At 72.0% G+C, this 55895-nt stretch carries 54 protein-coding genes (1 of these 54 running past the window's edge); 42 read left to right on the top strand and 12 right to left on the bottom strand.

What is annotated here, in order from left to right; genetic code table 11:
* The 3 genes from ACFC0Z_RS19565 to ACFC0Z_RS19555 all read left to right on the top strand — a co-directional run.
* Positions 1-574: the 3' portion of a peptidoglycan DD-metalloendopeptidase family protein gene (locus ACFC0Z_RS19565; protein ID WP_376439319.1), read on the top strand. It extends 509 nt beyond the left edge of the window; the window shows 574 of its 1083 coding nt (coding positions 510-1083); its start codon lies off the left edge, out of view; it ends in the stop codon at positions 572-574.
* Positions 575-696: 122 nt separating this feature from the next.
* The gene (locus ACFC0Z_RS19560; protein WP_376439316.1) at positions 697-1947 is read left to right on the top strand and encodes a sensor histidine kinase; all 1251 of its coding nucleotides are present in this window, start codon (positions 697-699) and stop codon (positions 1945-1947) included.
* A complete protein-coding gene (locus ACFC0Z_RS19555) occupies positions 1944-2726 on the top strand; it encodes a LuxR C-terminal-related transcriptional regulator (protein WP_376439313.1) in 783 nt (260 codons plus the stop codon). Before ACFC0Z_RS19560 ends, ACFC0Z_RS19555 begins: the two co-directional genes overlap by 4 nt.
* Before the next feature lie 15 nt (positions 2727-2741).
* On the opposite strand, the gene ACFC0Z_RS19550 is transcribed toward ACFC0Z_RS19555, so the two are convergent.
* Positions 2742-3599 carry a Yip1 family protein gene (locus tag ACFC0Z_RS19550; protein WP_376439310.1) on the bottom strand — a complete coding sequence of 286 codons (858 nt, stop codon included), beginning with the start codon at positions 3597-3599 and terminating at the stop codon, positions 2742-2744.
* Between the two features lie 172 nt (positions 3600-3771).
* Here ACFC0Z_RS19550 and ACFC0Z_RS19545 point away from each other — a divergent pair, with 172 nt between their 5' ends.
* Complete coding sequence (locus tag ACFC0Z_RS19545) at positions 3772-4317, top strand: hypothetical protein (RefSeq protein WP_376439307.1); 546 nt, start codon at positions 3772-3774, stop codon at positions 4315-4317.
* 62 nt (positions 4318-4379) lie between these two features.
* On the opposite strand, the gene ACFC0Z_RS19540 is transcribed toward ACFC0Z_RS19545, so the two are convergent.
* Together ACFC0Z_RS19540 and ACFC0Z_RS19535 are read right to left on the bottom strand one after the other, a co-directional pair.
* Complete coding sequence (locus tag ACFC0Z_RS19540) at positions 4380-6641, bottom strand: (Fe-S)-binding protein (RefSeq protein ID WP_376439305.1); 2262 nt, start codon at positions 6639-6641, stop codon at positions 4380-4382.
* 170 nt (positions 6642-6811) lie between these two features.
* Entirely contained in the window at positions 6812-7309 is a 498-nt protein-coding gene (locus ACFC0Z_RS19535; RefSeq protein WP_376439302.1) for a sugar transferase, read from the bottom strand.
* Between the two features lie 231 nt (positions 7310-7540).
* Here ACFC0Z_RS19535 and dnaK point away from each other — a divergent pair, with 231 nt between their 5' ends.
* Genes dnaK through ACFC0Z_RS19515 form a run of 4 tightly spaced genes read left to right on the top strand, consistent with a single transcriptional unit; the run spans position 7541 to position 11669 of the window.
* Positions 7541-9376, top strand: coding sequence for a molecular chaperone DnaK (gene dnaK, locus ACFC0Z_RS19530; RefSeq protein WP_376439299.1), 1836 nt, complete (start codon positions 7541-7543; stop codon positions 9374-9376).
* On the top strand, positions 9376-10014 hold the full coding sequence (grpE, locus tag ACFC0Z_RS19525; protein WP_376439296.1) for a nucleotide exchange factor GrpE: 639 nt from the start codon (positions 9376-9378) through the stop codon (positions 10012-10014). Before dnaK ends, grpE begins: the two co-directional genes overlap by 1 nt.
* A 28-nt stretch (positions 10015-10042) precedes the next feature.
* Positions 10043-11218: a molecular chaperone DnaJ gene (gene dnaJ / locus ACFC0Z_RS19520; protein ID WP_376439293.1), complete on the top strand. Its 1176-nt coding sequence runs from the start codon at positions 10043-10045 to the stop codon at positions 11216-11218.
* Positions 11219-11222: 4 nt separating this feature from the next.
* Positions 11223-11669 carry a heat shock protein transcriptional repressor HspR gene (locus tag ACFC0Z_RS19515; RefSeq protein WP_376439290.1) on the top strand — a complete coding sequence of 149 codons (447 nt, stop codon included), beginning with the start codon at positions 11223-11225 and terminating at the stop codon, positions 11667-11669.
* 94 nt (positions 11670-11763) lie between these two features.
* Here ACFC0Z_RS19515 and ACFC0Z_RS19510 read toward each other — a convergent pair whose 3' ends face one another.
* Entirely contained in the window at positions 11764-12234 is a 471-nt protein-coding gene (locus tag ACFC0Z_RS19510) for a hypothetical protein (RefSeq protein ID WP_376439287.1), read from the bottom strand.
* Positions 12235-12238: 4 nt separating this feature from the next.
* Entirely contained in the window at positions 12239-13243 is a 1005-nt protein-coding gene (locus ACFC0Z_RS19505) for a helix-turn-helix transcriptional regulator (protein ID WP_376439284.1), read from the bottom strand.
* Between the two features lie 344 nt (positions 13244-13587).
* Here ACFC0Z_RS19505 and ACFC0Z_RS19500 point away from each other — a divergent pair, with 344 nt between their 5' ends.
* Positions 13588-13911, top strand: coding sequence for a (2Fe-2S)-binding protein (locus tag ACFC0Z_RS19500; RefSeq protein WP_376439282.1), 324 nt, complete (start codon positions 13588-13590; stop codon positions 13909-13911).
* A gap of 113 nt (positions 13912-14024) precedes the next feature.
* Here ACFC0Z_RS19500 and ACFC0Z_RS19495 read toward each other — a convergent pair whose 3' ends face one another.
* Complete coding sequence (locus ACFC0Z_RS19495) at positions 14025-14429, bottom strand: pyridoxamine 5'-phosphate oxidase family protein (protein WP_376439279.1); 405 nt, start codon at positions 14427-14429, stop codon at positions 14025-14027.
* 124 nt (positions 14430-14553) lie between these two features.
* On the opposite strand from ACFC0Z_RS19495, the gene clpB reads away from it, so the two are divergent.
* Both clpB and ACFC0Z_RS19485 read left to right on the top strand, forming a co-directional pair.
* Entirely contained in the window at positions 14554-17139 is a 2586-nt protein-coding gene (clpB, locus tag ACFC0Z_RS19490; protein WP_376439276.1) for an ATP-dependent chaperone ClpB, read from the top strand.
* A 118-nt stretch (positions 17140-17257) separates the two neighbouring features.
* Positions 17258-17791 carry a YbjN domain-containing protein gene (locus ACFC0Z_RS19485; RefSeq protein ID WP_376439273.1) on the top strand — a complete coding sequence of 178 codons (534 nt, stop codon included), beginning with the start codon at positions 17258-17260 and terminating at the stop codon, positions 17789-17791.
* 83 nt (positions 17792-17874) lie between these two features.
* Here ACFC0Z_RS19485 and ACFC0Z_RS19480 read toward each other — a convergent pair whose 3' ends face one another.
* Positions 17875-19047, bottom strand: coding sequence for a pyridoxal phosphate-dependent aminotransferase (locus tag ACFC0Z_RS19480; protein ID WP_376439270.1), 1173 nt, complete (start codon positions 19045-19047; stop codon positions 17875-17877).
* A gap of 77 nt (positions 19048-19124) precedes the next feature.
* On the opposite strand from ACFC0Z_RS19480, the gene ACFC0Z_RS19475 reads away from it, so the two are divergent.
* The 15 genes from ACFC0Z_RS19475 (at position 19125) to ACFC0Z_RS19405 (ending at position 34115) form a co-directional block, all read left to right on the top strand.
* A complete protein-coding gene (locus tag ACFC0Z_RS19475; protein ID WP_376439268.1) occupies positions 19125-19373 on the top strand; it encodes a hypothetical protein in 249 nt (82 codons plus the stop codon).
* A gap of 281 nt (positions 19374-19654) precedes the next feature.
* The gene (locus ACFC0Z_RS19470) at positions 19655-20173 is read left to right on the top strand and encodes a DUF2617 family protein (protein ID WP_376439265.1); all 519 of its coding nucleotides are present in this window, start codon (positions 19655-19657) and stop codon (positions 20171-20173) included.
* A gap of 75 nt (positions 20174-20248) precedes the next feature.
* A complete protein-coding gene (locus tag ACFC0Z_RS19465) occupies positions 20249-21949 on the top strand; it encodes a polyamine aminopropyltransferase (RefSeq protein WP_376439263.1) in 1701 nt (566 codons plus the stop codon).
* Between the two features lie 80 nt (positions 21950-22029).
* Positions 22030-22893: an SRPBCC domain-containing protein gene (locus tag ACFC0Z_RS19460; RefSeq protein ID WP_376439260.1), complete on the top strand. Its 864-nt coding sequence runs from the start codon at positions 22030-22032 to the stop codon at positions 22891-22893.
* 45 nt (positions 22894-22938) lie between these two features.
* Complete coding sequence (locus ACFC0Z_RS19455; protein ID WP_376439257.1) at positions 22939-23730, top strand: aldose 1-epimerase; 792 nt, start codon at positions 22939-22941, stop codon at positions 23728-23730.
* A 25-nt stretch (positions 23731-23755) separates the two neighbouring features.
* The gene (gene pyrE / locus ACFC0Z_RS19450; RefSeq protein WP_376439255.1) at positions 23756-24295 is read left to right on the top strand and encodes an orotate phosphoribosyltransferase; all 540 of its coding nucleotides are present in this window, start codon (positions 23756-23758) and stop codon (positions 24293-24295) included.
* Positions 24296-24516: 221 nt separating this feature from the next.
* Positions 24517-25539, top strand: a complete 1023-nt coding sequence (gene fbaA, locus ACFC0Z_RS19445; RefSeq protein ID WP_376439252.1) for a class II fructose-bisphosphate aldolase — start codon at positions 24517-24519, stop codon at positions 25537-25539.
* A gap of 150 nt (positions 25540-25689) precedes the next feature.
* Positions 25690-27144, top strand: a complete 1455-nt coding sequence (locus ACFC0Z_RS19440) for an MFS transporter (RefSeq protein ID WP_376440285.1) — start codon at positions 25690-25692, stop codon at positions 27142-27144.
* 14 nt (positions 27145-27158) lie between these two features.
* The gene (locus tag ACFC0Z_RS19435) at positions 27159-27572 is read left to right on the top strand and encodes a DUF3151 domain-containing protein (protein ID WP_360798852.1); all 414 of its coding nucleotides are present in this window, start codon (positions 27159-27161) and stop codon (positions 27570-27572) included.
* 223 nt (positions 27573-27795) lie between these two features.
* Positions 27796-28656: a tryptophan 2,3-dioxygenase gene (locus ACFC0Z_RS19430; protein WP_376439249.1), complete on the top strand. Its 861-nt coding sequence runs from the start codon at positions 27796-27798 to the stop codon at positions 28654-28656.
* Positions 28649-29842, top strand: coding sequence for a kynureninase (gene kynU / locus ACFC0Z_RS19425; RefSeq protein WP_376439247.1), 1194 nt, complete (start codon positions 28649-28651; stop codon positions 29840-29842). The genes ACFC0Z_RS19430 and kynU overlap by 8 nt, the downstream gene beginning before the upstream one ends.
* 102 nt (positions 29843-29944) lie before the next feature.
* A complete protein-coding gene (locus ACFC0Z_RS19420; RefSeq protein ID WP_376439244.1) occupies positions 29945-30811 on the top strand; it encodes an alpha/beta hydrolase in 867 nt (288 codons plus the stop codon).
* A 93-nt stretch (positions 30812-30904) separates the two neighbouring features.
* A complete protein-coding gene (locus ACFC0Z_RS19415) occupies positions 30905-32221 on the top strand; it encodes a sensor histidine kinase (RefSeq protein WP_376439241.1) in 1317 nt (438 codons plus the stop codon).
* Positions 32218-32880 carry a response regulator gene (locus ACFC0Z_RS19410; protein WP_376439238.1) on the top strand — a complete coding sequence of 221 codons (663 nt, stop codon included), beginning with the start codon at positions 32218-32220 and terminating at the stop codon, positions 32878-32880. The genes ACFC0Z_RS19415 and ACFC0Z_RS19410 overlap by 4 nt, the downstream gene beginning before the upstream one ends.
* A gap of 29 nt (positions 32881-32909) precedes the next feature.
* Positions 32910-34115: a cytochrome P450 gene (locus tag ACFC0Z_RS19405; RefSeq protein WP_376439235.1), complete on the top strand. Its 1206-nt coding sequence runs from the start codon at positions 32910-32912 to the stop codon at positions 34113-34115.
* Between the two features lie 34 nt (positions 34116-34149).
* Here the strand turns inward: ACFC0Z_RS19405 and ACFC0Z_RS19400 are convergent, their stop codons facing one another.
* Entirely contained in the window at positions 34150-35001 is an 852-nt protein-coding gene (locus tag ACFC0Z_RS19400; RefSeq protein WP_376439234.1) for a diacylglycerol kinase family protein, read from the bottom strand.
* Between the two features lie 144 nt (positions 35002-35145).
* Here ACFC0Z_RS19400 and ACFC0Z_RS19395 point away from each other — a divergent pair, with 144 nt between their 5' ends.
* Positions 35146-36429 carry an adenylosuccinate synthase gene (locus tag ACFC0Z_RS19395; protein WP_376439231.1) on the top strand — a complete coding sequence of 428 codons (1284 nt, stop codon included), beginning with the start codon at positions 35146-35148 and terminating at the stop codon, positions 36427-36429.
* A 102-nt stretch (positions 36430-36531) separates the two neighbouring features.
* Here the strand turns inward: ACFC0Z_RS19395 and ACFC0Z_RS19390 are convergent, their stop codons facing one another.
* Positions 36532-37362, bottom strand: coding sequence for an oxidoreductase (locus ACFC0Z_RS19390; protein WP_376439228.1), 831 nt, complete (start codon positions 37360-37362; stop codon positions 36532-36534).
* A gap of 191 nt (positions 37363-37553) precedes the next feature.
* Between ACFC0Z_RS19390 and ACFC0Z_RS19385 the strand changes: the two genes are divergently transcribed.
* Positions 37554-38162 carry a DUF6232 family protein gene (locus tag ACFC0Z_RS19385; RefSeq protein WP_376439226.1) on the top strand — a complete coding sequence of 203 codons (609 nt, stop codon included), beginning with the start codon at positions 37554-37556 and terminating at the stop codon, positions 38160-38162.
* Positions 38162-38485, top strand: a complete 324-nt coding sequence (locus tag ACFC0Z_RS19380) for a hypothetical protein (RefSeq protein ID WP_376439224.1) — start codon at positions 38162-38164, stop codon at positions 38483-38485. Before ACFC0Z_RS19385 ends, ACFC0Z_RS19380 begins: the two co-directional genes overlap by 1 nt.
* Here the strand turns inward: ACFC0Z_RS19380 and ACFC0Z_RS19375 are convergent.
* Together ACFC0Z_RS19375 and ACFC0Z_RS19370 are read right to left on the bottom strand one after the other, a co-directional pair.
* Positions 38472-40376: a serine/threonine-protein kinase gene (locus ACFC0Z_RS19375; RefSeq protein WP_376439221.1), complete on the bottom strand. Its 1905-nt coding sequence runs from the start codon at positions 40374-40376 to the stop codon at positions 38472-38474. The two genes, ACFC0Z_RS19380 and ACFC0Z_RS19375, sit on opposite strands and share 14 nt — an antisense overlap.
* A 65-nt stretch (positions 40377-40441) precedes the next feature.
* The gene (locus tag ACFC0Z_RS19370) at positions 40442-42031 is read right to left on the bottom strand and encodes a substrate-binding domain-containing protein (protein ID WP_376439218.1); all 1590 of its coding nucleotides are present in this window, start codon (positions 42029-42031) and stop codon (positions 40442-40444) included.
* A gap of 240 nt (positions 42032-42271) precedes the next feature.
* On the opposite strand from ACFC0Z_RS19370, the gene ACFC0Z_RS19365 reads away from it, so the two are divergent.
* The 7 genes from ACFC0Z_RS19365 to ACFC0Z_RS19335 all read left to right on the top strand — a co-directional run bounded on the left by ACFC0Z_RS19365 (position 42272) and on the right by ACFC0Z_RS19335 (position 48591).
* Positions 42272-43189: an NADP-dependent oxidoreductase gene (locus ACFC0Z_RS19365; protein WP_376439215.1), complete on the top strand. Its 918-nt coding sequence runs from the start codon at positions 42272-42274 to the stop codon at positions 43187-43189.
* A gap of 47 nt (positions 43190-43236) precedes the next feature.
* A complete protein-coding gene (locus tag ACFC0Z_RS19360) occupies positions 43237-43449 on the top strand; it encodes a hypothetical protein (RefSeq protein WP_376439212.1) in 213 nt (70 codons plus the stop codon).
* 237 nt (positions 43450-43686) lie between these two features.
* The gene (locus ACFC0Z_RS19355) at positions 43687-44526 is read left to right on the top strand and encodes an FG-GAP repeat domain-containing protein (protein WP_376439209.1); all 840 of its coding nucleotides are present in this window, start codon (positions 43687-43689) and stop codon (positions 44524-44526) included.
* Positions 44527-44644: 118 nt separating this feature from the next.
* Entirely contained in the window at positions 44645-45535 is an 891-nt protein-coding gene (locus ACFC0Z_RS19350) for a glycoside hydrolase family 19 protein (protein ID WP_376439206.1), read from the top strand.
* A 103-nt stretch (positions 45536-45638) separates the two neighbouring features.
* The gene (locus ACFC0Z_RS19345; protein ID WP_376439203.1) at positions 45639-47006 is read left to right on the top strand and encodes an aspartate aminotransferase family protein; all 1368 of its coding nucleotides are present in this window, start codon (positions 45639-45641) and stop codon (positions 47004-47006) included.
* A 136-nt stretch (positions 47007-47142) separates the two neighbouring features.
* Entirely contained in the window at positions 47143-47844 is a 702-nt protein-coding gene (locus ACFC0Z_RS19340; protein WP_376439200.1) for a GntR family transcriptional regulator, read from the top strand.
* A gap of 96 nt (positions 47845-47940) precedes the next feature.
* Positions 47941-48591 carry a hypothetical protein gene (locus ACFC0Z_RS19335; RefSeq protein WP_376439198.1) on the top strand — a complete coding sequence of 217 codons (651 nt, stop codon included), beginning with the start codon at positions 47941-47943 and terminating at the stop codon, positions 48589-48591.
* Between the two features lie 82 nt (positions 48592-48673).
* On the opposite strand, the gene ACFC0Z_RS19330 is transcribed toward ACFC0Z_RS19335, so the two are convergent.
* Positions 48674-49378, bottom strand: coding sequence for an SLATT domain-containing protein (locus ACFC0Z_RS19330; protein ID WP_376440282.1), 705 nt, complete (start codon positions 49376-49378; stop codon positions 48674-48676).
* Positions 49379-49648: 270 nt separating this feature from the next.
* On the opposite strand from ACFC0Z_RS19330, the gene ACFC0Z_RS19325 reads away from it, so the two are divergent.
* The 6 genes from ACFC0Z_RS19325 to ACFC0Z_RS19300 all read left to right on the top strand — a co-directional run bounded on the left by ACFC0Z_RS19325 (position 49649) and on the right by ACFC0Z_RS19300 (position 55689).
* Positions 49649-49984 carry a YbaB/EbfC family nucleoid-associated protein gene (locus tag ACFC0Z_RS19325; protein WP_376439196.1) on the top strand — a complete coding sequence of 112 codons (336 nt, stop codon included), beginning with the start codon at positions 49649-49651 and terminating at the stop codon, positions 49982-49984.
* A 71-nt stretch (positions 49985-50055) separates the two neighbouring features.
* Positions 50056-50655 carry a recombination mediator RecR gene (recR, locus tag ACFC0Z_RS19320; RefSeq protein ID WP_376439193.1) on the top strand — a complete coding sequence of 200 codons (600 nt, stop codon included), beginning with the start codon at positions 50056-50058 and terminating at the stop codon, positions 50653-50655.
* A 65-nt stretch (positions 50656-50720) separates the two neighbouring features.
* Complete coding sequence (locus ACFC0Z_RS19315; RefSeq protein WP_376439191.1) at positions 50721-51380, top strand: DUF5063 domain-containing protein; 660 nt, start codon at positions 50721-50723, stop codon at positions 51378-51380.
* Positions 51381-53402, top strand: a complete 2022-nt coding sequence (locus tag ACFC0Z_RS19310; RefSeq protein ID WP_376439188.1) for an NB-ARC domain-containing protein — start codon at positions 51381-51383, stop codon at positions 53400-53402. It begins immediately after the preceding gene.
* Positions 53399-53812, top strand: coding sequence for a hypothetical protein (locus ACFC0Z_RS19305; protein ID WP_376439185.1), 414 nt, complete (start codon positions 53399-53401; stop codon positions 53810-53812). The genes ACFC0Z_RS19310 and ACFC0Z_RS19305 overlap by 4 nt, the downstream gene beginning before the upstream one ends.
* Positions 53809-55689: a tetratricopeptide repeat protein gene (locus ACFC0Z_RS19300; RefSeq protein ID WP_376439182.1), complete on the top strand. Its 1881-nt coding sequence runs from the start codon at positions 53809-53811 to the stop codon at positions 55687-55689. Before ACFC0Z_RS19305 ends, ACFC0Z_RS19300 begins: the two co-directional genes overlap by 4 nt.
* Positions 55690-55895: the final 206 nt, after the last annotated feature.

The raw sequence follows: 55895 nt of genomic DNA, 5'->3' as shown, positions 1-55895 counted from the left end.
GCCCTCCTCCAGCTCCAGCGGCCTGACGCTCCAGAAGATCGCCGGCGCCGGCGGCTACACGGGCGCCCTGGACGGCGCGCCCGGCGTGAACACCTGGATCGGCGTGCAGTGGGTCGTCAAGGGCTACGCCTACACCGGCCCCATCGACGGCGTCCCCGGCACGAACACGTACAAGGGGCTCCAGCGCCTGGCCCAGCGGGGCGGTTACGGCGGCACCGTCGACGGCGTGATGGGCGTCAACTCGTGGAAGGGCGTGCAGAACATCTGCAAGCGCTTCGGCTACAGCGGTCCGGTCGACGGCGCCCCGGGCACGAACACGTACGCGGCGATGCAGCGGATGGCCAAGCTCGGCGGCTACACCGGACCGGCCGACGGCGCGCTCGGCGTGAACTCGTGGATGGGTCTGCAGCGGCTGTTCACCGGCCACGGGTACACCGGCCCGATCGACGGGGTGCCCGGCAAGAACACGTACATGGGCCTCCAGAACATGGCCAGGCTCGGCGGTTACGGCGGCCCGATCGACGGGCTTCCGGGCGACAACACCTGGGCGGCGCTGGCCAAGCTCGTCGTCTGACGGTTCCCCCGCCTGGATTCCTCACAGGGCAGGGCCTTTCACCGAGGCCCTGCCCTTCGGCATGCCGCTCAACTATCTTCATCGTTGCGTGTCGGAGGCATGATCCGGAGCCGAGGGGGACGATGAGAAGTCTGGGCGGGCTGTGGCGGGTCGCGGAGCTTCCCACGACCAAGGCGGGTGTCGAGCGGGCCTTCTCGTACTTCACGGCCGGGGTCAGGTTGGGGACCGTCGCGCAGATGGTGCCCGCCGTGCAGCTCGGCGCGGCGCGGGCGCCGCACGACGCCGCCTACCTCGCGTGCTGGGGCGCCGCCGCCCTCGCGGCGGTCGCGGTCAGCGTCGTGACGCTCGTACGCCGCAGGCCGCTCGGCACGACGGTGGCGGTACTCGACTTCGCGCTCGCCTGCGCCCTGCTCGTCCTCGGCCCGCTGGTCCTCGCGCCCTGGGACCGCTTCGGCACGTGGACCGCGTTCCAGCCGGGGTACGCGCTGTCCGTCATCATCACCGCCGGCGGGGTCCGCGGGACCGCCGTCTGGGTGCTCGGCCTGTGCGCGGTCTCCCTCGGGTACGGGGTCTACCTCGGCGGCGACGTCGGGAGCGAGATGACCTCGACCGTCGTCGGCAACGTCCTCACGTACGTCGTGTACGCGCTGGTCACCCGCATGTTCTTCGGCTACACGCGGCGGATCGCCCGCGACGCCGACGCCTCGCGCGCGCGGGCCGCCGAGCTGGCGCGGCGCGAGGAGGAGCGGCGGGCCCAGGTGATGATGCACAACGGCGTCGCCGTGATGCGGCTCCTCACCGAGCAGGGGGACGACGTCTCGCGGGCCCGTCTCGTCGGACAGGCCGAGGTGGAGCTGCGGCGGATGCGGTCCTATCTGCGCGGCACCGAGACGGGTACGGGCGAGGGGGACGGACCGTCGGCCGCCCTCGCCCCCGTCGTCAGGCGGGTGTGCGAGCGGTTCGCCGACCTGAACGTCGTCGCCTCGCTCGATCTCGGCGCCGGGCTGCGGATTCCGGCCGCGCAGGCGGAGGCGCTGGAGCGCGCGCTCGGGAGCCTGCTGCTCAACGTCCGGGTGCACGCGCGCGCGTGCGAGGTCGTCGTCCACCTCGACGCGGGGGCCGAACCGGCGGGGGGCTGGACGCTGACCGTCCACGACGACGGCGTCGGGTTCGACCCGGCGGCCGTGACGGCGGGGATCGGGCTGCGCGAAGTGGTCGTCGGCGAGCTGCGGCGCCGGGGGCTCGCCGTCGCGATCGCCTCCGCCGCGGGGGAGGGGACGACCGTGACCGTACGGTCGCGCCCCGGGCCCGAGGCGCGACGGCCGGAGCGGGGACGCCCGACCGTACGAGCCGCCTTCGCGGACGCGCCGTGAGGGCGGAGGCGGGGCCGGAGGCGCGGCCGGCGGTGGGCCCGCAGGCGCGGCCGGTGGTCGCGGTCGTGGACGACGCCTCGCTGATCCGCGACTCGATCGGCCCGCTCATGCCGGGCCTCGACGTGGTCGTGGCGGTGCCGACCGTGGAGGAGCTGGTGCGGCACGCCCCGGCGGTGGACCTGGTCCTGCTCGATCTGCACCTGGCCAACCTGGAGCAGCAGCCCGACGCCCGCCAGGGCGTCGCCGCGATCCGGACCCTGACCCGGCGGGGGTACCGCGTCTGCGTCTACAGCCAGGAGGAACGCCGGTTCGTGCTCGCCGCGTGCGTCGCCGCCGGGGCGAGCGGCATCGTCTCGAAGGCGCTGCCGCGCGCCCGCGCGGAGGAGCTGTTCCTCGACGTGGCCGCCGGCGGCACGGTCGTCCCCCAGCAGGTCGTCGGCATCCTCGAGGTGCTCGTGCGGCGGGACCGCATCACCGTGCTGAGCGAGCGCCAGCGGCAGATCCTGCACGGGCGCGCCCGGGGCCTCAGCTACGCGCAGGTCGCGCGGGAGCTGTTCGTGAGCGAGTCGACGCTGCGCGGCTACTGGTTCGACCTGACCCGCTCGCTGGCGGACGGCCTGCGCGGGCTCACCCCGGGCGAGATCGAGCACGCGCTCGGGCTGGCGCCGGGGGACCTCCTGGAGTTCTGGGCGGATCCGGAGACGCCGACGGCCCCGGCGGAGGAACCGCCGGGGCCGTCGGCCCGCAAGGAGTGGTGGCGCATCGGCCGCGGCCGATGAGCGCTCCGGCATTCCCTACAGGGTGCCGAGCTTGATCAGGCTGAGGAGCGCGACCAGCTGGATCGCGGAGGCGCCGAGCGCCTTCGGCCACGGCAGGTCGTGGGAGCGGCTCACCATGAGGGTGAGGAGGGCGCCGAGCGCGAGCCAGGTCAGCCAGCCGATGACCTGGACGACGATGTTCTCGCCGCCGAGGAAGAGGGCGAAGACGAGCCGGGGCGCGTCCGTGATCGACATGATCAGCATCGACAGGCCCACGGTCGGCTGCCAGGAGCCGTCGCCGCCGAGCTGCCGGGCGAGGGTGTGCGTGACGGCGCCGAGGATGAGTCCGCCGACGACGAAGCCGACGGCGGTCATGAGGACGTAGGGGATCGCCGTCGACAGGGTCGCGTTGATCGCCTCCTCGCGCGCCTTGTCGAAGCCGAAGATCGCGAGGAGCCCGTACAGGAAGGTGACGATCAGCGCCGGTCCCCAGACGGCGTGGTCGCGCATCCGGAGGAAGGTGTCCGCGGGGCGCGTGACGATGCCGGTGAGCAGCGCCTTCCAGGGGAGGCGGGGCCCGATGGGGACCGGGGGCTGCTGGTACTGGCTGCCGTACGGGTCGTCCACGCTGAACATCTGGGTGTGACCCGGGTCGTTCGCGGACGGCCCCTGATGGGGCTGGTGGTGGTGCTGCTGGTGCTGCTGCTGTCCGTAGGCGTCGCCGAAGTACTCCGGCTCGCCGTACGTCTGGCCCTGCGGTGGCTGCTGCCACTGCTGCTGCGGGTACGGCGGCGGGGCCGCCTGGTATCCGTAGGGCGCCTGCTGCTGCGGGTTCTGCTGCTGATGCTGCGGGGGGCGGTTGTCCCGGCCGCGTCCGTTCCTGAATCCAGCCACGTCCCTGAACGTACCCGTTCGGGCTGTGGGGGCGCTCCCTCGCCGGGGTCTTGCCGCTGACCTGTGACATCCCCTAAGGGATGTCGGGTGGCTGTGACAAAACCGACGTATCACCTCAATGTCGGCCTCCTAGCGTCGAAGGAGTCAGAGACCCGAGCAAGGAGCTCTTCCGATGCGTGTGATCCGTCGTTCCACCCGTGCCGCCGCCGTCGCCACCGGGGCCGTGGCCGCCCTCCTCCTCCCCGCCGCCGGAGCCTTCGCCTCCGACGCCCCCGCGCCGGCCGCGAGCGACCAGGCGGTCTTCTGGCGGAACGTGGACCTCGCCGACGGCTCCCTCGCCAAGGTGTACGAGGACGGGCCCGGGCGCTTCTCCGCCGAGATCTACGGGGGCGGGTCGCTGATCGACACGCTCGTCAGCCGGGACGGGAAGCCCGCGTACGGGGAGAACAACGGCCTCCACGTCGTGCTCCGCCCCGACGGCACGGTCCGCTCCTGGCTGGACAAGGCCCCGGCGCCGAAGCCCGCGCCCAAGCCCGCGCCCAAGACCAACCCCGCCAAGCCCGCCAAGCCCGCCCCCAAGGTCGTGAAGCTGCCCGACGGCCACACCGCCACCTTCTTCGCCGGCAAGGACGGCCGGCCGTACGTGAAGATCACCGTCCCCGGCGGCAAGAGCTGGACGTACAACTTCGGCGGCACCCTGGTGAACCAGGCGCGATGAGGAAAGGGGCCGCCCCGCGCGAGATGCGCGGGGCGGCCCCCTTTTCCGTACGGCTGCCGTGACTAGACGGCCGGCTCCGGCTCGGGCTCCTCCGAAGGCGTCTCCTCCGGGTCGACCGGGGTCTTCACCGACTCCAGGAGCAGCTGCGCCACGTCGACGACGGTGACGGACTCCTTCGCCTTGCCCTCGTTCTTCTTGCCGTTGACCGAGTCGGTCAGCATGACGAGGCAGAACGGGCAGGCGGTCGAGACGATGTCCGGGTTGAGGGACAGGGCCTCGTCGACGCGCTCGTTGTTGATGCGCTTGCCGATCCGCTCCTCCATCCACATCCGGGCACCACCGGCGCCGCAGCAGAAGCCGCGCTCCTTGTGGCGGTGCATCTCCTGCTGGCGCAGGCCCGGGACGGCGGACATGATCTCGCGCGGCGGCGTGTAGACCTTGTTGTGACGGCCCAGGTAGCAGGGGTCGTGGTAGGTGATGAGGCCGTCGACCGGGGTGACCGGGACCAGCTTGCCCTCGTCGATGAGGTGCTGGAGCAGCTGGGTGTGGTGGATGACCTCGTACTCGCCGCCGAGCTGCGGGTACTCGTTGGCGATGGTGTTGAAGCAGTGCGGGCAGGTGGAGACGATCCGCTTGGCCGACTTCGGCTTCTTGGTCGACTCGTCCTCGTCGTCCTCGCCGAACGCCATGTTCAGCATCGCGACGTTCTCCGCGGCGAGCTGCTGGAACAGCGGCTCGTTGCCCAGGCGGCGGGGGGAGTCACCGGTGCACTTCTCGTCGCCGCCCATGATCGCGAACTTGACGCCCGCCATGTGCAGCAGCTCCGCGAAGGCCTTGGTGGTCTTCTTGGCGCGGTCCTCCAGGGCGCCGGCGCAGCCGACCCAGTAGAGGTAGTCGAACTCGGAGAGGTCTTCGACGTCCTTGCCGACGATCGGGACCTCGAAGTCGACCTCCTTGGTCCACTCGACGCGCTGCTTCTTCGCCAGGCCCCAGGGGTTGCCCTTCTTCTCCAGGTTCTTGAGCATCGTGCCCGCCTCGGACGGGAACGCGGACTCGATCATCACCTGGTAGCGGCGCATGTCGACGATGTGGTCGATGTGTTCGATGTCGACCGGGCACTGCTCGACGCAGGCGCCGCAGGTGGTGCAGGACCACAGGACGTCGGGGTCGATGACGCCGTTCTCCTCGGCGGTGCCGATGAGGGGGCGCTCGGCCTCGGCGATCGCGGAGGCGGGGACGTCCTTGAGCTGCTCCTCGGAGGCCTTCTCGTTGCCCTCCATGTCCTTGCCGCCGCCCGCGAGGAGGTACGGCGCCTTCGCGTGCGCGTGGTCGCGCAGCGACATGATGAGGAGCTTCGGGGAGAGCGGCTTTCCGGTGTTCCAGGCGGGGCACTGCGACTGGCAGCGGCCGCACTCGGTGCAGGTGGAGAAGTCGAGGATGCCCTTCCAGGAGAACTGCTCGACCTGGGAGACGCCGAAGACGGCGTCCTCGGCCGGGTCCTCCCAGTCGATCTCCTTGCCGGCCGTGGTCATCGGCTGGAGCGCGCCGAGGGCCGTCTCGCCCGTGGCGTTGCGCTTGAACCAGATGTTGGGGAAGGCGAGGAAGCGGTGCCAGGCGACACCCATGTTGGTGTTCAGCGAGACGACGATCATCCAGATGAACGACGTGCTGATCTTCACCATGGCGGTGAAGTAGATGAGGTTCTGGAGGGTGGCGACCGACAGGCCCTTGAAGGCGAGGACGAGCGGGTACGAGGCGAAGTACGCGGCCTCGTAGTGGTCGACGTGGTGGATCGCGCCTTCCAGGCCGCGCAGCACGTAGATCGCGAGGCCGATGGTGAGGATCACGTACTCGACGAAGTACGCCTGGCCGGCCTTGGAGCCGGCGAAGCGGGACTTGCGGCCGGCCTTGGAGGGCAGGCTGAGCAGCCGGATCACGATGAGGACCGCGATGCCGAGGATCGTCATGACGCCGATGAACTCGATGTAGAGCTCGAAGGGCAGGAATCCGCCGATGACCGGCAGGGTCCAGTCGGCCTCGAAGAGCTGGCCGAAGGCCTGCGCGAGGGTCGGCGGGAGGGTCAGGAAGCCGACGGCGACGAACCAGTGGGCGAAGCCGACGATGCCCCAGCGGTTCATCCTCGTGTGTCCGAGGAACTCCCGGACGAGGGTGACGCTGCGCTGGTACGGGTTGTCGGTGCGGGTCCCGGCGGGGACGGGCTGGCCGAGCTTGAAGTACTTGACGAACTGGCCGACGGCGCGAGCGAGCAGGGCAACGCCGACCACGGTCAGCGTCAGCGACACAATGATCGCGGCGAGTTGCATGACGGGCTCCTCGGGCGGGCCCGCCCAGTGCCTGGCAGTGCCGGACAGTGCCTGAGTCGAGCCTACTAAGCGGTAACTTATCTAGTCCGTGCTGAGATTACCGGGTCACGGCTCCGCGCTGTAGCGGAGCTCACGGTGATCTGTGTCGCTCAGGCAAACCTTGCCCGGGCTCAGGCAAACCTCGCCGCGCGACGCCTGCGGACTGCAGGAAGCGTACGCGCCAGGATGGTGAGGTCCATCCCGAGCCAGTGGTGGTCCACGTAGTGGAGGTCGAGGAGCTCGCGCTCCTCCCACGGCAGCTCCGAGCGCCCGCTGATCTGCCAGGGCCCGGTGAGCCCGGGGCGTACGGAGAGCCGGCGGCGCCCCTCGCCCACGCACTCGCGGTGGGCCGGGGCCAGCGGGCAGGGCCCGACGAGGGACATCCGGCCGGTGACGACGTGCAGCAGCAGCGGCAGCGCGGCCAGCGGGCTCTTCGTGCGGAAGGTCAGCATCGTGAAGGGCCGGCCGTTCAGCCCCGCGACCTTCCGGCGGCGCAGGACCGGGCCGTCACCGCCGAGCGAGACGGACAGGGCGGTGCCGACGACCAGTGGCGCGAGCACGAGGAGGAGCAGGGTCCCGCCCGCCACGTCGAACGCGCGCTTCCCGGACATCGCGCGCTTCCCCGTCATGCGGTCACACCCTCCGGCGGTAATCCTGGAAATCCAGGGATCCAGGGATTTGTCCGGACTCTCTCACGCGTGTCACGGCATGCCCGGGAACGACGCGGGTGATGCACTCGTTGAGTGAGTGGGCCGACGAAGAGTTGAGTCGACCCGACTCAGGTCTGTTGACGCGAGGAGCGTCCTCGTGCATCCTTGAGTCAGATCCACTCAAGTCAGTAGTCAGCTGGAGGAACCGAAATGGCACGTGCGGTCGGCATCGACCTGGGCACGACTAACTCCGTCGTCAGCGTTCTCGAAGGCGGCGAGCCCACCGTCATCACCAACGCCGAGGGTGCCAGGACCACGCCGTCCGTCGTCGCCTTCGCGAAGAACGGCGAGGTGCTCGTCGGCGAGGTGGCCAAGCGTCAGGCCGTCACCAACGTCGACAGGACCATCCGGTCGGTCAAGCGCCACATGGGCACCGACTGGAAGATCGAGATCGACGGCAAGAACTTCAACCCGCAGCAGATGAGCGCCTTCATCCTGCAGAAGCTGAAGCGCGACGCCGAGGCGTACCTGGGCGAGAAGGTCGTCGACGCGGTCATCACCGTCCCGGCGTACTTCAACGACTCCGAGCGTCAGGCGACGAAGGAGGCCGGTGAGATCGCGGGCCTCAACGTCCTGCGCATCGTCAACGAGCCGACCGCGGCCGCCCTGGCCTACGGCCTCGACAAGGACGACCAGACGATCCTCGTCTTCGACCTCGGTGGCGGCACCTTCGACGTGTCCCTCCTGGAGATCGGCGACGGCGTCGTCGAGGTGAAGGCCACCAACGGTGACAACCACCTCGGTGGTGACGACTGGGACCAGCGTGTCGTCGACTACCTGGTGAAGCAGTTCGCCAACGGTCACGGCGTGGACCTGTCCAAGGACAAGATGGCTCTCCAGCGTCTCCGCGAGGCCGCGGAGAAGGCGAAGATCGAGCTCTCGTCCTCGACCGAGACCACGATCAACCTGCCCTACATCACGGCCTCCGCCGAGGGCCCGCTGCACCTGGACGAGAAGCTCACGCGCGCCCAGTTCCAGCAGCTGACCTCGGACCTGCTCGAGCGCTGCAAGGTGCCGTTCCACAACGTCATCAAGGACGCGGGCATCGAGCTGCGCGAGATCGACCACGTCGTCCTCGTCGGTGGTTCGACCCGTATGCCGGCCGTCGCCGAGCTCGTCAAGGAGCTGACCGGTGGCCAGGACGCCAACAAGGGCGTCAACCCGGACGAGGTCGTCGCCATCGGCGCCGCGCTCCAGGCCGGTGTCCTCAAGGGTGAGGTCAAGGACGTCCTGCTCCTCGACGTGACCCCGCTGTCCCTCGGCATCGAGACCAAGGGCGGCATCATGACCAAGCTCATCGAGCGCAACACCACGATCCCGACCAAGCGGTCCGAGATCTTCACGACGGCCGAGGACAACCAGCCGTCCGTGCAGATCCAGGTCTACCAGGGCGAGCGCGAGATCGCGGCGTACAACAAGAAGCTCGGCATGTTCGAGCTGACCGGTCTGCCGCCGGCCCCGCGTGGCGTCCCGCAGATCGAGGTCGCCTTCGACATCGACGCCAACGGCATCATGCACGTGACCGCGAAGGACCTGGGCACGGGCAAGGAGCAGAAGATGACCGTCACCGGCGGCTCCTCGCTGCCGAAGGACGAGGTCGACCGCATGCGCCAGGAGGCCGAGCAGTACGCGGACGAGGACCACCGTCGCCGCGAGGCCGCCGAGTCCCGCAACCAGGGCGAGCAGCTCGTCTACCAGACGGAGAAGTTCCTCAAGGACAACGAGGACAAGGTCCCCGGTGAGGTCAAGACCGAGGTCGAGACCGCCGTCGCCGAGCTGAAGGAGAAGCTCAAGGGCGAGGACGCCGCGGAGATCCGCACCGCCACCGAGAAGGTCGCGGCCGTCTCGCAGAAGCTCGGCCAGGCGATGTACGCCGACGCGCAGGCCGCCCAGGCCGCGGGCGGCGACGCCGGCCAGGCGCAGGACGACGACGTCGTCGACGCCGAGATCATCGACGACGAGAAGCCGAAGGGCGGCGCTGTCTGATGACGGAGGAGACCCCGGGCTTCGACGAGAAGCCCGACGTCCCCACCGACGGCACGCCCGAGGAGACCGAGGCCGCCGCCTCCGCCGACAAGGCGGGGAAGGCGGCCCCGGCCGGGGACGCTACTGACGTAGCCGTACTGGCGCAGCTGGACCAGGCCCGCAAGGCGCTCGACGAGCGCACCGGTGACCTCCAGCGGCTCCAGGCCGAGTACCAGAACTACCGCCGCCGCGTGGAGCGGGACCGGGTCACGGTCAAGGAGATCGCCGTCGCGAGCCTCCTCTCCGACCTGCTGCCCGTGCTCGACGACGTCGGCCGGGCCCGGGACCACGGCGAGCTCGTGGGCGGGTTCAAGTCGGTGGCCGAATCGCTGGAGACCGTCGTCGCCAAGATGGGTCTGCAGCAGTTCGGCAAGGAGGGCGAGCCCTTCGACCCGACGATCCACGAGGCTCTGATGCACTCGTACGCGCCGGACGTCACCGAGACGACCTGCGTCGCGATCCTGCAGCCGGGCTACCGGATCGGCGAGCGGACCATCAGGCCCGCCCGCGTGGCCGTCGCCGAGCCCCAGCCGGGCGCGGCGAAGGCGGAGGACGCGGAGGACGGCACGTCCGACGCGTCCGAGAAGGACAGCGAGTAAACGAGCACACCGGTAGGGAGGGACGTCGATGAGTACGAAGGACTTCGTCGAGAAGGACTACTACAAGGTTCTCGGCGTCCCCAAGGACGCCACCGAGGCCGAGATCAAGAAGGCGTACCGGAAGCTCGCCCGCGAGAACCATCCGGACGCCAACAAGGGTGACGCCAAGGCCGAGGAGCGCTTCAAGGAGATCTCCGAGGCCAACGACATCCTCGGCGACGCCAAGAAGCGCAAGGAGTACGACGACGCCCGCGCGCTCTTCGGGAACGGCGGCTTCCGGGCCGGCCCCGGCGGCGGCTCGTTCAACTTCGACCTGGGCGACCTCTTCGGAGGCGCCCAGGGCGGCCCCGGCGCCGGCGGCTTCGGCGGCGGTGGCGGGATCGGGGACGTCTTCGGCGGCCTGTTCAACCGCGGCGGCGGCCCGGGTGCGCGCACCCAGCCGCGGCGCGGGCAGGACATCGAGTCCGAGGTGACGCTCAGCTTCACCGAGGCCATCGAGGGCGCGACCGTACCGCTGCGGATGTCCAGCCAGCAGCCGTGCACGGCCTGCTCCGGCACCGGCGACAAGAACGGCACGCCCCGGGTGTGCCCGACCTGTGTCGGCACCGGGCAGGTCTCGCGCGGCAGCGGCGGCGGCTTCTCGCTGACCGACCCGTGCGCGGACTGCAAGGGCCGCGGCCTCATCGCCGAGAACCCCTGCGAGGTCTGCAAGGGCAGCGGGCGGGCCAAGTCCTCCCGCACCATGCAGGTCCGCATCCCGGCGGGCGTCAGCGACGGCCAGAAGATCCGGCTGCGCGGCAAGGGAGCGCCGGGCGAGCGCGGCGGGCAGAACGGCGACCTGTACGTCGTCGTGCACGTCGACGAGCACCCGGTCTTCGGCCGCAAGGACGACAACCTGACCGTCACGGTGCCGGTCTCCTTCGTGGAGGCGGCGCTCGGCGGCGAGGTGAAGGTGCCGACGCTCGGCGGCCCCGCGGTCACGCTCAAGCTGCCCGCGGGCACGCCGAACGGCCGGACCATGCGGGCGCGCGGCAAGGGAGCGGTCCGCAAGGACGGCACCCGCGGCGACCTGCTTGTGACGGTCGAGGTCGCGGTGCCGAAGGAGCTGGACGACAAGGCACGTGAGGCCCTGGAGACCTACCGCGAGGCGACCGCCTCCGAGGACCCACGGGCGGAGCTGTTCCAGGCAGCGAAGGGAGCCTGACCCGATGGACGGACACCGACGCAATCCTTTTGAACTGACCGACGAGTCGCCGGTGTACGTCATCTCGGTGGCGGCGCAGCTCTCCGGTCTCCACCCGCAGACCCTGCGGCAGTACGACCGGCTCGGCCTGGTCTCGCCGGACCGCACGGCCGGCCGGGGCCGGCGCTACTCGGCCCGTGACATCGAGCTGCTCCGTCAGGTGCAGCAGCTGTCGCAGGACGAGGGCATCAACCTCGCCGGGATCAAGCGGATCATCGAACTGGAGAACCAGGTCGCGGCGCTGCAGAGCCGGATCGCGGAGCTGTCGGCCGCGGTCGACGGCGCGGCGGCGGCGATGCGGCAGCGCGAGGCGCAGGTCCATGCCTCGTACCGCCGTGACCTGGTGCCGTACCAGGACGTGCAGCAGACGAGCGCGCTGGTCGTCTGGCGTCCGGCCAAGCGCGGCGAGTAGCACCTTCCGTCCTTCTGTCCCGAGGGCCCTGTCCACACCTGTGGGCGGGGCCCTCGGCGCGTACCCGCCGGACCGGCATGATCGGCAGGACGCCCTACGGGACGAGCTCGCCCACGATGTCCCCGACGGTCTCCCACCACGGCGAGGCGCCCGTGCCGAACGCGGCGGCGAGGGCGGTGCCGAGGGCGCGGTCGAGCGGGGTGGGCTCGGTGTCCCACTCGTCGACGACCCGCCCGTCGCCCGAGCTGACGAGCCGGCCGATCCGCCGCCCGTCGCGCGTGAGCCGGCTGTCCTCGTACCCGCAGGGCACGAGCCGGTAGCGGACGCCGTCGGAGGTCCGGACGTCGACCCGGTACGAGCGCCGCAGCAGCCGTCCGCGGGCCGGCCGGACGCGGGCGGGCTCGCCGTCGACGCTGAGGGCGAGCAGGGCGCCCTTGCGGGTGCCGATGGGGGTGTGGGCGTTCGGAGGCGTCCCCGGGGTCCGTACGAGCTCCACGGTGGGCAGCCCGTACCCGGAGACCCGGAGGGTGCCGGCGGCCCCGTCCAGAGCGACCTGCGTGTACATCCGGTCAGCCCCCCGGCTGCTCGTCGCCCTGGTCCTCACGGTCGAGGATCCCGGACCGCGCGATCAGATACCCGAGCTGCGCCCGGCTCCCGCTCCCGAGCGCGGCGGCGAGCTTGGCGATGTGCGCCCGGCAGGTCCGCACGTTCATCCCGAGCCGGCGGGCGATGGCCTCGTCGACATGGCCCTCGACGAGGAGTTTGGCGATGGAGCGCTGGACCCCGCCGACTCCCTCGACGGAGGGGCTGTAGGGCACCTCTTCCTCCCAGGGCGCGCCGTGCAGCCAGAACTGGTCGAAGACGCCGACGAGATACTGGATCAGGCCTTCGTGGCGCAGTTCGAGAGCGACCTGCCGGTCGGTCCTGGCCGGCACGAACGCGACCTTGCGGTCGACGATGATCAGCCGGTCGATGATCTCTTCGAGGGTGCGGAGTTCGAGGCCGTACGGGGCGACGCGCTCGACGTAGGCCAGCGTGGCGGGATGGTGGCGGGCGGTGTGCTGGTAGAGGGTGCGCATCCGGACGCCGCGGTTGAGCAGGGGTTCCATGCGCCGCAGCGCCGCTTCCAGCGTCTCGGGGCGCCTGCCGCTGCCGGGCTGGATGGTGAGGAGTTCCACCGTGCATTCGTTGATGACGTGGTCGAGTCTCGCGTTGATGACGCCGAGGCCTTCGAGGACGGTGATCGCCTGAGTGGCGGAGGGGTCCTGGGCGTGGATGGCGAGGAAGGGCTCGAAGACGTCGGCCAGGGCGATGGCGTGCTGGCGCCGGGCCTGTATCTCCCGCTCGATCGGGTGGATGAGCTGGTTGAGCGCTATCGAAGGCGGAACCGCGCGGAGCAGGTTGCTGTCGTCCGGGTCAGGATGAAGGAGGGAGAGCTCCGTGAGGCACGGGGCCGCCTCGGCCTCGGAACGGGCGATTCGACCCGTGCGGAGGGCGTTCGCGTAGAGCTCTTTACCCACGTCACAAAGCTCACCGTGACTGTGGTTATGTCCCGATCTGTCATCTTCGAGCATGGTTTACACCCCCCTCAGGGTCATGAATTACAGGAACATGATGCCCGGGTTGGCTGGTGAAAAGGGTGTTCCGTGAGCCATCGTCTTAGCGCGGGGCGGAGTAGTGATCAAATGAGGTGGAGATCGGCCATGACCAGGATGGTTCGTGCACTTAGCGCCATAGCCGTTGCGGCGGCTGCTCTTGGTGCGCTCGCAGCCAATGGCGAGCCCTCGTGGGAGAGCACCCCGGCGCATGCGGTGGTCGCTGGCCCGAACGAGCCCTCGTGGGAGAGCACCCCCGCGCACGTTCTGCTCGCCGGCCCGGGAGAGCCTTCCTGGGAGACCGCACCCAAGGGCGCGGCCGCGTGAGTGCCCCACCCGACGACCGCCGCTTCCGCCGGGAGATGGCCACGGCCTACCGGTCCGGCTGGCACTTCGTCGATCTCGCCACCGCCATCCCCCGACGCGGCGACTCGCTCAAGGTCACCGTCCTCGGAGAGCCGATCGTCATCGCGCGGGAAGAGGACGACGACGTCCGGGCGTACCGCTGCCTCCGCCGTCCCCGCGGCGCCCCGCAGCCGATCCGCTGTGCCATCCGGTACGGCATGATCTTCGTCAATCTCGACCGCAGGGACCACCAGCTGGTCGAGCCCAGAACCATCACCGTCACCACCCCCCGCAGTGCCTGAGCGATTCCCCCGTCGTCATAGATCGCTCCGGCACTTCCCCCACACAGCGGCGCCATCGCGGACCTGAAACGCGATGGCGCCGCTGTGCGTCTCCGTTCAGGAGTGCGTACGGGTCAGGCGCGGCCCATCGCGCGCGTGAGGGCGATCTCGATGACGACCCGGTCCGGGTTGGGGGCCGGGACCCGGTTGTACCGGGTCGCGTAGCGGTCGACCGCGTCGGCGACGACCTCCGGCTCCGTACGGATGCGGGCCACGCCCTCCAGCGTCGCCCAGCGCCCCTTGTCCACCTGGCACACCGCCACGCGCGCCCCGTCCGCGCCCGCCGCGAGCACGTTGGCGACCTTGCGGCTGTGCTTGTTCGTGATCACCCGCGCGTACCCGCCCTCGGGGTCGTACGTGACGCCGACCGCCACCACGTGCGGGGTGCCGTCCGGGCGCGGGGTCGTCAGGGTGCACATGTGGTACTCGCGCCAGAAGCTGAGGTACGAGTCGGAAGGGTTCCTCGGGTCAGTGGCCATGCCCTGAAAGATACCGTGCCCCGGCATCACCTTGAGCGGAATAGGCTCAACTTTGTGTACGTTGGAAGAGTCATAGGGGGCAACCCGCCCGTACCGTCGTACCGCACAGGAGGAGCACCGCACCGTGGACGTCGAACTGACCAACCGGAGCCGGGACGCGATCAACGCGGCATCGAGCCGCGCCGTGTCCGAGGGGAACGCGGACCTCACCCCCGCGCATCTGCTTCTGGCCCTGCTCACGGGTCAGGACAACGAGAACATCACCGACCTGCTCGCCGCCGTCGAGGCCGACCAGGCGGTCGTGCGCTCCGGCGCGGAGCGGCTGATCGCCGCCCAGCCGAGCGTCACGGGGTCCACGGTCTCGCCCCCGCAGCCCAACCGCGAGTTCCTCGCCGTCATCGCCGACGCCGACAAGCGCGCCAAGGAGCTCGGCGACGAGTTCCTCTCCACCGAGCACCTCCTCGTCGGCCTCGCCGCCAAGGGCGGACAGGCCGGTGAGATCCTCGACCGGCAGGGCGCGAGCGCTTCGAAGCTGCTCGACGCGTTCGAGAAGAGCAGGGGAGGACGCCGGGTGACCACACCCGACCCGGAGGGGCAGTACAAGGCGCTGGAGAAGTTCGGCACGGACTTCACGGCCGCCGCGCGCGAGGGCAAGCTCGACCCGGTCATCGGCCGGGACCACGAGATCCGCCGCGTCGTGCAGGTGCTCTCCCGCCGCACCAAGAACAACCCGGTCCTCATCGGCGAGCCCGGTGTCGGCAAGACCGCCGTCGTCGAGGGCCTCGCCCAGCGGATCGTGAAGGGCGACGTGCCCGAGTCGCTCAAGAACAAGCGCCTGGTCTCGCTCGACCTCGGCGCCATGGTCGCGGGAGCCAAGTACCGCGGCGAGTTCGAGGAGCGGCTGAAGACCGTCCTCGCCGAGATCAAGGCCAGCGACGGCCAGATCATCACCTTCATCGACGAGCTCCACACGGTCGTCGGCGCGGGCGCCGGCGGCGACTCCGCCATGGACGCCGGCAACATGCTGAAGCCGATGCTGGCCCGCGGCGAGCTCCGCATGGTCGGCGCGACGACCCTCGACGAGTACCGCGAGCGCATCGAGAAGGACCCCGCCCTGGAGCGCCGCTTCCAGCAGGTCCTGGTCGCCGAGCCGACGGTCGAGGACACCATCGCGATCCTCCGCGGCCTGAAGGGCCGGTACGAGGCCCACCACAAGGTGCAGATCAACGACTCCGCCCTGGTGGCCGCCGCGACCCTCTCCGACCGGTACATCACCTCCCGCTTCCTCCCCGACAAGGCCATCGACCTCGTCGACGAGGCCGCCTCCCGGCTCCGCATGGAGATCGACTCCTCGCCCGTCGAGATCGACGAGCTCCAGCGCTCCGTCGACCGGCTCCGCATGGAGGAGCTGGCCCTCAAGAACGAGACGGACGCGGCGAGCAAGCAGCGGCTGGAGAAGCTGCGCCGCGACCTCGCCGACCGCGAGGAGGAGCTGCGCGGCCTCACCGCCCGCTGGGAGAAGGAGAAGCAGTCCCTCAACCGGGTCGGCGAGCTGAAGGAACGTCTCGACGAGACCCGCGGCCGGGCCGAGCGCGCCCAGCGCGACGGCGACTTCGACACCGCCTCCCAGCTGCTCTACGGGGAGATCCCCGGCCTGGAGCGGGAGCTGGCCGAGGCCACCGAGGCCGAGCGCGAGGCCGCCAAGGACACCATGGTCAAGGAGGAGGTCGGACCGGACGACATCGCGGACGTCGTCGGCGCCTGGACCGGCATCCCCGCCGGCCGCCTCCTGGAGGGCGAGACGCAGAAGCTGCTCCGCATGGAGGAGGAGCTCGGCAGGCGCCTGATCGGCCAGTCCGAGGCCGTCAGGGCCGTCTCCGACGCCGTGCGCCGCACGCGCGCCGGGATCGCCGACCCCGACCGCCCCACCGGTTCCTTCCTCTTCCTCGGTCCCACCGGCGTCGGCAAGACCGAGCTGGCGAAGGCGCTCGCGGACTTCCTCTTCGACGACGAGCGGGCCATGATCCGCATCGACATGTCGGAGTACTCCGAGAAGCACTCCGTCGCCCGGCTCGTCGGCGCTCCTCCCGGCTACGTCGGGTACGAGGAGGGCGGCCAGCTCACGGAGGCGGTCCGCCGCCGCCCGTACAGCGTGGTGCTCCTGGACGAGGTGGAGAAGGCCCACCCCGAGGTCTTCGACATCCTGCTCCAGGTCCTCGACGACGGCCGGCTGACCGACGGACAGGGACGGACGGTGGACTTCCGCAACACCATCCTCATCCTGACCTCCAACCTCGGCAGCCAGTTCCTCGTCGACCCGGTGACCTCGGACGAGGTGAAGAAGCAGCAGGTCCTGGACGTGGTCAGGGCCAGTTTCAAGCCGGAGTTCCTGAACCGCCTCGACGACCTGGTGGTCTTCTCGGCGCTCGACCGGGCCGAGCTCGGCCGGATCGCCCGCCTCCAGATCGACCGGCTCGCCAAGCGGCTCGCCGACCGGCGGCTCACCCTGGACGTCACCCCGGAGGCCCTGGAGTGGCTCGCCGAGGAGGGCAACGACCCCGCGTACGGAGCCAGGCCCCTGCGCCGTCTCATCCAGACGGCGATCGGCGACCGGCTCGCGAAGGAGATCCTCGCGGGCGAGGTCACGGACGGCGACACGGTCCGCGTGGACCGGTTCGAGGACGGCCTGATCGTCGGCCCGGCCCGCTGAACGCACAGGTGAAGGGGGATGTTCTTGTCAGCCCGCAGCGGATCGCGGCTGCCGGGACTCCCCCGAACCCCCCGACATGGGGGAGGATGGCGAGCATCCGTACGAAGGGAAAAACACGGTGAGCATCGACCCGTCCTCGATTCCGAATTTCGGGGGCCAGCCCCAGCCTCAGGCCGCAGGACCGGCGGGCCCCGTCGTCCCCGACCAGGACCTCGTCAAGCAGCTCCTCGACCAGATGGAGCTCAAGTACGTCATCGACGACGAGGGTGACCTCGCGGCTCCGTGGGAGGAGTTCCGCACGTACTTCATGTTCCGCGGCGAGGACGAGCAGCAGGTCTTCTCCGTGCGGACGTTCTACGACCGCCCGCACTCGGCCGACGACCGCGCCAAGGTCCTCGACGCGATCGACGACTGGAACCGCCGCACCCTGTGGCCGAAGGTCTACACCCACCTCCACGAGGAGGAGGACGGCTCCGCCACCCTCCGCCTCATCGGTGAGGCCCAGATGCTGATCGGCACCGGCGTCGCCCTGGAGCACTTCGTGTCCTCCACGGTCAGCTGGGTCCGCGCCTCCATCGAGTTCGACAAGTGGGTCGTGGAGCAGTTCGGTCTGGAGTCCGCCGAGGAGAAGACCGAGGGCGACGAGGCCTGAGCCTCCTCCTCCGCACGTCACGAGAGCCCGGTCCCCGTACGTCACGGGGGCCGGGCTCTCGTGCGCGGTGCGGCCGTCCGGGCTCAGCCCGCCAGGGCCTTGAGGCGGGTCACCGCCTCCTCCAGGACCTCCGTCTTCTTGCAGAAGGCGAAGCGGACGAAGGGCGCGCCCTCCTCGCGGTGGTCGTAGAAGACGGCGTTCGGGATGGCGACGACACCGGCCCGCTCCGGGAGCGCGCGGCAGAAGGCGAAGCCGTCGGTGGCGCCGAGCGGGCGGATGTCGGTGGTGACGAAGTACGTGCCCGCCGGTCGGTAGACCGCGAAGCCGGCCTGCGCGAGGCCCTCGCTCAGCAGGTCCCGCTTGGCCGCCAGGTCGGCGCGCAGGCCGTCGAAGTACGTCGCCGGGAGCCGGAGCGCCTCGGCCACCGCGTACTGGAACGGGCCGGCGGAGACGTACGTGAGGAACTGCTTCGCCGAGCGGACGGCGGAGGTCAGGGCGGGGCTCGCGGTGATCCAGCCGACCTTCCAGCCGGTGAAGGAGAAGGTCTTGCCGGCCGAGCCGATGGTGACGGTCCGCTCCCGCATGCCGGGCAGGGTCGCGATCGGGATGTGGACGGCGTCGTCGAAGACGAGGTGCTCGTACACCTCGTCGGTGACCACGAGCAGGTCGCGTTCGACGGCGAGCTCGGCGATGGCGGTGAGCTCGGCGCGGGTGAGGACGGTGCCGGTGGGGTTGTGGGGGGTGTTGAGGAGGATGAGACGGGTCTTGTCGGTGACGGCGGCCCGCAGTTCGTCGAGGTCGAGGACGTAGGTGCCCTCGTGCGGGCGGAGCGTGACCGGGACGCGGGTGCCGCCGGCCATGGCGACGCAGGCCGCGTACGAGTCGTAGTACGGCTCCAGGGCGACGACCTCGTCACCGGGCTCGACCAGGGCCAGCAGGGCCGCCGCGATCGCCTCGGTGGCGCCCGCCGTGACCAGGACCTCCGTGTCGGGGTCGTACCCGAGGCCGTACCGCTCGCGCTGGTGGTCGGCGATCGCCGTGCGCAGTTCGGGGACGCCGGGGCCGGGCGGGTACTGGTTGCCGCGGCCGTCCCGCAGCGCGCGGACCGCGGCCTCGCGGACCTCCTCGGGCCCGTCGGTGTCGGGGAAGCCCTGGCCGAGGTTGATCGACCCCGTCGCGGCGGCGAGTGCGGACATCTCGGCGAAGATCGTCGTCCCGAACTCGGCGAGCCGGCGGTTCAGCAGCGGTCGTGTCATGACGGCCATCCTGGGGGGAAGCTCTGGACTTCCTCAAGTGCGCTTTGGCCGGGGTTCGGGGTGGGGATCCCCCCGGCATGAACATCGTCGCTCTCTTCATCGTCGGGGTCGCCGTCGTGATCGCGTTCGCGACAGCGGTCGTCTCGTTCGTGCTGCGGGTCAAGGTGCGCTCCCGCCGGAGGTCCGGCAGCTGGCGGGCCGGGTCGTCGTCGACGTCCTCGTCGAGCTCGTCCTCGTCCTCGTCCTCCTCCTGCTCGTCCTCGTTCTTCTCGTGCTCGTCCTCCTCGTGTTCGAGCTCCTCCTGCTCCTCGTCCTCCTGCAGCTGACGCGCGCGGTCGGTCGGCACGTGACGTTGGCATTCCGGCGCATCTTGTCGATCGAATCTGATTGAACAAGTGAACTGTGGTCTCCCCGAAGGGGTTGGAAACCACGGCAAGTTGGGTAAAAACGCTGCGAGTCGCCCGGGGTCCGTGGTTCTCTCGCTCCTGACAGAGACAGCCCTCGGACCGTGTGTGGAACCGAGCCGGCGATCCCCCCACTCCTCCCGTTGGACCCTCTCCGGGGCGCCCCCGGCCCACCCGTCAAACCGTGTTTGCGGAGCCGATCCATGCTCACCACCCTGAAAACCTCCTACACCGACACCCGCGCGGCCGATCTGGCCTGGGCCCTCGGGCGCGAGCCGCTGCCCGCCCTGGCCGTGCTCGACCTCGAACTCACCGGCGCCAAGCTCCAGTTGCGGCTGCTCGGCGCCTCCCATCAGGTCCTCCTCGAAGAGGACGGGGGCCGCTGCTCGGAGACCGTCGCCTGCATGCCGGGCAGCAGCACCCCGCTCCCGCTCGGCGTCTCCAAGCGCGTCGGCGAATGGGAGTACGAATTCGCCGCCCGCGTCGAGACGCTCTCGCACGGCTCCTTCGCGGGCCGCGCGCAGGAGCTGCTCGCCCTCGTCGCCGATCACCCGAACGGCCTCGCGGGGACGTTCCCCGGTTCCCCGCACGCCTTCACGGCGATGCTGGCGCAGCGTCACGAGGGCCAGGTGCGGTGGCGCACCTGGCACGCCTACCCGCAGGAGGGGCAGTTGGTCGTCACCAGGACCCGCATCGGCGCACGTATGCCGGCGGCGCTCTGATACGCCCCTCCGGTGCCCCAGGTGCACTCGTGTGGGTGACAGGGGGCGCGTAAGTCGTGACGTAGCGTTACGTTCATGATCGAGCCGACCGTGACCATGCCACCCACCAGGGTGCGCCAACCGCCCGTGTGGCGGCGCGAGCGGCCCGGGCGGCGGAAGCGACGGAAGCGGTCGACCCGGCCGGGTGACGCGGTGCGGTTCCCGGTCCTGGCCGTGGTCTTCGTCTGCGCCGCCTGCGGACTGGTCTACGAGCTCGAACTGGTCGCGCTCGCGTCCTACTTGATCGGCGACTCGGTCACCCAGGCCTCCGTCGTGCTCTCCGTGATGGTCTTCGCGATGGGCGTGGGCTCCCTCCTCGCCAAGCGGCTGCGCTGCCGCGCCGCCGTCGGCTTCGGCCTGGTCGAGGGCGGGCTCGCGCTCGTCGGCGGCTGCTCGGCCCTCGTGCTGTACGCGGCCTTCGCCTGGCTCGGCGAGTCGCGGTACGTCGTCGTGGCGTTCTCGCTGGCCATCGGGGTCCTCATCGGCGCGGAGATCCCGCTGCTCATGACCCTCATACAGAGGGCGCAACACGGGCGGCGGGGCGCTCCGCGCGCGGAGCAGGACGACGCCGCCGGGACGGTCGCCGACCTCTTCGCCGCGGACTACGTCGGCGCGCTCGTCGGCGGTCTCGCCTTCCCCTTCCTGCTGCTGCCCTGGCTCGGCCAGCTCACCGGGGCGCTCGTCACCGGCGCGGTGAACGTCGTCGCGGGCGGCGGTCTCGTCCTGTGGGTCTTCCGCCGCGACCTGACCCCCCGGTCCCGGGCCCTCCTCGTCGCCGTGAACCTCGCGGTCCTCGCCGTCCTGGCCACGGCGACCGTCCTCGTCGACGACTTCGAGGAGGCCGCGCGCCGGGCGGTGTACGGGGAGCGGGTGCGGGTCGCTGTCCACACCGAGCTCCAGGAGGTCGTCGTCACGGGGGGCCGCGAAGGACCGCCCGACCTGTTCCTCGACGGCCGCCTGCGGGTCGCGGGCCGGGACGAGTACCGCTACCACGAGGCGCTCGTCCACCCGGCGATGGCCGGACCGCACGCCCGCGTCCTGATCGTCGGCGGCGGGGACGGCCTCGCCGCCCGGGAGGCCCTGCGGTACCCCGACGTCCGCTCCGTCACCGTCGTCGAACTCGACCCCGGGGTCGTCCGCCTCGCCCGTACGGACCCCGCCCTCGCCTCGCTCAACGGCCAGGCGTTCCGCGACCCGCGCGTCCGGGTGGTCCACGCGGACGCGTTCAACTGGCTCAGGGACGCCGCCGATCGTGTGCGGGAACGGTACGACGTGGTGATCTCCGACCTCCCGGACCCGGGCATCACCTCCAGCACCAAGCTGTACGCGGAGGAGTTCTACGGGCTCGCGGCCCGGGTCCTCACCCGCTCCGGGCGGTTCGCCGTCCACGCGGGCTCGGCCGGCGACCGGCCCCACACCTACTGGACCGTGGACGCCACCCTGCGCGCCGCGGGCTTCGCGACCCGCCCGTACAGCGCGAGCGGCCGCACCCCCGGCTTCGCCGCGGGCCCCGACCGCGCCGACCGCACCGGCGGTACGGAGCGGGGGCCCGACGACTGGGGCCTCCTCCTGGCCGTACCGGGCACGCGCCCGCCCGCCCTCGCCCTCCCGGCCGGAGCACCCCGGCTGCGCTCCCTCTCCGTCGCGGCCCTGGAGGCGGCGGCGCGCCGCGCCGAACGGACCAGGGGTGCGGAACTGCCGCCCTCGACGCTGGTCCACCCGCGCTACGGGCGCTGAGCGGGAGTGACGTACCGGGGCGCGCGGGCCCCGGCGCAAAGAGGCGACGCCGCGCCCCGGCCTGAGTAGGCTCGCTTTCCATGGACCACGAGGTGTTCGTTCCGGTACCGGCCGAGGCCCTGCGCGCGACGCTCACGGACCCCGCCCGGGTGGCACGCTGCGTGCCCGGCCTCCTGCGCGACGCGGACGCGGCGGCGGGGCCCCTCGCGGGCCGCCTCAAGGTCCGGGTCGGCACCCACACCATCACCTACCGGGGCGCCGTGAAGGTCGTCGAGCGGGACGGTGCCATCACCTACGAGGGGCAGGGCACGGAGGCGCGCGGCAAGGGTTCCGCGGAGCTCTCCCTGACTGTCGTCCTCACTCCGGTGGACCAAGGGACGAGTCTGAGCTTCACCGGGGCCCTGACAGCGGTCGGCCGGCTCGCCGAGGCGACCGAGGAGGCCCGCGCGACGACCGCCGTGCGGCTGATCGACCGGTTCGTGGAGTCGGTGGCCGAGGAGGCGGAGCGCACGGCCGAGGCCGCGGCGGACCGGGGCGCTGACGGAGGCGTGGAAGACGGCGTGGAAGACGGCGCGGGCGGTGGCGTGGACGACGACGGGGTGGACGACGGCGTCGACGAGCCGTCCGGCGCGGGCGCCGGCATCGGCCTCGACGGGCCCGACCCGACCTCCTCCCTCGACCCGCTGCTCGACGAGGACTTCGGCCCCGTCCCCGTCGAGTTCCCCGCGCCGCAGCCCGCCGCCGAGGCCGCCCACGCCCGGCGGACGATGATCGGCCGGAGCGCCGAGGAGGTCGACCACGCCCCGCCGCGCGGCCGGTACGCCCCCGTCCCCGCCCCCGAGGCCGGCGGCGCGGGCGCCACCCTGCGCTGGGTCGCCCCGGCCGCCGCCCTCGCCCTCGCCTCGGCCGTCGTCATCGGCCGCGCTCTGCGCCGCAGGCGCTGAAGCGGCGTCACCGCCTACGGCGGTCCGACTGGATAGGGTCGGGGTGTGAGTACGAAGACGCGACTGACGGCGGGCGACGCCGAGTTGACCATCAACCCCGAGCACGGCTGCCGGATCGAGAGCCTGCGCGTGGGCGGCACCGAGATCCTGCGCCAGGGCGAGCGGTTCGGAAGCTTCCCGATGGCGCCCTGGTGCGGGCGGACCGAGAACGGCGTCTTCCGCAACGGGGCGACCACCCATCAGCTGCCGGTCACCGCACCTCCGCACGCCATCCACGGCACCGTCCGGGACGTCCCCTGGAAGACCGCCCGCGCCACCGCGACCGAGGCCGTCTTCACCTGCGAGCTCGGCGACCCGTGGCCGTACAGGGGCACGGTCACGCAGGTCTTCGAGCTGGCCGAGGACTCCCTCACGCTCCGCTTCGGGATCGAGACGTACGACGACTCCTTCCCGGCCCAGGCCGGCTGGCACCCCTGGTTCCTGCGGAACCTCGGGCAGGGCGGCCAGGACGTCCGGATCGACTTCACCCCCGCCTGGCAGGAGGAGCGCGGCGCGAACCACCTCCCCACCGGCCGCCGCATCGAGCCCCTCCCGGGCCCCTGGGACGACTGCTTCGGCATGCCGGGCGGTGTCGACGTCACCCTCACCTGGCCGGAGGAGCTGGAGGTGAAGGTGAAGAGCCGCGCCGAATGGGTCGTCCTCTACGACGAGCCGGAGGAGGCCGTCTGCGTCGAGCCGCAGTCCGGTCCGCCGAACGGCCTCAACACGCACCCGCGTCTCGTGACCCCGATCGACCCCCTGGAGGTCGAGTCGGTCTGGAGCTGGCGGCGTCTGTAACGGAACGCCCCTTAAGCTGCTGACCATGACTGACGTACGCGCTGAGCTGCTCCAGCAGATCAAGGACAAGGCCGTGGTGCACGGCAAGGTGACCCTCTCCTCGGGTCTGGAAGCCGACTACTACATCGACCTGCGCCGGATCACGCTGGACGGCGAGGCCGCGCCGCTGGTGGGTCAGGTCATGCTCGACCTCACCGCCGAGCTCGACTTCGACTGCGTCGGTGGCCTGACGCTCGGCGCCGACCCGGTCGCGACCTCGATGCTGCACGCCTCGGCCGCGCGCGGTCAGCGCCTCGACGCCTTCGTCGTCCGCAAGGCGCAGAAGGCGCACGGCATGCAGCGCCGTATCGAGGGCACGGACGTGAAGGGCCGTCGCTGCCTCGTCGTCGAGGACACCTCGACGACCGGCGGCTCGCCGCTCACCGCCGTCGAGGCGGTCCGCGAGGCCGGCGGCGAGGTCGTCGCCGTCGCCACGATCGTGGACCGGGGCGCGGCCGACGCCATCGCCGGGGCGGGCCTGCCGTACCTCACGGGCTACCAGCTCGGCGACCTCGGCCTGGCGTAACCGCCGCGAAGTCGTGACTTAGGTCCCGGGACCCGTACAGCGCGGTCCTGACCTGCGTTTTTGCCGAAGGGCGGGGTGTTTCACGTGAAACACCCCGCCCTTCGGGCTGTCCGGCCCGTGGGAGGTCGGGCGAGAGTCTGAAAGGATGGGGTCGACGATGACGTCGCCCCCAGGTCAGGGACAGCAACGCACACACCCCGCACATCACAAGGAGCGGACGAATGCCCATCGCAACCCCCGAGGTCTACAACGAGATGCTCGACCGGGCGAAGGCTGGCAAGTTCGCCTACCCGGCCATCAACGTGACCTCGACGCAGACCCTGCACGCTGCGCTGCGCGGCTTCGCGGAGGCCGAGAGCGACGGCATCATCCAGATCTCGACCGGTGGAGCCGAGTTCCTGGGCGGCCAGTACAACAAGGACATGGTCACGGGCGCCGTTGCCCTGGCCGAGTTCGCGCACATCGTCGCCGCGAAGTACGACATCACGGTCGCGCTGCACACCGACCACTGCCCGAAGGACAAGCTGGACGGCTACGTCCGTCCGCTGCTCGACATCTCCGCCGAGCGCGTCGCCCGTGGCGAGAACCCGCTGTTCCAGTCCCACATGTGGGACGGCTCCGCCGAGACCCTCTCCGACAACCTGGCCATCGGCCAGGAGCTGCTCGCGAAGGCCCACGCCGCCAAGATCATCCTTGAGGTCGAGATCACCCCGACCGGCGGCGAGGAGGACGGCGTCAGCCACGAGATCAACGACGAGCTGTACACGACCGTCGACGACGCGATCCGCACCGCCGAGGCCCTGGGCCTGGGCGAGAAGGGCCGCTACCTGCTCGCCGCCTCCTTCGGCAACGTGCACGGCGTCTACAAGCCGGGCAACGTCGTCCTGCGCCCCGAGCTCCTCAAGGACCTCCAGGCCGGTGTCGCCGCGAAGTTCGGCAAGGCCGACCCGTTCGACTTCGTCTTCCACGGCGGCTCGGGCTCGACGGCCGAGGAGATCGCCACCGCGCTGGAGAACGGCGTCGTGAAGATGAACCTCGACACCGACACCCAGTACGCCTTCACCCGCCCGGTCGTGGACCACATGTTCCGCAACTACGCCGGTGTCCTGAAGGTCGACGGCGAGGTCGGCGTGAAGTCCACCTACGACCCGCGCACCTGGGGCAAGCTGGCCGAGGCCGGCATGGCCGTCCGCGTCACCGAGGCGTGTGCCGCGCTGCGCTCCACCGGCACGAAGCTGAAGTAAGGCCGTAAACGAAGGGCCCGGTACCTCTCAGGTACCGGGCCCTTCGTCATGTCGGGAGGACACCCCGCCCCGCGACGTCGGGAGGACACCCCGCCCCGCGCGAGGGTGCGGTCGGCCGCCCGCGCGAGGACCATGGCAGTCATGGCCGCCATGGACATCCGGCTGAGCTCGGGGACCGGCCGCTGGATCGTGTTCACGACCGTCCTCGGCTCCGGGATGGCGCTGCTCGACTCCACGGTCGTCAACGTCGCCCTGCCGCACATCGGCGAGGACCTGGACGCCGACCTCGGCGCGCTCCAGTGGACCGTCAACGCCTACATGCTGACCCTCGCGGGGCTGATCCTGCTCGGCGGGGCGCTCGGCGACCGCTACGGGCGGCGGCGGGTGTACGTGATCGGCGTCGTCTGGTTCGCCCTGGCCTCGCTGCTCTGCGGGTTCGCGCCGAACGCCGGGATCCTCATCGCGGCCCGCGCCCTCCAGGGCGTCGGCGGGGCGCTGCTCACGCCCGGCTCGCTCGCGCTGATCCAGGCGAGCTTCCACCCCGACGACCGGGCCAGGGCCGTCGGTCTGTGGTCCGGATTCGGCGGGGTGGGCGCGGCGATCGGGCCGTTCGTCGGCGGCTGGCTGGTGGACGGACCCGGCTGGCGGTGGGTGTTCTTCCTGAACGTGCCGCTGGCCGCGCTCTGCGTGCCGGTGGCGCTGCGGCACGTGCCCGAGTCGCGGGACGAGACCGCGCACGGCCGCTTCGACGTCCTCGGCGCGGTCCTGGGCGCGGCGGCGCTCGGCCTCGTGACGTACGCGCTGATCGGCGCGGCCTGGTGGGCCGGGGTGGCGGGCGTGGTCGTCGGGGCCGGGTTCGTGGCGGTGGAGCGGCGGCGCGGGGAGCGCGCGATGGCGCCGCCGTCGCTGTTCCGCTCGCGGCTCTTCACGGCCGTCAACCTGGTCACCCTCTGTGTGTACGCGGCGTTCGGCGGCTTCTTCTTCCTGGCCGCGCTCCAGCTCCAGGTGGTCTCCGGCTACTCGGCGCTCGGTGCCGGTACGGCCCTGCTGCCGACGACCGTCCTCATGCTGCTGCTCTCGGCGAAGTCGGGCGAGCTGGGGGAGCGGATCGGCCCCCGGATCCCGCTCACGGTGGGGCCACTGCTGTGCGCCGCGGGGATGCTCCTCATGCTGCGGGTCGGCCCCGACGCCTCGTACGTACGGGACGTGCTGCCCGCCCTCCTGGTGCTCGGGCTCGGCATGACGGCCCTGGTCGCGCCGCTGACGGCGACCGTCCTGGCCTCCGTGGACGTGACCAGGGCGGGGCTCGCGAGCGGCATCAACAACGCGGCAGCCCGCGCGGCCGGCCTCCTCGCGGTGGCGGCGCTGCCGCTGCTCGCCGGGATGGGCCCGGAGACGTACCGCTCGGCGGAGGAGTTCGACGAGGCCTTCGGCCGGGCGATGCCGATGTGCGCGGGCATCCTCGTGGTGGGCGCGGCCCTGGCCTGGACGACGATGCGCACCCCGGCCGCGGCGGACTGTCACCCGGAGTGCCGGGTGCACTGCGGGGTGACGTCCCCGCCGCTGGATCCGGGGGAGCGGGGAAGCCCGGGAACGGCGCCCTGAGGCAGACTGGCCCCATGGCCATCCACGAGAACCTCCTGGGGGGACCGGCCCCCACCCACCTGCCCGACGACCCGGGTCCGCGCGAGCTGCTCGCGAACGGCACGGCCCCCGCGGACGTCGCCGCGAAGTACCCGACCTCCTCGCTCGCCTGGGCGCGTCTCGCCGACGACGCCTTCGAGGGCGGCCGGGTCGTCGAGTCGTACGCGTACGCCCGTACCGGCTACCACCGCGGCCTCGACGCCCTGCGCCGCAGCGGCTGGAAGGGCCACGGCCCGGTGCCGTGGGAGCACGAGCCGAACCGCGGCTTCCTGCGCGCGCTGCACGCCCTCGCCCGCGCCGCCGAGGCGATCGGCGAGAAGGAGGAGTACGAGCGCTGCTCGACCTTCCTGCGCGACTCCTCGGAGACCGCGGCCGAGACGCTCGGCTGACGTCCTCCGCCGGCGAACCCCGCCGCCGTGACCCCGACACCCCTTCCCTCGGCGCGAGGGAAGGGGTGTTCGACCATCGCCGGGCCGATCGTGTCATGATGCGCATGGGACGGCGGGCGACGAAGCACGCCTCCCGAGGGGACCGGAGCTCCCGCGACGCGCGACCGAGCGCGTGCGCGGTGGAGCGGACCGCTACCTGGTCATCCGTATCGAGGAGACAGAAATGTCGACCTTCCAGGGTTCTCCCGATGCCACCGGAACCGGTTCGGTCGCCGATGCGCCGAACCTGGATTTCGCGGGCACCACACCGTACGAGGACTACGTCCAGGCGGACGTCCTCACCCACCTCCAGCACCTCCGCTCGGACGACCCCGGCGAGATGGTCTTCCTGGTCACCACCCAGGTCATGGAGCTGTGGTTCACGGTGATCGTCCACGAGTGGGAGACCGCGAGCCGCGCCCTGCGCGAGGACCGCGTCCCCGTCGCGATGGACGCGCTCAAGCGCTCGGTCCGCGAACTGGAGGCGCTCAACCACTCCTGGCGTCCGCTGGCCCAGCTCACCCCCGGCCAGTTCAACGCCTACCGCGCCGCGCTCGGCGAGGGCTCCGGCTTCCAGTCGGCGATGTACCGCCGGATGGAGTTCCTGCTCGGCGACAAGGCCGCCTCCATGCTGGTCCCGCACCGGGGCGCGCCCCGCGTCCACGCGGAGCTGGAGAAGGCGCTCCACGAGCCCAGCCTGTACGACGAGGTCCTCGGCCTCCTCGCCCGGCGCGGCCTGCCCGTCCCGGCGTCCGTCCTCTCCCGCGACCTCTCCCAGCGGTACGAGCCGTCCCCCGAGGTCGAGGCCGTCTGGGCCGGGATCTACGCGGACGCCGACCAGAACGGCGAGCTGGTCCGCCTCGGCGAGGCCCTCAGCGACGTCGCCGAACTCGTCTGGCGATGGCGCAACGACCACCTGGTGGCGACCCGCCGCGCGATGGGCTCGAAGACCGGCACCGGCGGCTCGGCGGGCGTGGCCTGGCTGGAGAAGCGCGCGCAGAAGAACGTGTTCCCCGAGCTGTGGACGGCGCGCAGCCATGTCTGATCTCGACAAGCGGGCTCTTGAGCTCGACGCCGCTGACGGACTGGCGGGGCACCGCGCGAAGTTCGCCATCGAGGACGGCGCCGTCTACCTCGACGGCAACTCCCTCGGCGCGCTCCCCGCGCACGTCCCGGCCCGCATGGCCGACGTCATCACCCGCGAGTGGGGCGAGCTGCGCATCCGCTCCTGGGGCGAGTCCGGCTGGTGGACCGCGCCGGAGCGGATCGGCGACCGCATAGCCCCGATCGTCGGGGCCGCGCCCGGGCGGATCGTGGTCGGCGACTCGACGAGCGTGAACGTCTTCAAGGCGGTCGTCGCGGCGGCCCGCCTGGCCGGCGAGGGCCGGGACGAGATCCTCGTCGACGCGACGACCTTTCCCACGGACGGGTACATCGCGGCGTCCGCCGCGCGCATGACGGGTCACACCCTCGTGCCCTGCGACCCGGCCGACATGGCGGCCGCCGCCGGTGACCGTACGGCACTCGCGCTCGTCAACCACGTCGACTACCGGACGGGTCGCCTCCAGGACCTCCCCGGCATCACCGCCGCGCTCCACGCGGCGGGCGCGCTGGCCGTCTGGGACCTGTGCCACAGCGCGGGCGCGCTGCCGGTCGGCCTGGACGCGCACGGCGTGGACCTCGCGGTCGGCTGCACGTACAAGTACCTGAACGGCGGCCCGGGTTCGCCCGCGTACCTCTACGTGGCCGAGCGCCACCAGGGCGCCTTCGACTCGCCGCTGCCGGGCTGGAACTCGCACGCGGACCCGTTCGGCATGACCCCCGGGTACGAGGCGGCCGAGGGCGCGGTCCGAGGCCGCGTCGGCACCCCCGACATCCTCTCCATGCTGGCCCTCGAATCGGCGCTCGACGTCTGGGACGGGGTCGCGATCGAGGACGTCCGGGCGAAGTCGCTCGCGCTCACGGACTTCTTCCTGGAGTGCGTGGCGGCGTACGTCCCCGAGGGCGCGGTCGCCTCGGTGACCCCGGCGGAGCACGGGGAGCGCGGCAGCCAGGTCGCCCTGTCCTGCGCGAACGCCCCGGCCGTGATGGACGAGTTGATCCGGCGCGGTGTGGTCGGCGACCTCCGCCGCCCGGACATCCTGCGGTTCGGCTTCACCCCGCTGTACGTCGGCTTCGCGGACGCGGAGCGGGCGGCGCGGACGCTGGCCGAGGTGCTCGCGGAGGTCTGATCATCAGCCGACGTGCGGGGGCGGCGGTCCTGGTACCGTCCGTCCCCGCAGGTCAGGTCTGGTCGGACCAATTCGGCCGCGTACCCGAGAGGTTGGAACAGCATGCCGGACCCCGCCGCGCGCGATGCCGCCGAAGAGGCGTCCGCCTTCTCGCACCCGGCCGTCGCCCCGGACGCCACCGCCGCGTACGGCGACCACCCCGACCAGGTGGTCGACTTCTACGCCCCGCGTGACGACGGAGCGACCAGGGCCCCGCTCGTCGTCGTCCTGCACGGCGGCGCGTGGCGGGCCCCGTACGACCGGCGGCACATCACGCCCTTCGCGGACTTCCTGGCCCGGCGCGGGTTCGCCGTGGCCAACGTCGAGTACCGGCGCGGCAGCGACATCCCCCATCAGGGGGGTACGGCCCCGGTGGCCGGCCGCTGGCCGGAGACCTTCGACGACGTGGCGGCGGCGCTCGACGCCGTACCGGACCTGGCGGCGGCCCACCTCCCGCGCGCGGACACCGCCCGCATGGTCCTGACGGGCCACTCGGCCGGCGGCCACCTGGCCCTCTGGGCCGCCGCCCGGCACGTCCTGCCGGCCGGCTCCCCCTGGCGCCTCCCGGCGGCCCCGCCCCTGCGGGGCGTCGTCGCCCTGGCCCCCATCGCCCACTTCGAACGGGCGGTGGAACGGGACGTGTGCGGCGGCGCGGTCGGTCAGCTCCTCGGCGCCGACTACGCGGGCCGGGCCCCGCACGCCGACCCGTCCCTCCTCCTGCCCACCGGCATCGCGACGACGGTCGTCCAGGGCCGCGAGGACGTCGTGGTCCCGTTCGAGGTCGCGGAGGCGTACGCGGAGGCGGCGGCGAAGGCGGGCGAGGAGGTGGGCCTCACGCTCCTGGAGGAGGTCGGCCACTTCCCGCTGATCGACCCGTCGGCGGACGCGTGCGCGGTGGCGGCGGAGGAGCTCTCCCAGCTGGCCTGGTAGCCCCGGACGCCTCCGCGTAGTCCTCAAGGGGGACGGCCCAGGATCCGTACCGAGCCGGACGACCCGGGGGCGGTGCCCCCGTACGGTTGACGCGTGACTCAGACGCAGACCACTCCCGAATCGAGCCGCAGCCCCGAGTTCCGCCTGGTGCAGGTGGCTCTCGGCGGTCTGCGCCAGGAACTGTTCCACGACGCGTTCGCGTACCGGCCGCTGGGGCGGATGGACGTGGAGAGCGGGCTGGCGGCACGGCTGCCGGAGCGGATACGGCCGTACGCGGGGATCTTCCCGCACGCGGTCGTCGCGGGCCTCGCGTTCATCGTCTTCATGATCGGGTACGAGCGGGCCCACAGCTCGGGACTCACCGGGCTCGTCTTCTCCTGCGTGCCCCCGGCGATCGTGCTCATGACCCTGGTCCGGCCCGTCCTCGCCTACTGGGCCTCCCTCGCCTCGACCCCGTTCATGGCCGCCCTCGGCTTCTACTGGGGCGGCTGGCCCTGGCCGACGTCGTCCTTCGCCGCCCACCTCGTCGTCCTCACCGTCGTCGCCGCCCGCACCAATCCCCGTACCGCCGGGTGGATGTGGATCGGCACCGCCGGGTACGCGTTCGTCGCCGAGGTGTTCCTCGCGGCGGGAGGCGGCGGCTCCGACTCGATCCCCCTCCTCTTCGTCTCCGCCCTCTCCCTCCTCGCCGTCACCCTCGTCCAGACCCGCCGCCAGGCCGCCCGTGACGTCTCCGCCCAGCAGACCGTCACCGCGCAGGAGATCTCCAAGCGGACCGTCCTGGAGGAGCGCACGACGATCGCCCGTGAGCTGCACGACGTGGTCGCCCACCACATGTCGGTGGTCGCGATCCAGGCCGAGGCCGCCCCGTACCGGGTCGAGAACCCGCCGCCGGAGCTGGAGCAGGCGTTCCTGACCATCCGGGAGAACGCCGTGGCCGCGCTCACCGAGCTCCGCCGCATCCTCGGTGTCGTCCGCGCCGAGGACTACGAGGCCCCGGACGCCCCGCAGCCGACCCTCGGGGACCTCGACACCCTCGTGCGGAACGTCTCCGAGGCCGGGCTCGTCGTCGAGAAGACCGTCACCGGCTCGGTCCGCGAGCTGCCGCAGGGCGTCGAGCTCTCCGCGTACCGGATCGTGCAGGAGGCCCTGTCGAACGTGCTGCGCCACGCGCCCGGCGCGGCGGCGAAGGTCGAGGTCAGTTACGTCCTCGGGGGTCTCGGCCTGCGGATCGCCAACGGGCCCGCCCGTGGCCTGGCCAAGCCGTCCCCCGGAGCCGGGCACGGCATCACCGGCATGCGCGAGCGTGTCACGATGCTCGGAGGCGAGATGACCGCCGAGGAGACGCCCGACGGCGGCTACGAGGTCGCCGCCTTCATCCCCCGCAGCCGAGAGGCGGTCGACGAGTGATCCGCGTCCTGATCGTCGACGACCAGATGATGGTCCGCGAGGGCTTCTCCGTCCTCCTCGGCGCGATGCCGGACATCGAGGTCGTCGGCGAGGCCGTCAACGGCCGCGAGGCCATCGCCCAGGTCGCCGCCCTCCGTCCCGACGTCGTCCTCATGGACATCCGCATGCCGGAGCTGAACGGCATCGACGCCACCCGCGAGATCGTCGCGGCCGACGCCGAGGCGAAGGTCCTCGTCCTCACCACCTTCGACCTCGACGAGTACGTGTACCAGGCGCTGCGCGCCGGGGCCTCCGGCTTCCTCCTCAAGGACGCGTCCGCCCGGCAGCTCGCCGAGGGCGTCCGGGTCGTCGCCGCCGGGGAGGCGCTGCTCGCCCCGACGGTCACGAAGCGGCTGATCACCGAGTTCGCCAAGGCGCCCGGCACCTCGCTGAAACCGCCCGCGATGACGCAGCTGGGGGAGCTCACGGAGCGCGAGACGGAGGTCCTCGTCCTCATCGCGCAGGGCCTGTCCAACGTCGAGATCGCCGAGCACCTGGTCGTCGCCGAGTCGACCATCAAGACGCACGTGAGCCGCATCCTGGTGAAGCTGGGGCTCCGGGACCGGACGCAGGCGGCGGTGTTCGCGTACGAGACGGGGCTGGTACGCGTCGGGGGGTGAGGGGCCTGCGGCGGCGGTAGCGTCCGGTCATGGAACCTGCCGACGTCTACGACCCCTGGTCCCCCTCCTTCGTCGCCGACCCCTACCCCGCCTACGCCCGCCTCCGGGCCACCGGCCGCGCCCACTGGCACGGGCCCACCCGCCAGTGGCTGATCCCGCACTACGAGGACGTGTCCGCGCTCCTGCGGGACCGGCGCCTCGGCCGGACGTACACCCACCGCTTCACGCACGAGGAGTTCGGGCGCGAGGCGCCGCCCGCCGCGTACGAGCCGTTCCACACGCTCAACGACCACGGCCTCCTCGACCTGGAGGCGGGGGACCACACCCGGATCCGGCGGCTGGTGTCGAAGGCGTTCACGCCGAGGACGGTGGAGCGGCTGGCGCCGACGGTACGTGGTCTGGCTGCCGGTCTCGTCGGGGAGCTGGTCGCGGCGGGCGGCGGCGACCTCCAGGCCCTGGTCGCCGAGCCGCTGCCCGTCGCCGTCATCGCGGAGATGCTCGGCGTTCCCGCCGAGGACGAGGAGCGGGGCATGCTGCGGCCCTGGTCGGCGGCGATCTGCGGGATGTTCGAGCTCAGCCCCTCGGAGGAGACGGCCCGGCGCGCGGTCCGGGCCTCGATCGAGTTCTCCGACTACCTGCGGGAGCTGATCGCCCGGCGGCGCAAGGAGCCGGGGGACGACCTGATCTCGGCGCTCGTCGGGGTCGGGGAGCTGACGGAACAGGAGATGATCTCCACCTGCGTCCTGCTCCTCAACGCCGGCCACGAGGCCACGGTGAACACCACGGTCAACGGCGTGTGGACGCTGCTCCGCCACTCCGTGCGCCCGGACGTCGATGCCGGTCCCGAAAAGTTGTCCACAGCTGTGGAAGAACTTCTGCGCTACGACACCCCGCTCCAGATGTTCGAGCGCTGGGTCCTCGACGACATCGAGGTCGGCGGCGTCACGATCCCGCGAGGCTCCGAGGTCGCCCTCCTCTTCGGCTCCGCCAACCGCGACCCCGCCCGCTTCGGCCCGACCGCCGACGCGCTCGACCTCACCCGCGCCGACAACCCCCACATCACCTTCGGCGCGGGCATCCACTACTGCCTCGGCGCCCCGCTCGCCCGCCTCGAACTGGAGGCGGTCTTCGGCGAGCTGCTGCGCCGGGCCCCCGGCCTGCGGCTCGCGGAGGAGCCGGTGCGGAGGCCGGGGTACGTGATCAGGGGCTTCGAGAGCCTGCTGGTGGAGGTGTAGAGCCTGCATCGCACGGGTCTCCCCGCGCGGACGGCTACGGCGCCGCCTCCTCCCGGGGGAGCATCAGCCCCCACGCCCCCGCCCGCACCGTCCATGTCCGCCGCCGCACCGGCCCCGCGACCCGGCCGTCCGCGCGGTAGCGGAAGTCCGGGCCCGAGACGGTGAGGATGTGCGCGGTGCCGTGGCGGGGCGGGGCGGCCGAGGGGTGGACGGTGACCTCCGCCGTACCGGCGACGGAGCGGACCGAGACGCCCTCCACCGGGGAGTCGACGTCGGCGAGGAGCACCCCGTCGGCCTCCACCCGCAGCCGGTGGGTGCGGACCGCGAGGGCCGTCGGCGCCGGGCGGACCAGGGTGCGGACCAGGGAGCGGCAGGTCCCCCAGACGGACGAGGTCGGCGCGGTGAGGCCCCGGACCGACGGGGCGCGGACCGACGGGGCACGGGCCGCCGAGGCCGCCGCCGGGACGAGGAGGTCGCCGAGGACGAGGCCGTCGCTGTCGTCGACGAGCAGGTCGAGCCGGCGCACGGCCCCGTCGAGGGCCGCCCGCGCCGCCGCCGGGACGGCGTGCGGCACGCCGAGCGCGTAGGCGAGTTCCAGCGTGTCCGGCGTGCCGATCGGGACGAGCGCGAGGGCCCGCTCGGAGGGGTCGCGTTCGCGGTGGAGCTGGGCCACCGCGCGGAGCAGCGCGCGGTCGTCGCCGAGCACCACGGGGCGGCGCGCGCCGCGCCGGGCAAGGGCCCGGGCGAATTCCTCGGGGCCGTCCGGCAGGCAGATCTTCGCCTTCGCGCCCGCCGACAGGACATCCTTCGCGATCCGCACGGACTCGCCGTCGTTTCGGCGGGCGACCGGGTCGACGATGACCAGCAGCTGGTCGTGATCCGACACCTCGGTCCTTCCTCGGGTAGCATCTTTGTGCAAGAGCCCCTTGCGCTATTGCGCCAGGGGCTTCGTCTATTCCGGGGCACACCGGTTCAGGCGGCGTACGCGCCCTGACCTTGGACATGCCCCACCCGGAAGGGGTGTACGCCTGTGCCCGCACTTGTGCTGCTCGGTGCTCAGTGGGGTGACGAGGGCAAGGGAAAGGCCACCGACCTGCTCGGTGGTTCCGTTGACTATGTCGTGCGTTACCAGGGCGGCAACAACGCCGGCCACACCGTCGTTGTCGGTGACCAGAAGTACGCGCTGCATCTTCTCCCTTCCGGAATCCTCTCGCCGGGGTGCACCCCGGTGATCGGAAACGGTGTCGTCGTCGACCCGGCGGTCCTGCTCTCCGAGCTGAGCGGACTGAACGAGCGAGGCGTCGACACGTCGAAGCTCCTGATCAGCGGTAACGCTCACGTCATCACGCCGTACAACGTCACCCTCGACAAGGTGACGGAACGGTTCCTCGGCAAGCGCAAGATCGGCACCACGGGCCGCGGCATCGGCCCGACCTACGCCGACAAGATCAACCGCGTCGGCGTCCGGATCCAGGACCTGTACGACGAGTCGATCCTCACCCAGAAGGTCGAGGCGGCGCTGGAGGGCAAGAACCAGCTGCTCGCCAAGCTCTACAACCGCCGCGCGATCGAGGCGGAGCAGATCGTCGAGGAGCTGCTCCAGTACGCGGACCAGATCAAGCCGTACGTGGCCGACACGACGCTGATCCTCAACAACGCGCTCGACGAGGACAAGGTCGTGCTCTTCGAGGGCGGCCAGGGCACCCTGCTCGACGTCGACCACGGCACGTACCCCTTCGTCACCTCGTCGAACCCGACCGCGGGCGGCGCCTGCACCGGCACCGGCGTGGGCCCGACGAAGATCAGCCGGGTCATCGGCATCCTCAAGGCGTACACGACCCGCGTCGGCGCCGGCCCGTTCCCGACGGAGCTGTTCGACGCGGACGGCGAGGCGCTGCGCCGCATCGGCGGCGAGCGCGGTGTCACCACCGGCCGTGACCGTCGCTGCGGCTGGTTCGACGCGGTCATCGCCCGCTACGCGACCCGCGTGAACGGCCTGACCGACTTCTTCCTCACCAAGCTCGACGTGCTGACCGGCTGGGAGGAGATCCCGGTCTGCGTCGCGTACGAGATCGACGGCAAGCGCGTCGAGGAGCTGCCGTACTCGCAGAGCGACTTCCACCACGCGAAGCCGATCTACGAGACGCTGCCGGGCTGGTCCGAGGACATCACCAAGGCCAAGACCTTCGCCGACCTGCCGAAGAACGCGCAGGCGTACGTGAAGGCCCTGGAGGAGATGTCGGGCGCCCCGATCTCCGCGATCGGCGTCGGCCCCGGCCGCACCGAGACGATCGAGATCAACTCCTTCCTGTAAGGCCTGTAAGGAGTACCCGCGACACCAGCGGTACGAGCGGTACCAGCGGTACGGGTGAGGGCCCGCGTCCGGCGATCGAGCCGGGCGCGGGCCCTCGCGCGTTCAGCCGTCCAGCTTGGTGTCCCGCCCCACCTTCTCCCAGGCGGCGAGGTCGCCCCCGACCTGCTCCAGGTGGGCGTGGATCGCGTCGATCGCGTCGTCGCCGAGGGCGAGCCGCAGCGGCGTCTCCTCCGCGTCGAGCGCGGCGAGGACGGCCGCCGCGGCCTTCGCCGGGTCGCCGTCCTGGGTGCCGGCGCCGCTCTGGACGTACGCGCGGGTCGCCCCGACGGTGTCGGCGTAGTCGGCGACGGTGTCGCCGCTGAGGCTGTGGTTGCCGAAGAGGCTCGTGCGGAAGGCGCCCGGCTCCACGATCAGGACCTTGATCCCGAGCGGGCCGACCTCGGCGGCGAGCGCCTCGGACAGGCCCTCCAGGGCGAACTTGGTGGCGCTGTAGGCGCCGAACCCGGCCATCGACATCTGCCCGCCGACGCTGCTGAGCTGCACGATCGCACCGGAGCGGCGGGCGCGCATGTGGGGCAGGACGGCGCGGGTGAGGGCGGCGGGGCCGAAGACGTGGACGTCGAAGAGGGAGCGCAGCTCGGCGTCACCTGTCTCCTCGACCGAGCCGACGTGGGTGCGGCCCGCGTTGTTGACGAGGACGTCGACGCGGCCGTGGCGCTCGACGGTGTGGGCCACGACCCGGTCGACGGCGGCCGTGTCGGTGACGTCGAGGGCGACGGCGTCGACCCGGCCGGGGTGGGCGGCGACCAGCCCGTCCAGGGTCTCGGTGCGGCGGGCGGCGGCGACCACGACGTCACCGGCGCCGAGGGCGGCCTCGGCGAAGGCGAGCCCGAAGCCGCTGTTGGCGCCGGTGATCAGCCAGACCTTGCTCATGATGGGTACTCCCCGTGATGGGTGGGTGCTGCGGCAGTGCTCGCGGACTCAACAAGACTGCCCTGCAAGGGTATTGATCGTCCAAGGACTTCGCCGGTGTTTCCTGGTCGGCCTGAACTCGCCTTGTGGGGACGGTGATTCGGGAGCGTAATAAGGGGTTCATTCGTCGTGGGTCCAGCCCTGGGGGAAGCATGGCCACACCGCCCGTACCGCCGAGACCGCCCAAGCCGCCGAGACCGTGGGCCCAGCCGGCGGCCACCCCGCCGCCCCTGCCGAGCAGCGGCCTCGTCATCAGCAAGCGGCTGCTGTGGGTGCACGGAGGCGCGTACCCGCTGGAGAACATCGTCCGCGTCCACACCTTCCTGCTGAGGCCCCGGCGCGGGGAGGCCGTCGGCCGGTTCCTCAAGCGGGGCGGGATCACGCTCCTGGTCCTCCTGTTCCTCCAGTACCTGGGGGAGGAGCTGTCGAGCGGATCGGACATCGAAGGGTTCGTGGCGGTCGCGCTGCTGATCGCGGTCGGCCTGTTGATCTACTACTTCACCGAGATGGCCTCGGTGGCCTTCGCCCCGAACCACCACGTCCTCGCCGTCGAGACCAACGGCCGCTCCACGGCCCTCGTGACGGGCAAGCGCGAGCACCTGGAAGGCCTCGTCCGCGACATCGCCGACGCGATCGACAAGCCGGACGCGGAGTTCACCGCCTGGGTGGGCGCGCTGAACATCACCAACTACGACAACTACTACTTCGGTGACTCCGTGAACATGTACGGCGGCACCGGCAACACCGGGGTGAGCAAGTGATGGCCGGAGACCACTTCCACGGCGACGTCGTGAACATGCACGGCGGCCAGGGCAACCAGGGCATCGTGCACCACCACAACCACGGCTCGCCCGACATCGAAGCGCAGCTGGAGCGGATCCGCGTCCTCGTCGAGACCCTGCGCGCCCAGGTGTCCCCCGAGTCCGCCGACGACCTCGGCAGCGCCTCGGCCGCCCTCGCCGTCCCCGAGGCCCGCCGGGGCGGCCTCGTGGCGCTCCGGGCGCTGGCCACGGACCTCGGCGCCATCGGCCAGCCGCTCCTGGACGCGATCCGGATCGCGTTCGAGCTCCTCAGTCCCGGATGAAGTCGACCGGTTCGCCGTCCGCCTGCATCCCGTAGAGCTGGAGCAGCTCCTTGCCCTTGTAGGTGGTGATCCGCAGGTTGCCGGAGCCGTTCTCGACGCACTCCGGGTCCCAGGTGTCCGGGTCGCGGGTCTCCGGGCCGAGGACGAGGAGGGTGCCCGCGCCCGCGACGATCGCGGTGGTGGCGCAGCGGACGTCCTCGGACAGGTAGTTCCCCTGGTCGTCCGTGCGCGGGTACGACTGCTCGAAGCGCGCGAGCGACGCGCCCGCGGGGCCCTGGGTGATCGTCAGGCGGTAGACGAAGCGGTCGGGGTCGGGCTGGGTGATCCCGTCCGGGTTCTGCTTCCAGCCGTCGACGAAGGCGGGGGGCACGATGCTCGCCCCGGCCGTGGTCCGCTGGAAGGTGCCCTTGGCGACGCCGGAGCCCCATTCGACGACGTCGGTCGAGCGCATCCGGAGGGTCTGGCGCCCGGCCGGGGTGCAGCGCCCGGCGGGGACGCTCTCGGTGATCTCGGCCTCGCCGAGGACGAGCTCGCCGTCGGTGGCGGAGAGCAGCGGCGCCCGGCCGATGCACAGCTGGTCGCCGGTGACGTGGGTGTAGACGGCCGTCCTGGCGCCCTGGGGGCCCTGGGTGATCTCGATCCGCCGGGTCTCGTACGGGATGTCCGCCGAGCCCTTCAGGACGCCCTCCCAGGCGCCGACGAACGAGGGCGGGACGATCCCCGCGGCCTTGCCGGTGTCCTTCCCGGTGCCCTTCCCGGCGTCCTTCCCGGCGGCGGCGGTCCGGCCGCTGCCGCCGTCGCCGCCCTTCGGCCAGTACACGTACCCGGCCGTCCCCGCCCCCGCGAGGACGAGCGCGGCGACGGCGGCGACCAGGGCGGTACGGCCCCGGCGGCGCGGCCGGGACGGGGAGGCGGCCGCGGTGGTGCCCAGGGGCGGCGCCGACGGGGGAGGAGTGTCGGAGGAGCGGGTCCCGTACGTCTCCGGGGACCCCTCGCCGTACCCCTCCGCCTCAAGCAGCCGCGCCGCGTGCCGGCCGAGCCGGGCGAGGACGTCCGCCGGCAGCCACGGGTCCGCGACCGGCAGCGTCTCCACGATCTCCGCCGCCGTCGGCCGCGCCGCCGGGTCCTTCGCCAGGCACGCCCGGATCAGCCCGGTGAGCTCCGGCGCGAGGTCCGTCAGGTCGGGCTCGTCGTGCGCGATGCGGAACATCTGGGCGTGGACGCCGCTGTCCGCCGTACCGAACGGGGAGCGCCCGGTCGCCGCGTACGCGAGGACCGAGCCGAGGCAGAAGACGTCCGACGCGGGCGTCACCCGCTCCCCGCGGACCTGCTCGGGCGACATGAAGCCGGGCGAGCCGACGACCGCGCCGGTGGTGGTCAGGCCGCCGCCCTCGGCGACGGTGTCGACGGCGCGGGCGATGCCGAAGTCGATGAGCCGGGGCCCGTCGACGGTCAGGAGGACGTTGCCCGGCTTGAGGTCGCGGTGGACGAGCCCGGCCGCGTGGATGTGGACGAGGGCGCGCGCGAGCCCGGACGCGAGGGTCTTCACGGTCGCGGGCGGCAGCGGCCCGTACTCGTCCTGGACGACGGACCGCAGCGAGGGTCCGGGGACGTACCCGATGGCCACCCACGGCGCCTCCGCGCCGGTGTCCGAGCCGAGCACGGGCGCGGTGCCGGTCCCGCCGACGCGTTCGAGGGCGGCGACCTCGCGCGCGAAGCGGAGCCGGAACTCCTCCTGGGCCGCGAGCTCCGCGTGCACCACCTTCACGGCGACGGTCCGGCCCCCGGCCGAACGCGCGAGGAAGACCCGCCCCATCCCGCCCACCCCGAGACGGCCGATGAGTCGGAACGGGCCGATGCCGACCGGGTCTTCCGCGTTCAATGGCTCCACGGGACGAGAGCATGCCAGACCGCCGGTGAACCGTCTCCGTCAGCGGTCCGCGTCAGCCGCCCGCGTCAGCCTTCCCCGCAGATCCTCAGCCCCTTCGGGGTCGAGCACGGCAGGTGTCCGTGGGTGAGGACGACGTCCTGACCGCCGCCGCGGATCAGGTACGTCAGGAAGCTCGACGTGAGGGAGTCGGCCGGCGGCATGCCCCAGGTGTACGCGTACTCGATCTCCCGGTACGGGTAGGGGGACGAGCCGATCTCGTCGACCGACGCCCCGCGCCCGTCGATGGCCACCCGGTGCAGCCCCTTCACGCCCTTGCCGCCCCGGAGTTCGGCGTACCCGATGGCACCCGGCGTCCTGGCGACGGTCGACAGGACCTGTTCGGTGGAGTCGAGTTCGCAGCGGACGACCTTCGCCTCGGGGTCGTCGATCGTCGCGCAGTTCAGGGAGGAGTTGGCGAGCTCGTTGCGGCCGAGGACCCGGCGCTGGAAGACCTCGCGCGTACCGGAGTTGGCGTCCCGGCTGATGAGCCTGACCGGCTGGCGGAGGCCGGGGACGAGCGCGCTCCAGTCGGCGGTCTCGCCGCGGTAGAGGCGGCGGATCTGGTCGAGGGTGAGGCTGTCGACCGGGATCCCGTCGTTGAGGACGAGGGTGTAGAGGGAGACCGCGACCATGCTCTCGCGCAGCTCCGGGTAGCCGCTCGGCTTGCGGCCGTCGGAGAGGGCGACGACGGCGGGCGACCCCTTGCTCCCCTTGTTCCCCGTGTTCCCCTTGCTCCCCGAAGCCGCCGCCCCCGCCTCGGCCAGCTCCCGTATCCCGGAGGTCGAGCCGTGCGCGCTGACCGTGATCTTCGAGCCGGGGCAGTCCTTCTCGTACTTCCTCGCCAGCTCCCGTACGACCGGCGCGAAGGCCGTCGAGCCGGTGACGGTGAGCTCTCCGGTGGCGCAGCCGATCGGCGGCGGGGTCTGCTCGCGGACGATGATCGCGGCGAGCGCGACGACGCAGGCGGTGAGGACGACGGTGACGGTCCGCGCGGCCCGGCTGAAGACGGGCGGCTTGTCGTCGGGGGTCGTGCTGTGGTTGACGTGGACGTGGCCCTCGGCGATGTTCCCGTCGACCGAGACGGGGCTGCCGATCGGGCCCCGGGTGAGGAGGACGAGCAGCTTGTAGTGGGCGCCCCGGTTGAGCGGGACCTTGGGGAGCTGGATCGTGCCCGTGCCCTCGGTGAAGCCGCGCCAGGAGGCGGGGAAGTGGCTGAGCAGCCCGGGGTGGTCGGGGGCGGTCACGACGACCGCCTTCACCCGCCGCCCGGAGAAGCCGACGGCGAGACCGTGGTCGCCGCCGTCCGTGTAGTCGTCGCGGCCGATCGACAGGGCCCCGTCGTTCTCGATCCGCAGCAGGACGAGGGTGGCGTCCTCCAGGCCGGGGCTGGTGTCGAAGAACCCACGGCGGACGGCCGCGCCGGCGGTCCCGCCGCCGGAGAGGCGCCCGGCGGCGCTCCCGGAGGCGTTGCCGACGGCCGTGTCGAGCTGGACGCGGTAGCCGATCCGCCGCTGGTGCGGCACGCGCCGCTCGTACCAGACGGCACCGGCGGAGACGAGGACACCGAGGAGCGCGGTGACCACGGCGATGAGGTTCTCAGCGGTGAGCCAGTCCACCCGCGCGACGGTACGCACGCGTGTGCGGTTCCGTACGGGGCCTAGGCGCCCGTCACCTGGAGTTCTCCCTTCCGCAAGCCCGTCCGCCGGCCCTTCCGCAAGCCCTTCGCGAGCCCTTCCGCCGGGCGCGGCCCCGGGCTTCCGCCAGGCGCGGCCCCGGGCGGCTCAGCCGGGGTTGCCCGGCCGTTTCGGGCGTGGGTGTAATGGCCGGGAGGGGGCCTTCATACGAGGAGTGTTCCCATGCGCGTCGTCGAAGTGCCCGCGGTCGGCGGACCCGAGGTCCTCCGGATGTCCCATCGCCCCGATCCGGAGGCCGGGGACGTCCCCGGCCGGGTGCGGGTACGGCTCAAGGCGGCCGGCGTGAACCAGGCGGACCTGAAGATCCGCTCCGGCGGCTTCGTCCCCGGCGGGATCACCCCGCCCTTCGTCCTCGGCCTCGAATTCGCCGGCAAGCTCCTCGACCCCGCCCCCGGCCTTCCCGTGGGCACCCGGGTGGCCGGGTTCATGGACTGGACGGGCGAGGGCGCGTACGCGGAGACGATCCTCGCCGACCCCGCCTGGCTGGCACCGGTCCCCGACGACGTGGACTTCCCCACCGCGGCCTCCGTGCCGGTCTCCTCGCTCACCGCCGCCCAGGCCGTCGACCTCCTGGACCTCCCCCCGGGCTCCTCCGTCCTGATCACCGGCGCGGGCGGGGTCGTGGGCTGGTTCGCGGTCCAGCACGCGGTCGCGGCCGGGCTCCGCGTCGTCGCCCTCGGCGGCGACGAGTCCGACCTGCGCCACCTCGGTGCCGAGGCCGTCATTCCGCGCGGCGCCCCGGAGGACGTGATCACGGCGGTCCTGGCCTTCGCCCCCGAGCGCGTCGACGGCGTCTTCGACACCGCCCTGATCGGCGACCCGCTGCTCCCGGCGGTACGCGACGGCGGCGTGTTCGTCCCGGCGTCGAAGGAGAGGATGCCGACGGCGGAGCGGGGCATCAGGGTCGAGGCGGTCGAGGGGCACCCCGACGGCCCCCGCCTCAAGCGGATGCTGGAACAGGTGGCGGCCCGGGAGCTCGCCACGCGCATGGCGGACGTGCTCCCGCTGGAGGAGGCCGCCGAGGCCCACCGACGGGCGGAAGCGGGCCACCGACCTGGCCGGATCGTTCTGATGATCTGACCTTTCCGTCGACCGGTACCTCGAAAACAGGGCCTCGTTACCCAGGCATGACCTCACCCCAGCGTGTTCTCACTGCTCTGGCCCTCGCGGCCACGGCCATCGGCATCGGCGCGGGCGCCGCTGCCGCCGACCCCCTGGCGGGCGCCGCCGGCCTCCTCGGCCCGGTCACCGGCGCGGCCACCCAGGCCGACTCGCCGCTGAGCGGCGCCACGGGCGACGCGCTGGGCGGCGTCACCTCCTCCCTCCCGCTGCCTCTGTAGTCCCCGGAGGGGGCGCGGCGCTCGGTCAGCCGCGAGTCCCCCTCCCCGATGGCGCGTCCTCCTCCGGTTCCCCTTACCCCCCACCCGGAGAGGGCGCGCTTTTCCGCGTTCTTCGCCCCCCGTTTCCCTCCCTTTCACCCCCCGCGACCAGGTCGAAAGCCCGGTCGAAACCTGTGGCAGGATGCCGCTACCGGCGGCCCGTCTCCGTGTGCCGCCGATGAATCCAGGGGGGCCTTCATGAAGCTTTCGCGCGCGCTCAGGGGCGCGTTCGTCGCCACGGCCGTCGCGACCGCGACCGCCACCGTGGCCGGCACGGCCTCGGCCGCGCCGACGGCGTACCAGGTGACCTTCCCGATGTACGGCGTCCACAAGACGTCGGGCGACCTCCGCGTGTGGTTCCCCACCGCCACCGGCTACCTCTCGGGGCAGACGTTCGCCTACGACTTCTCCAGCGTCGCCGACGTCATCTCCGCCGACAACGACGGCGACGGCTACGGAGAGGCCGACTGGACCCTCTACAAGGACGGCCGGCTGGAGTTCTTCTCGGAGGAGGGGACCGCCGAGGACCCGACCGTCGTCGGCTCGGGCTGGAACACGTACAAGACGGTCTTGTCGCCCGGCAGCATCGGTGGCGCCAAGGAGGCCGACCTCGTCGGCTTCGACAAGACCGGCGTGCTGTACAGCTACCTCGCGTACCCGACCGGCAAGCTCACCCCCCGCGTGCGGGTCGGCGGCGGCTGGAACGTGTACGACCAGATCGCGGGCCAGGGCGACCTGACCGGCGACGGCAAGCCGGACATCGTCGCCAAGGAGAAGTCGACCGGCTTCCTCTACCTCTACAAGGGCACCGGCGACTACAAGGCCCCGTTCGCCCCGCGCCAGAAGGTCGGCAGCGGCTGGAACGCGTACGACCGCCTGATCGCCCTCGGCGACGTCAACGGGGACGGGAAGGCGGACCTGCTCGCCCGAAAGCCCACGGGCGCGCTGATGCGCTACAACGGCACGGGCCTCGCCCAGGGCCCGTTCAAGCCGCCGGTCCAGATCGGCTCCGGCTACCAGTCGTACAACCTGCTCTAGTTCGCGGCGAGTTCACTGGAACGCCGGAACCCGGCGCTCTGTCACGATGAATGGTCTGGACCTTGACAGGTCCAGACCATTCGCGTTTCTCTGGCCTTCCCCCACCGGAAGGACCGCCATGCTGCGCAGGCTCGTCACGCTGATCGCCGCTCTCTGTACGGCAGTTGGGCTCGCCGCACTCCTCCCCTCCGCGACCGCGGGCGCCGCCCCCGCCTGCGTCGCCGCCTGGAACTCGGGCAGCGTCTACACGGGCGGGATGACCGCCTCGTACAACGGCCACAACTGGTACGCGAAGTGGTGGACGCAGAACGAACGCCCCGGCTCCTCCGACGTCTGGCGCGACCAGGGCGTCTGCGGAACGGGCGGCGGCGGCACGGATCCGGACCCCTCCGGATTCGTCGTCACCGAGGCGCAGTTCAACCAGATGTTCCCGAACCGGAACCCCTTCTACACGTACGCGGGCCTCACCGCCGCCCTCAAGTCCTACCCCGCCTTCGCCACCACCGGCGGCGACACGGTGAAGAAGCAGGAGGCCGCGGCCTTCCTCGCCAACGTCCACCACGAGACGGGCGGGCTCTACTACATCGTCGAGCAGAACACCGCGAACTACCCCCACTACTGCGACACCACCCAGTCCTACGGCTGCCCCGCCGGCCAGGCCGCCTACTACGGCCGCGGCCCCATCCAGCTCTCCTGGAACTTCAACTACAAGGCGGCCGGTGACGCGCTCGGCATCGACCTGCTCCGCGACCCCTACCGGGTCGAGCGCGACCCGGCGGTCGCCATGATGACCGGCCTCTGGTACTGGAACACCCAGAACGGCCCCGGCACGATGACCGCCCACAACGCCATGGTCAACGGCGCCGGATTCGGCGAGACGATCCGCTCGATCAACGGCGCCCTGGAGTGCAACGGCGGCAACCCCGCCCAGGTCCAGAGCCGGATCACGAAGTACCAGCAGTTCACCCAGATCCTGGGCGTCCCCGCCGGTGCCAACCTGTCCTGCTGACCCCTCCCGCAGGGGGGCGGGCGGCAACGTGTCTGGTCCGTCGCGGTCTCGGTGGACAAGATGGTCATAGCCCGCCCCACCTGCGGTTCTCTACCCTGCCCGCATGACCCCTCATGTCGCCGCACCCGATCCCCAGGCCGGCGCGGCCGTCAAGGCCGCCGACCGCGCGCACGTCTTCCACTCCTGGTCCGCCCAGGGTCTGATCGACCCGCTCGCCGTCGCCGGCGCCGAGGGCTCGTACTTCTGGGACTACGACGGAAACCGCTACCTCGACTTCACCAGCGGTCTCGTCTACACGAACATCGGCTACCAGCACCCGAAGGTCGTCGCCGCGATCCAGGAGCAGGCCGCGAAGCTCGCGACCTTCGCGCCCGCCTTCGCCGTGGAGCCCCGCTCCGAGGCCGCACGCCTCATCGCCGAGCGCACCCCGGGCGACCTGGACAAGATCTTCTTCACCAACGGCGGCGCCGAGGCGAACGAGAACGCCGTCCGCATGGCCCGGCTGCACACCGGCCGCACGAAGGTGCTCTCCGCCTACCGCTCGTACCACGGCGCCACCTCCACCGCGATCAACCTGACCGGTGACCCGCGCCGCTGGCCCTCCGACACCGCCTCCGCCGGTGTCGTGCACTTCTGGGCGCCGTTCCTCTACCGCTCGCCCTTCTACTCCGCCACCGAGGCGGAGGAGAGCCAGCGCGCCCTCCAGCACCTGGAGGACACCATCGCCTTCGAGGGTCCGGCGACGATCGCCGCGATCATCCTGGAGACCGTGCCCGGCACCGCCGGCATCATGATCCCGCCGCCCGGCTACCTCAAGGGCGTCCGCGAGATCTGCGACAAGTACGGCATCGTCCTCATCCTCGACGAGGTCATGTCCGGCTTCGGCCGCACCGGCAAGTGGTTCGCCTCCGAGCACTTCGACGTCGTGCCCGACCTGCTGACCTTCGCGAAGGGCGTCAACTCCGGCTACGTGCCGCTCGGCGGCGTCGCCATCAGCGCCGAGATCGCCGCGACCTTCGACAAGCGCCCCTACCCCGGCGGCCTGACCTACTCCGGTCACCCGCTGGCCTGCGCCGCCGCCGTCGCCACCATCCACGTGATGGAGGACGAGAAGGTCGTCGAGAACGCCGCCCACATCGGCGAGAACGTCCTCGGTCCCGGCCTGCGCGAGCTCGCCGAGCGCCACCCGTCCGTCGGCGACGTCCGCGGCCTGGGCGTCTTCTGGGCGCTTGAGCTGGTGAAGGACCGCGAGACCCGCGAGCCGCTCGTGCCGTACAACGCGGCCGGCGAGGCCGCGGCGCCGATGGGCGCCCTGGGCGCCGCGGCCAAGAAGAACGGCCTGTGGCCCTTCATCAACATGAACCGCACGCACGCGGTCCCCGCCTGCAACGTCTCCGAGGCGGAGGTCAAGGAGGGCCTGGCGGCCCTGGACGCGGCGCTGACGGTGGCGGACACGTACACGACCGCGTAACCGGCAGCGGGAGCGGAGCGGGAACGGTACCGCGTACCACAGGGGACCTCCCCGGAACGGCGACCGGATCGCCGTACCGGGGAGGTTCCCTCCGTTTCGACTAGGGTGTCCGTCACCCGGACGGAGGGGGCCTGCCATGCCCGCGAGCGGAGCTGTCACCCGCAACACCCTGCGGCGGCAGATCGCGGACGCGCTCCGTGACGAGGTGCTCGCGGGCCGTCTCAAGCCAGGCGAGGAGTTCACGGTCAAGCAGATCGCCGAGCAGTACGGCGTGTCCGCCACGCCCGTACGCGAAGCGCTCGTCGACCTCTGCGCGCAGGGCCTCCTCGACTCCGACCAGCACCGCGGCTTCCGCGTCCACGAGTACTCGATCGACGACTACCGGCGCATGGTCGAGGCCCGGATGCTCGTCGTCGACGGCATCTTCCGCCGCCACGCGCCGCTGGCCCTGCCCGCCACCGCCCCCGACCCCGGCGTCGGGGTCATGCTCGTCTCCGTACGCCGCAGGGGCGAGGCCGCGGCCCGCGCCGCCCGCGCGGGCGACCTGGACGTCCTCATCGGCTACGACATCCGGTACTGGGGCGAGCTGGCGCGGCTGCTGGCCGAGAACGACTACATCGCCGACTTCCTGCACCGGCTCCGCGTCCAGGCCTGGGTCTTCTCCGTGCCGTACCTCCGCTCGGAGCGGGACGTCCTCGGCTGGCTGTGGAGCGGCCACATCGAGCTCCTCGACGCGATCACCCGCGGTGACGGGGAGGCCGCGAGCGGGGTCGTCCGGGCCTACAACGCGCACTCCCTGGAGTGGGCCGACCGCCTGGAGACCCGGCGGCCGGGTTGAGACGGGGGCTCCGGGGGCAGTTCCTGAGCGGGTGGGCGTGGTCGGCGCCGCCGACTACCCTGGCCGTCCCTGCAACTGACGGAGAGCGAGCCTCCCTTGGCCTGTGACCTGTGGCTGGTCCCCCTCGTCGACGTGCTGTGTCACAGCCCCGACAACCCCTTCGCGGAGGAGATAGCGGCCTACGACGCCGTGCTCAGCGCGTCGGGCCTGCCGACCGTGCCCGTCTACGCGTACATGCCGGGACTCTCCGGCGACGTCGCCCCCATCGCGGGCTTCGACTACGAGGCCCTGCACTTCCTGCGGCGCGCCTACCTCCTCCAGATGTGCGGGCTGCCGGTCGAACCGGTGGGCGAGCTCGGCGGGGACTACGAGCAGCTCCTGGAGATGTTCGAGGCGACCGCCCAGCAGTCGCACCTCGTCTGGCACTACGACCACGCCGGCGCCTACGTGCCGGTCGACTTCCCGGTGCCGCTCTCCAGCGAGCAGCTCCTGGAGGGCGGCGGTCCGCTCGGCTCCTCGTACGGGCTGCTGCGCGAGCTGGAGTTCGTGGCGCCCTCGATCGGCATCGACCACATGAACCCGCCGGCGCCCCCGGCGCCGCCGGAGCGCCCGACCTCCCTGGAGGAACCGGCGACGACGGCTCCGTACGAGGACGGGCCCTTCGCGCGGGAGCGCCATGTGTGGCTGGGGCTGCACGCGGCGGCGACCAGGAGCCTGGCGCAGGGCTCGATGATCATCCTGAGCTGAGGAGCGGGCCCGAGGGGTGGGGGCGCCACCCGGCGTGGAGGGGGATTGCCGGGTGGGAACCCTCCTCCGTCCGTCAGCGGCCTCAGCGCGCCTCTGGGGGCCGCTGGCGGGGCATGTTCGGCCGGGTGCCCGGGGGGAGCGGGAAGCGGCCGGAGAGGTGGGGGCTCTCCGTGCGCGCGGGCATCACCCCGACGGACTGGAGGGCCAGCGGCGCCGGCCCCGAGCGGAACTCGACCATCCAGTCCGCGGTCTCCGCCCGGACGAGCTCCGTGACGTCCTCCGAGAAGCGGCGGAGCACGCCGAGACATCGCTCGGCGGCCTCGCTCGCGGTCCCCTCGGTGGGGCCGAGGACCTCCCGGACGCTCTCGGAGGCCCAGTCGAACTGGAGGGCCTGGAGACGGCGCTGCACGGCCTGGGCCGTGGCCACGTCCCTTATCCAGCCCGAGGTGAGGCCGAAGTACCGGTCGCACGCCATGCAGGCGGCGCCGAGCAGGAGCGACAGGTAGCCCCAGCCGGCGGTGCCCTCGGCGGCCCCGGTCAGGTCGAGGAGCGGCAGCGCCGCGCCCGCGATCACCCCGATCGCGGTGCCGATCCGCAGGAGCCGGGCGGTGCGGCGCTTCCACACGCGGTCGGAGAGGTACCACTCGGCCGTGCGCAGGGCGTTGCCCTCGACCCAGCGGTAGAGCTCGTCGAGCCGTTCGGCGGGTTCGCCCCAGTCGCCCAGGGGGAAGGGCGTACCGGTCAGATCGCGTGGGACGGCTTCCCCGGGCTGCCCCGGCGGCTGCATCTCCGGCTGCTGACTCACCGGGGGACTCCTCTGTTCAGCTCAGCGCTCGTGTCCTTCTGTGACGTGCGGTGCACGTGGTGCCTGCCCTTCCTACCGCCGAATGGTGGGCGGCGGGCCCGGAATCCCGGGATTTCCGCCCGCAAGGGGGTGTTGATCAGGTAGAGGAGTCAGCAGTTTCTCACTCGAAAGAGTGATGGAGGCAGGGCGGCCGACGAGCACGTAGGCTCGTGCGTACCCGATAAACGGACGTACCGAACCTCAGGAGTGACCGTGATTCCCGGTGGTGGCCAGCCCAACATGCAGCAGCTTCTCCAGCAGGCCCAGAAGATGCAGCAGGACCTCGCCCGCGCCCAGGAGGAGCTCGCACGGACCGAGGTCGAGGGCCAGGCCGGCGGCGGCCTGGTCAAGGCGACCGTGACCGGCTCCGGTGAGCTGCGCGGCCTCGTCATCGACCCGAAGGCCGTGGACCCCGAGGACACCGAGACCCTCGCCGACCTGGTGGTCGCCGCCGTGCAGGCCGCCAACGAGAACGCGGCACAGCTCCAGCAGGCGAAGCTCGGCCCGCTGGCGCAGGGCCTCGGCGGCATGCCGGGCCTGGGCTTCTGACCCGTACACCTTCAAAGGTGTAGTTCCAGCCGATACCGTAAGAATCAAGCACTTCCGAGAAGGGCGTTCCGTTGTACGAAGGCGTGGTTCAGGACCTCATCGACGAGCTGGGCAGGCTGCCCGGCGTCGGTCCCAAGAGCGCGCAGCGGATCGCCTTCCACATCCTCCAGGCGGAGCCCACCGACGTACGGCGGCTGGCGCACGCGCTCCTGGAGGTCAAGGAGAAGGTCAGGTTCTGCGCGGTCTGCGGCAACGTGGCGCAGCAGGAGCAGTGCAACATCTGCCGCGACCCCCGGCGCGACCTCACCGTCATCTGCGTGGTCGAGGAGCCGAAGGACGTCGTGGCGATCGAGCGGACGCGCGAGTTCCGGGGGCGGTACCACGTCCTCGGCGGCGCGATCAGCCCGATCGAGGGCGTCGGCCCCGACGACCTGCGCATCCGCGAGCTCCTCGCGCGGCTCGCGGACGGCACGGTCACGGAGCTGATCCTCGCGACCGACCCCAACCTGGAGGGCGAGGCCACCGCGACGTACCTGGCGCGGATGCTCAAGCCCATGGGCCTCAAGGTCACCCGCCTCGCCAGCGGACTCCCGGTCGGAGGAGACCTGGAGTACGCCGACGAGGTGACCCTCGGCCGTGCCTTCGAGGGACGGAGGCTGCTAGATGTATGACGACCGTGAGTACCGTGACGACCGGGTCCGTGCGCGCGAAGGCGCACTCTCAGGGAGGCTCCTCGATGTCTGACGCCACGCTCCACTCCGTCACGCAGGATCCCGCCGACTTCGCGGTCCAGATCGCCGACTCCGTCGAGAGCTTCATCGTCGCGACCACCGAGGTCGCCAAGGGCGACGAGCCGGACAGCGCGGTGCCCTTCCTGCTCCTGGAGATCTCGCAGCTGCTGCTCGCGGGCGGGCGGCTCGGCGCGCACGAGGACATCGTCCCGGACGAGCGCTACGAGCCGGACACGGGCCCGGAGCCGGACGTCGACGAGCTCCGCGAGCGCTTCGCCGTGATGCTGGAGCCGGTCGACGTCTTCTCCGAGGTCTTCGACCCGTACGAGCCCCGCAAGGCGCCCGTCCCGGCCCGGATCTCCGACAACCTCGCCGACATCGTCGCGGACCTCCGCCACGGCCTCGCCCACTACCGCGCGGGCCGCACCAGCGAGGCGCTGTGGTGGTGGCAGTTCTCGTACTTCTCCAACTGGGGCCCCACGGCCTCGGCCACCCTCCGCGCCCTCCAGTCCCTGGTGGCCCACGTCCGCCTGGACCAGCCCCTGGCGGCCCTCGACGGCCTCGACACGGACGAGGACCTCACGGAGGACGACCTCGCGGAGGAGGCGGGACGCGTGATGATGGAGGAGATCGCGGGCCCGCTGGGGCTGACCGAGCGGCTGTAGGTGACCGGGGGCTTAGCGGCTTCCGGGGACCGCTCGGTAGCCGCGGGGGGAAACATCGGGAAGGTCGTCACGGGCGACTTCTCGACGCTGGTCGAGCGGGGAGTCGTGCTGCCGGCGGAGGCGCTCGCCGTCCCGGAGACCGGCCTCGTCCACCTTCCCGACCGCACGGCCCTCTTCGTCGGCCGCGAGAAGGAACTCGCCCTCCTGGACGAGGGCCCCTGGCCGGGCGTGCGCGTGCTGTGCGGCCTCGGAGGCATCGGGAAGTCGACCCTGGCGGCCCACTGGGCGGCGGGGCGGCTCGACGGCCACCACCCGGTGTGGTGGATCACCGCGGAGACCCCGGCGGAACTGGACGCGGGCCTGGCGGCGCTCGCCCGGGCGATGCACCCCACGGCGGTCGGCGTCCTCCCGGACGACGCCCTGCGCGAGCGGGCGCTCCAGTGGCTGGCCACCCACGACGACTGGCTCCTGATCCTGGACAACGTGTCCGATCCGGCGGACCTGAAGCCCTTGCTGGCCAGGGGCGCACGGGGACGGGTGCTGGTCACCTCCCGGCGGGCGAGCGGATGGCAGGACGTGGGCCGGACGGTGGCCCTGGACGTCCTGGACCCGGAGGAGGCGGCGGGCCTCTTCGCACAGGTCTGCGGGTCCGACGACGGGGTCGACGAGCTGTGCGCGGAGCTCGGGTATCTGCCGCTGGCCCTGCGGCAGGCGGCGGCGTACTGCGCGGAGGCGGGGATCACGCCGCGCGCGTACGGGGAGCTGCTGGCGGCGTACCCGGCGGCGATGTTCGCGGCGACGGAGGAGGGCGGGGAGGAGGCGCGGACGGTCGCGCGGGTGTGGCAGGTGACGCTGGAGCGGCTCGCGGACACGCCGCTCGCCGTCGTCGTGCTGCGGATCGTCTCCTGGTGGGGGCCCGAGGGGATTCCGCGCCGGCTCCTGGCGCTGCTCGGGACGCCGGTCGAGGTCACGGAGGCCGTGCGGCGGCTCGCGGCGCACAGCATGATCACCCTCCACGGCGAGACGCTGGGCGTGCACCGCCTGGTCCAGGCGCTCGTACGGGAACAGGAGCCGGGGGAGGGGCGGGATGCCTGCGGTGTCGCCGTGGCGCTGCTGCGGTGCGGCGTGACCGATTCTGCGGTCGACCTGAACCGGCGGACCGTCGTCCACGTGGAGGCGTTCGCCGAGCACACCGATCCGGCCGAGGACGACTGGGCGGCCGCGGAGCTGTTCCTCGACGCCGGGGAACAGCTGCGCATCGACCTGGCCTTCGGCCGGGCCGTGGTGCTCCTGGAACGCGCGCTCGGCTCCCTGCGCCGGACCCGCGGCCCGCACCACACGCTCACCGTGCGCACGTGGCAGGGACTCGCCATGGCCCTCGTCCCCGCCGGTGACCCGGTACGGGCTGCCGAGGTGATCGAGCAGGGCATCGCCGACCGGACCGAGGCCATGGGGCCGGACGATCCGGAGATCCTGCTGATGCGCGGGCACCGGGCCCGGATGCTGCTGTCGACCGATCCGGAGGGCGCGCGGCTGCTGATGGCGGAGAACGTGGCGCACTGCGAGCGGGTGCTCGGTCCGCTGCACCCGCTGACGATCAGGGCTCGTTTCCAGCTGTTGAACGTCGGGGTGGACGGTGCGGGAGCGTTCGGAGAGCTCCTGAGCGACGCCGAGCGGGCCGTACCGGAGGCTGTCGATCTGTGCGACGAGATCGAGCACTCCCTGATCATGGCGCTCGTCGTCTCCGGAGAGCCGGAAAGGGCGCTGGCCCGCGCGGAGGGGGCCGTCGAGCGGCACATCGCCCGCTACGGCGCGGAGGACCCGCGCACCCTGCTGGCACGCTGGGTCGTCCTCCGTGCGCTGAACGGCGGCGGGCGCACGGACCGGGCCCGCGAGCTGGGGGCCGTGCTGCTCGAGGACTGCCTGCGGGTGCTCGGCGAGACGGAAATGGCCCGGCTGGTGCGGACCCAGCTGGGGCAACCCCTTCCTCCGGTCCCGCCCCCTGCCATCATGAACCCATGACGAACCAGCCGAACGGTCCCTCAAAGGCTCTGTTGTGGAGCGGAGTTGGCGTCGGTCTCGTCGGGGTCGCCGCGCTCGTCGCCGTCGCGGTGACCGACCTCGGCAAGGCCGACCAGATCGCCAGCGTCGTGGGCGCCGTGCTCGCCGCCGCCGGGCTCGGGGTGTCCCTGTGGGCGCTGCGTTCCGGGGGTGGGGGCGGGGGTGGCGTGACGGCCTCCGGGGAGCGGGCCGTCGCCGCCGGCGGGAGCATCGGGGTCGTCGTCACCGGCGACCGGGCGCAGGCCCCGGCCGCGCCGCCCGCCATGCCCTCGTCCGGGGGTGCCGCCCGGCCCGGGCCCGTCACCGCCTCCGGTGACCGCTCCGTCGCCGCCGGCGGGGACATCGGGAGCGTGTCGACGGGCGACGCGTGAGCGGGAGTGTCGAGGCCTCCGGGGAGCGGTCCGTCGCCGCCGGGCGGGACATCGGGTGGGTGCACACCGGGGACCGGGTGACCGTCCTGACGCCCGAGGCCGCCGGGCCCGTGCGGTGCGCGGACGGGATCGTCAACGTGCCCCGTAAGTCCGCCCACTTCGTCGGGCGCGCGGACGAACTCGACGTCCTGGAGGCGGCCGAGGAGCCGGTCGTCGTCGCCGGGCTCGGCGGGGTCGGGAAGTCCTCGCTCGTCGCCCGGTGGGCGCTGCGGCAGGCGGCGGCAGCGCGTAACCCGGTGTGGTGGGTCACCGCCGAGAGCCGTGCCGACGTCGACGCCGGTCTCGCGGCCCTCGCCGCCGCGATGCAGCCGGAGTTGATCGACGTCCTGCCGCAAGAGGCTCTGCGGGAACGGGCCTTGCAGTGGCTGTCCACCCATGACGGCTGGCTGCTCCTGCTCGACAACGTCACTGATCCGGGTGACGTGGAGGGCCTGTTGGCGCGGATCGGGCGCGGCGGGCGGGTCGTGGTGACGACCCGGTCCACGGACGGCTGGTACGGGATCGGGCGGGTGCTCGCGCTGCCCGTCCTGGCGGCGCCGGAGGCCGTCGACCTGTTCACGCGGGTCGCCACGCACGCGGGGCCCCGGGACACCGCCGGTGCCGACCGGCTCTGCGAGAGCCTCGGGCAGCTGCCGCTCGCGGTCGAGATCGCCGCCGCGTACTGCGGGCGTACGGCGACGGGCCCGCTCACGTACCTGGAGGAGCTCGGCGCGCTCGACGGGCGCGGGAACGCGGAGGAGGGCGTCGCCCGGACCCTGCGCGTCTCGCTGGACCGGCTCGTGGCCTCCGACCCGTACGCGGGGGAACTGCTCCGGCTGCTCGCCTGGTTCGGCCCGGACCGGATCCCGCCGCTGCTGCTCCCGCCGGGTCCCGGCACGCGCCGGGCGCTCGGGGAGCTCGCCGCGCACAGCATGGTCACGCTCCACGAGGACGGGTCGGTGTCGGTGCACCGGCTGGTGCAGGCGGCGGCGAGGCGGCCGGATGCGGGGGACCCGCACCGGGAGCCGGGGCTGGTCGAGCGGGCTCGGCTGGCGGCGGAGGCGGCGATCGTGGCGGCCGTGCCGGCGGACCCCGAGGAGCCGACCCGCTGGGAGACGTTCCGTCTGCTGGTGCCGCACGTCGAGGCGTATCTGCGGCATGCCGCCCCGGAGAGCGACGGCGCGGGTCTGCTCGCGAGGCTGGTCAACGTCCGCACGTACCTGGTGCTCTCCGGGGCGCAGGGCGCGGCGGTCGGCCTGCTCGAGCGGGCGCTCGCCGCCGCCGAGCGGCTGTACGGGCCACGGCATGCCGCCACCTTCACGATGCGGGCCGGGTTCCTCAGCGAGTCCGGAAGCCCGGAAGAAGCGGCCGCCCTGGTGCGGGACATGACCGAGGAGGTCGGTGCCGACGACGAAGGCACGCTCCTGGCGCGCAGGATCCTCGTGCGGGTCCTGAAGCAGGCCGGACGGGGTGGCGAGGCGATCGCGCAGTACGAGGAGCTGGTGGCCGATCTGACGCGGGTCATGGGGGCGGACGACCGGCGCACCCTGGGGGTGCTGGCCGACCTCGCCCGGGCGTACATGGTCGAGGGCCGGATCCCGGAGGCCGTCGACGCGGGTTCGCGCGCGACGGCCGGACTGTGGTCCGTCCTGGGAGCGGAGCGCCTGGAGACCCTGGAGGCCCGGTTCTTCCTGGCCGGCATCCGGATGGTCGCCGGGGACATGGACGGGGCTGTCGCCGACCTCCGCGAGCTGCTGCCCGTCTTCGTACGTGTGCTCGGTGAGGACCACCCGTACACCGCGGCCGTGGTGACCGCCCTCGATGAACTGACCCAGTGATCACCCACTGAGCGCAATGTCTCAGGATGTGATATCACCCCGGCGTTTTTCGGGCTCTCGTTAGACTGAGCCGATCGCAGCGAGACGGCTGCGGCACACACGGATTGTTGAGCGAGGAGCGCACGTGGGCCTTGTCGTGCAGAAGTACGGCGGCTCCTCCGTTGCCGATGCCGAGGGCATCAAGCGCGTCGCCAAGCGGATCGTCG

The organism is Streptomyces sp. NPDC056144 (assembly GCF_042264145.1).
GTDB lineage: Bacteria > Actinomycetota > Actinomycetes > Streptomycetales > Streptomycetaceae > Streptomyces.
Note: the sequence above shows the minus strand (reverse complement) of the source record. Positions and strands in the feature narration are given on the sequence as shown.

What these genes read in the sequence shown, in the direction of transcription:
- ACFC0Z_RS19540 (WP_376439305.1), bottom strand. Translation starts at nt 6,641, where the DNA reads ATGCAACTCGCCGCGATCATTGTGTCGCTGACGCTGACCGTGGTCGGC.
- dnaK (WP_376439299.1), top strand. Translation starts at nt 7,541, where the DNA reads ATGGCACGTGCGGTCGGCATCGACCTGGGCACGACTAACTCCGTCGTC.
- ACFC0Z_RS19480 (WP_376439270.1), bottom strand. Translation starts at nt 19,047, where the DNA reads ATGACACGACCGCTGCTGAACCGCCGGCTCGCCGAGTTCGGGACGACG.
- ACFC0Z_RS19330 (WP_376440282.1), bottom strand. Translation starts at nt 49,378, where the DNA reads ATGCAGCCGCCGGGGCAGCCCGGGGAAGCCGTCCCACGCGATCTGACC.
- ACFC0Z_RS19315 (WP_376439191.1), top strand. Translation starts at nt 50,721, where the DNA reads ATGTCTGACGCCACGCTCCACTCCGTCACGCAGGATCCCGCCGACTTC.
- ACFC0Z_RS19440 (WP_376440285.1), top strand. Translation starts at nt 25,690, where the DNA reads ATGGACATCCGGCTGAGCTCGGGGACCGGCCGCTGGATCGTGTTCACG.
- ACFC0Z_RS19365 (WP_376439215.1), top strand. Translation starts at nt 42,272, where the DNA reads ATGCGCGTCGTCGAAGTGCCCGCGGTCGGCGGACCCGAGGTCCTCCGG.
- ACFC0Z_RS19430 (WP_376439249.1), top strand. Translation starts at nt 27,796, where the DNA reads ATGTCGACCTTCCAGGGTTCTCCCGATGCCACCGGAACCGGTTCGGTC.
- ACFC0Z_RS19465 (WP_376439263.1), top strand. Translation starts at nt 20,249, where the DNA reads ATGATCGAGCCGACCGTGACCATGCCACCCACCAGGGTGCGCCAACCG.
- ACFC0Z_RS19305 (WP_376439185.1), top strand. Translation starts at nt 53,399, where the DNA reads ATGACGAACCAGCCGAACGGTCCCTCAAAGGCTCTGTTGTGGAGCGGA.
- kynU (WP_376439247.1), top strand. Translation starts at nt 28,649, where the DNA reads ATGTCTGATCTCGACAAGCGGGCTCTTGAGCTCGACGCCGCTGACGGA.
- ACFC0Z_RS19385 (WP_376439226.1), top strand. Translation starts at nt 37,554, where the DNA reads ATGGCCACACCGCCCGTACCGCCGAGACCGCCCAAGCCGCCGAGACCG.
- ACFC0Z_RS19535 (WP_376439302.1), bottom strand. Translation starts at nt 7,309, where the DNA reads ATGACGGGGAAGCGCGCGATGTCCGGGAAGCGCGCGTTCGACGTGGCG.
- grpE (WP_376439296.1), top strand. Translation starts at nt 9,376, where the DNA reads ATGACGGAGGAGACCCCGGGCTTCGACGAGAAGCCCGACGTCCCCACC.
- ACFC0Z_RS19345 (WP_376439203.1), top strand. Translation starts at nt 45,639, where the DNA reads ATGACCCCTCATGTCGCCGCACCCGATCCCCAGGCCGGCGCGGCCGTC.
- ACFC0Z_RS19470 (WP_376439265.1), top strand. Translation starts at nt 19,655, where the DNA reads ATGCTCACCACCCTGAAAACCTCCTACACCGACACCCGCGCGGCCGAT.
- ACFC0Z_RS19460 (WP_376439260.1), top strand. Translation starts at nt 22,030, where the DNA reads ATGGACCACGAGGTGTTCGTTCCGGTACCGGCCGAGGCCCTGCGCGCG.
- ACFC0Z_RS19420 (WP_376439244.1), top strand. Translation starts at nt 29,945, where the DNA reads ATGCCGGACCCCGCCGCGCGCGATGCCGCCGAAGAGGCGTCCGCCTTC.
- ACFC0Z_RS19545 (WP_376439307.1), top strand. Translation starts at nt 3,772, where the DNA reads ATGCGTGTGATCCGTCGTTCCACCCGTGCCGCCGCCGTCGCCACCGGG.
- ACFC0Z_RS19560 (WP_376439316.1), top strand. Translation starts at nt 697, where the DNA reads ATGAGAAGTCTGGGCGGGCTGTGGCGGGTCGCGGAGCTTCCCACGACC.
- ACFC0Z_RS19515 (WP_376439290.1), top strand. Translation starts at nt 11,223, where the DNA reads ATGGACGGACACCGACGCAATCCTTTTGAACTGACCGACGAGTCGCCG.
- ACFC0Z_RS19505 (WP_376439284.1), bottom strand. Translation starts at nt 13,243, where the DNA reads ATGCTCGAAGATGACAGATCGGGACATAACCACAGTCACGGTGAGCTT.
- ACFC0Z_RS19340 (WP_376439200.1), top strand. Translation starts at nt 47,143, where the DNA reads ATGCCCGCGAGCGGAGCTGTCACCCGCAACACCCTGCGGCGGCAGATC.
- ACFC0Z_RS19360 (WP_376439212.1), top strand. Translation starts at nt 43,237, where the DNA reads ATGACCTCACCCCAGCGTGTTCTCACTGCTCTGGCCCTCGCGGCCACG.
- ACFC0Z_RS19495 (WP_376439279.1), bottom strand. Translation starts at nt 14,429, where the DNA reads ATGGCCACTGACCCGAGGAACCCTTCCGACTCGTACCTCAGCTTCTGG.
- ACFC0Z_RS19355 (WP_376439209.1), top strand. Translation starts at nt 43,687, where the DNA reads ATGAAGCTTTCGCGCGCGCTCAGGGGCGCGTTCGTCGCCACGGCCGTC.
- ACFC0Z_RS19350 (WP_376439206.1), top strand. Translation starts at nt 44,645, where the DNA reads ATGCTGCGCAGGCTCGTCACGCTGATCGCCGCTCTCTGTACGGCAGTT.
- ACFC0Z_RS19475 (WP_376439268.1), top strand. Translation starts at nt 19,125, where the DNA reads ATGAACATCGTCGCTCTCTTCATCGTCGGGGTCGCCGTCGTGATCGCG.
- ACFC0Z_RS19510 (WP_376439287.1), bottom strand. Translation starts at nt 12,234, where the DNA reads ATGTACACGCAGGTCGCTCTGGACGGGGCCGCCGGCACCCTCCGGGTC.
- ACFC0Z_RS19405 (WP_376439235.1), top strand. Translation starts at nt 32,910, where the DNA reads ATGGAACCTGCCGACGTCTACGACCCCTGGTCCCCCTCCTTCGTCGCC.
- dnaJ (WP_376439293.1), top strand. Translation starts at nt 10,043, where the DNA reads ATGAGTACGAAGGACTTCGTCGAGAAGGACTACTACAAGGTTCTCGGC.
- ACFC0Z_RS19435 (WP_360798852.1), top strand. Translation starts at nt 27,159, where the DNA reads ATGGCCATCCACGAGAACCTCCTGGGGGGACCGGCCCCCACCCACCTG.
- pyrE (WP_376439255.1), top strand. Translation starts at nt 23,756, where the DNA reads ATGACTGACGTACGCGCTGAGCTGCTCCAGCAGATCAAGGACAAGGCC.
- fbaA (WP_376439252.1), top strand. Translation starts at nt 24,517, where the DNA reads ATGCCCATCGCAACCCCCGAGGTCTACAACGAGATGCTCGACCGGGCG.
- ACFC0Z_RS19380 (WP_376439224.1), top strand. Translation starts at nt 38,162, where the DNA reads ATGGCCGGAGACCACTTCCACGGCGACGTCGTGAACATGCACGGCGGC.
- ACFC0Z_RS19390 (WP_376439228.1), bottom strand. Translation starts at nt 37,362, where the DNA reads ATGAGCAAGGTCTGGCTGATCACCGGCGCCAACAGCGGCTTCGGGCTC.